The organism is Acinetobacter sp. NIOH-H-8 (assembly GCF_046635365.1).
Classification (GTDB): Bacteria; Pseudomonadota; Gammaproteobacteria; order Pseudomonadales; family Moraxellaceae; genus Acinetobacter.
The window spans coordinates 115344-164356 of the sequence record NZ_JBHDVN010000004.1 but is presented as its reverse complement, the minus strand read 5'-3'; the positions used below and the strand labels follow the sequence as shown (position 1 = coordinate 164356).

Genomic DNA, 49013 nt, shown 5'->3' with positions numbered 1-49013 from the left:
TTTTAATATCCTGTAATATAGAATCTTTTTTAGGTTCACCGTTAGCTTTTCGCTTTTTATTTTCATGACGCAGACAGGATAATAAGTCTTTTTTCAACTCACCCTTTGGTAATGCTCGTATAGTTGAATAAATCGTTGTATGGCTTACATTCATTGTTTGATCCAAATCAGGAAATGTCTTTAAACGCTTTGCTATTTGCTGAGGAGACCATAAACAACGGATCGCTTCAACAATAAATCTCCAGAGAATTGAGTCGATTTTGAGTTTTCTGTGACCGCGTCTACGTCTAGCGAAGGTGTTATCAGAAGCATATTGAGCTTGATAAACGTCATTGATGCTATTTCTTTTAAGCTCACGATAGATCGTACTAGGATGTCTTTTAATGAGTTCAGCAAATTTTCTGGCTGAAAAGCCTTCTTTTCTTGACTCAAGCATTAATGCAGTACGATCTTCAAAGTTAAGATGATGGTATGACAATTTTATATACTCCATAAACCCTTTAAATTAATTAGGTGGTTTATGTCGCACTTCAAGTTTTACTCTGCCCATTAACTAGAACTCAAAAAGATGGCAACTATTAATTATTGCCATCTTTTTTTGATATAGATCTATGTAATCAGGTTATTTTAATATGTGAGCCTTATTTTATTTAATTAAATATAAATAATTGATATTAGTTTTATTCAACGTATACGGTGATTTTAATTGATTAAAATATTTTAATTACTGAACCACTACCGTTGTTAAATTCAGCTTCATTAATATTTTAAGGAAAAAGTTATAAACGCCACTTAATAACTATTATGGAATCTCAGATGTAGAGCACACGGCTCAAAACTTGGAGATTTTAAAATGTCACATTTCACAGTTGCAGTAGTTACCACCCCTGATGGTGATGTTGTAGATGCCCTAGAACCATTTTACGAATTTGAATGCTCAGGCATTAAAAACAAATATTGCATTTCAGAATCATCATTGGACGAAATTAAAGACCAATACGAATCGACAGAAATCACTTTGATGAAAAACTCAAAGCCTATCTTAGATGATGGTGAAGAACGCTATGCGTTTCTTGACGACCCTCGTTTCGTGCGTGATGCAACAGACTTAGAGCTTGATGCCATCAAAAACAACAAAGGTGATATTTTTGCTGACTTCCCGAACGGCGGTAAGCATTTATCAGTGGTACAGGTCAAAAACGATGATGGTACGTACTCAAGTCGCATTCGTGATTTAGGCATGTTCATTCAATGGCATCAAAAAGATGTGCCATGTACTGAAGTGTTTGAGCTTCAACAGTTCATTAACTGGTATAACGAAAAAGTTACGCCGACTGTTTTGACAGGTGAAAAACCTGATGAAAGTTGGACAGAATGGATAGAGCTTGATGCTGACGGTAAAGTGGTCGATTACTTCACCACCACCAACCCGAATCCGAAATACGATTGGTATGAAATCGGAGGACGTTGGAAAAACATGCTGTTGCGTCTTGATGGACGAAAAGTGGATAGCTGTCCGATTGGTGAGCTAGATTTTGAAACCGAAATCAACCGCTTAAAAACCGAAGCTAACCGTGTTTATGACTATTTTGAGAAGTGTATCGGTGATGCTTCACGTACTTGGCGGTCATGGGCTGATGTTTGGTCTGATGAATCAATCGGATCAGTGAACGATAAGCGTAATTTCTATCACAACCAAGATGCAATCTTATTAATGAAAGCCAATGATACGGATAACTTGTTTTGCATATTCGGACATGAATTTGATGAATTTTTGGTGAGCCGTGAAGAATTCCTAGCTAAAAAATCAGCAAACCCATTCGGTACATACTGTTTCTTAGATGCGACCAGTGGTGATGAAATAGGCGACTGGACAGGTTCAGAGTGTGGCATGTTTGGACAGGATATTCGCAAGGAAGAAGATTGGGAAAACAAAAACCAAGCCTTGCTCAAGAGCTTTCCAAGCGACTATATAATCACGATTGTTGATTGTCATATCTAAAACCCAAACAGGGATAAGCGTAAAACCTTATCCCTTTTCTTTTGGGCATTTTTTAAAACGCATTCGATGTTTTTTAATTGATTAAAAAGTTTTTGAATTTTTAAATTTTAAGAAAAATTAAACAGCTATTGCGCTTTGTATAATGAATATAGATTTAATCACTATCCTAAAGGGCTTTTAATATGTGGAATACATTAGTTTTAATTCGTAAAACCGCAACGTCAAAAGAAATAAAAGACAAAGCTGATATGTATTTAAGCCAGTTAAATACTGCAACCATTTCAGCATCTCTTAAAGCTGAAATACTCTCTTTTATCGAATCTGTTTTAAACGATTAATCAACTTAGGCTCAACGCCTACAACTTGGAGAAACCCCATGAATTACTACAACACATTCACCATTCCATGCAATTTTAAAGTACAGCACATTGAAGATGGTCAATTTGTCGTGTTTTTTGCTGATGGCACTCAGTTAAGTTACCAGATTGAAAACACCAGTAAGGTTAAATGGATTGAACCTGAAGCATTCAGTTTAGAGCAAGTACGCCTAAGCTCAAAAGAGCCAATCAATGCCGATGATATTGACATCATTAAGTATGCTTCATACCGCTTAATTGCTGACACGCCATTGATTGATGATGATGGTAGCAATCCTGAACCTGATTGCCTTTACTGCAAAAAATCTAGTGACACTCTTAACAGCCTCATACTTCAAGTCACTGAAGCACATACCCTCTCATGTTGGCTACTGACATCAAACGGCGTTCATATCCTAGATATTAATGAATTGACTGAAGCTTAATAACAACAACCAGTGAAGCATGTCTATTGCTTCACTGGTTGGCAGTTGAAAACCGCATTCGATGTTTTTTAATTGATTAAAAAAAGGTTTAGAAATTTGGTTGTGGCCAGCGCTAGATCTGGCGCACCAGGATCAATGCTTATTTGTATGGTACCTTAATTGCTTCCATCATTTTAATAGCATCCTCATTACTATTTTTAGCTGCTATCTGTTAAAAGTCGCAGCAAGGACCAGTAAAACAATAATAAAAATAAATAATTTTAAAAAAGTTTTTGGTTTAGGTTCTATCTTAAAATAAACATATTGAAGCAGAAAGCTTAAAACTTGGAGTTGAAATGGTTACTATTAATGAATTACTTAGCAAAAACCTTGATCGCAAATATGGTCCAATTGAAGCGCATGAAGTTATAGAACTTGTTCGTGTAACTCGTGCGCCAGAATCAATAAATAACCCTTCAATGCCATCAGTTAGAATTTCTACTGCAGATCTGCACCATATGGTTGAACAAGCTAAAAAGTTCAATTTGTGGGAAGAATGGTCCACCAAGGTTTTAGCAACTGAGTTGCCATACAACCCTTATCTTAAGCCAGTGTTTACAGGTCATAGTTTCCCACGTTCTAGCATGTCTACTGACAACTACGAAGCATTAGTACGCTCTACGTTAGTGCCGGTGCTACTACCTGAAGATAAAAAGTCTTTTATCAACCTGAATGACAAAGTTATGTCATTTAACAACCTCATGTTTGATATGCCCGATGCGATGGTGAACCATCTCATGACTGGTAAAAAACTTTGGCTATATGCAAAAAATGGGCAAGTGGTCTGGTATACCCGTGCTGAGTATGAGGCGCAAACCAAGTGGAACCAGGCTGAACAGGATGCTAAGAAAAAAATTACTGCATTGTTTGAATTATTCAATGCGCTGCAACAAGCTAAACCGATCTTTGATGCTATCGATCAGAAGAAAAACTTCAGTGCTTTACCGTTCAAATGGTTCACTGGTGTAAAAATTGTAATGTCAGGCTTGTCAGCTGGATCATGGGGCGATGGTGAAAAATCAAATACAGTGACTCACTTGGTTTTTGATGAAGACTACTCAGGATCTAAATTGGTTCGTGAGAAAAACCAGTACTTGTGCTCAGCTGGAGGCTTATTCCCTGCAGATGAAGCAAAGAAAGAATTCAAAATGAAAGTAGGTGAAGTTACCGTGGACACGGTACCGCACCTTGTTACATGTAAAGTGTGCCTAAAACGTATTTTTACGCAACTTGCATTAACTCAATCTAATTAATCAAATTTATAGGGTGTTCATCATGAATAACAAAACAATTGCCAAAAAAATGATTAACCAAGTTAAATCGGTTATCACTGACCCTCAAGCAAAAAGCTTGTTGGCTGCTTATCACGTAGAGACGTCATTTACCCACTTCTACGAAACACACAGCCACATTTACTTGGTTGGTAAAGACATTACTGCAGTCATGGCCAAACATTTTCCATACTTCACGTTTAAGACTCGTGATAACAAGAAAGCCCGTCACGGTATTGGCGATGGCTCAATGTCTGATTGCTTAAACAAGCTGCGCCGTGTGTATCGCTTAGAAATCAAAAAACCGATTAGCGAGAAGTTTATCGCTGAAGCTGGTGCACCGACTTTCACAAAAAGCCAATCTGTAAGTCCTGTTGCTTATTTGATTGATGAAGTTGTGCAACTGTCTTTGCACATTAAAGACTTAAACTGATGAATCATAAAATCAATAACTTACATTAGGTATGATTCAGTAAATTTACATTATAGTTCTAAACTCAATGAACTTTGAGTTTAGATAACCAATCCATTTATGACATAATAGTTGTAAATTTACTTATGTTTGAGTTTACCTATTCCAAATATCCAATAAGTAAATAAAACGGTGATTGCAAGTGATATAAAAATGACTATTGGGGATGGTACTTGCATTGGACTCAACCAAAATCCAAATAAAATACATGCAACAAATGCACTGCTACAAAGAAACAACTTAAAAAATACCACAAGTATTGAATCTGATTTTTTCGTAATATTCATTCAAACTTCCTCTTTGAGTTTACAACTATATTGTTAAAGTTTAGAACATTAATGTCATTTTTGAGACTTTAATGGTCAGTCACAGCGGCGTGAACGCTGGCCGTCCTTTCTGATCCGGCGCGATCCGCGCGACATCAGCCGTATCTGGGTCCTGGAACCGGAGGGACAGCATTACCTGGAAATTCCCTACCGTACCTTGTCGCATCCGGCTGTCACCCTCTGGGAACAACGGCAGGCGCTGGCGAAACTGCGGCAGCAAGGGCGCGAACAGGTGGATGAGTCGGCGCTGTTCCGCATGATCGGCCAGATGCGTGAGATTGTGACCAGCGCGCAGAAGGCCACACGCAAGGCGCGGCGTGACGCGGATCGCCGCCAGCACCTCAAGACATCAGCTCGGCCGGACAAGCCCGTTCCGCCGGATACGGATATTGCCGACCCGCAGGCAGACAACTTGCCACCCGCCAAACCGTTCGACCAGATTGAGGAGTGGTAGCCGTGGACGAATATCCCATCATCGACCTGTCCCACCTGCTGCCGGCGGCCCAGGGCTTGGCCCGTCTTCCGGCGGACGAGCGCATCCAGCGCCTTCGCGCCGACCGCTGGATCGGCTATCCGCGCGCAGTCGAGGCGCTGAACCGGCTGGAAGCCCTTTATGCGTGGCCAAACAAGCAACGCATGCCCAACCTGCTGCTGGTTGGCCCGACCAACAATGGCAAGTCGATGATCGTCGAGAAGTTCCGCCGCACCCACCCGGCCAGCTCCGACGCCGACCAGGAGCACATCCCGGTGTTGGTCGTGCAGATGCCGTCCGAGCCGTCCGTGATCCGCTTCTACGTCGCGCTGCTCGCCGCGATGGGCGCGCCGCTGCGCCCACGCCCACGGTTGCCGGAAATGGAGCAACTGGCTCTGGCACTGCTGCGCAAGGTCGGCGTGCGCATGCTGGTGATCGACGAGCTGCACAACGTGCTGGCCGGCAACAGCGTCAACCGCCGGGAATTCCTCAACCTGCTGCGCTTCCTCGGCAACGAACTGCGCATCCCGTTGGTTGGGGTAGGCACGCGCGACGCCTACCTAGCCATCCGCTCCGATGACCAGTTGGAAAATCGCTTCGAGCCGATGATGCTGCCGGTATGGGAGGCCAACGACGATTGCTGCTCACTGCTGGCCAGCTTCGCCGCTTCGCTCCCGCTGCGCCGGCCTTCCCCAATTGCCACGCTGGACATGGCTCGCTACCTGCTCACACGCAGCGAGGGCACCATAGGGGAACTGGCGCACTTGCTGATGGCGGCGGCCATCGTCGCCGTGGAGAGCGGCGAGGAAGCGATCAACCATCGCACACTCAGCATGGCCTGTCGACAACCTCTCGCGCAACCAAGACATCGCGGTCGGACTGCAAGTGATCTTGAAGCCACGGGCCCGTCCCACCCCGACATGGACCTCGATGCCCGAACGGACGTTAGATTTCGAGTTCTAGGCGTTCTGCGATGAAGGTTGGATCCCAGCCGGGATTGAAAGTGTCGACGTGGGTGAATCCGAGCCGCTCGTATAGGCCACGCAGGTTCGGGTGGCAGTCGAGCCGCAGCTTGGCGCACCCCTGCGTTCGCGCGGCATGGCGGCAAGCCTCGATCAGCGCGGAGCTGACACCCCGGCCCGCATGTGTCCGTCGCACCGCGAGCTTGTGCAGATATGCGGCCTCCCCCTTGAGGGCGTCGGGCCAGAACTCGGGATCCTCGGCCGACAAGGTGCAACAGCCGACGATGCCGTCGCTGCAACTCGCGACTAGGAGCTCGGATCTCAGGACGAAGGTCTCCGCGAATGTCCGGTCGATCCGCGCGACGTCCCAGGCGGGCGTTCCCTTGGCGGACATCCACGCCGCAGCGTCGTGCATCAGCCGCACAACCTCGTCGATATCACCCGAGCAGGCGACCCGAACGTTCGGAGGCTCCTCGCTGTCCATTCGCTCCCCTGGCGCGGTATGAACCGCCGCCTCATAGTGCAGTTTGATCCTGACGAGCCCAGCATGTCTGCGCCCACCTTCGCGGAACCTGACCAGGGTCCGCTAGCGGGCGGCCGGAAGGTGAATGCTAGGCATGATCTAACCCTCGGTCTCTGGCGTCGCGACTGCGAAATTTCGCGAGGGTTTCCGAGAAGGTGATTGCGCTTCGCAGATCTCCAGGCGCGTGGGTGCGGACGTAGTCAGCGCCATTGCCGATCGCGTGAAGTTCCGCCGCAAGGCTCGCTGGACCCAGATCCTTTACAGGAAGGCCAACGGTGGCGCCCAAGAAGGATTTCCGCGACACCGAGACCAATAGCGGAAGCCCCAACGCCGACTTCAGCTTTTGAAGGTTCGACAGCACGTGCAGCGATGTTTCCGGTGCGGGGCTCAAGAAAAATCCCATCCCCGGATCGAGGATGAGCCGGTCGGCAGCGACCCCGCTCCGTCGCAAGGCGGAAACCCGCGCCTCGAAGAACCGCACAATCTCGTCGAGCGCGTCTTCGGGTCGAAGGTGACCGGTGCGGGTGGCGATGCCATCCCGCTGCGCTGAGTGCATAACCACCAGCCTGCAGTCCGCCTCAGCAATATCGGGATAGAGCGCAGGGTCAGGAAATCCTTGGATATCGTTCAGGTAGCCCACGCCGCGCTTGAGCGCATAGCGCTGGGTTTCCGGTTGGAAGCTGTCGATTGAAACACGGTGCATCTGATCGGACAGGGCGTCTAAGAGCGGCGCAATACGTCTGATCTCATCGGCCGGCGATACAGGCCTCGCGTCCGGATGGCTGGCGGCCGGTCCGACATCCACGACGTCTGATCCGACTCGCAGCATTTCGATCGCCGCGGTGACAGCGCCGGCGGGGTCTAGCCGCCGGCTCTCATCGAAGAAGGAGTCCTCGGTGAGATTCAGAATGCCGAACACCGTCACCATGGCGTCGGCCTCCGCAGCGACTTCCACGATGGGGATCGGGCGAGCAAAAAGGCAGCAATTATGAGCCCCATACCTACAAAGCCCCACGCATCAAGCTTTTGCCCATGAAGCAACCAGGCAATGGCTGTAATTATGACGACGCCGAGTCCCGACCAGACTGCATAAGCAACACCGACAGGGATGGATTTCAGAACCAGAGAAAGAAAATAAAATGCGATGCCATAACCGATTATGACAACGGCGGAAGGGGCAAGCTTAGTAAAGCCCTCGCTAGATTTTAATGCGGATGTTGCGATTACTTCGCCAACTATTGCGATAACAAGAAAAAGCCAGCCTTTCATGATATATCTCCCAATTTGTGTAGGGCTTATTATGCACGCTTAAAAATAATAAAAGCAGACTTGACCTGATAGTTTGGCTGTGAGCAATTATGTGCTTAGTGCATCTAACGTTTGACATGAGGGGCGGCCAAGGGCGCCAGCCCTTGGACGTCCCCCTCGATGGAAGGGTTAGGCATCACTGCGTGTTCGCTCGAATGCCTGGCGTGTTTGAACCATGTACACGGCTGGACCATCTGGGGTGGTTACGGTACCTTGCCTCTCAAACCCCGCTTTCTCGTAGCATCGGATCGCTCGCAAGTTGCTCGGCGACGGGTCCGTTTGGATCTTGGTGACCTCGGGATCATTGAACAGCAACTCAACCAGAGCTCGAACCAGCTTGGTTCCCAAGCCTTTGCCCAGTTGTGATGCATTCGCCAGTGACTGGTCTATTCCGCGTACTCCTGGATCGGTTTCTTCTTCCCACCATCCGTCCCCGCTTCCAAGAGCAACGTACGACTGGGCATACCCAATCGGCTCTCCATTCAGCATTGCAATGTATGGAGTGACGGACTCTTGCGCTAAAACGCTTGGCAAGTACTGTTCCTGTACGTCAGCAAGTGTCGGGCGTGCTTCTTCTCCGCCCCACCACTCGACGATATGAGATCGATTTAGCCACTCATAGAGCATCGCAAGGTCATGCTCAGTCATGAGGCGCAGTGTGACGGAATCGTTGCTGTTGGTCACGATGCTGTACTTTGTGATGCCTAACGCCGCCATAAACGGCGACAGGGTGGCGCGCCTATTGCGCATAAAATGGCGAAGCCATGCGCAACAGGCGCGGAATCTCTGGCGTCCGGTTTGATGGCTTTGTTATGCAAAGGACTAGTCTTCAATGACGTGTAAACCACGGCGCTTTAAGTCCTCCAACGAATCCAACATTCCCCTTATTAATTCAACAGGATGCCCCTCCCAGTCTTCAACAACGCCAACAATTCTCAAGGGTTCGCAGGTTCTATAGGACTGTGTTGGATTACCGGGAAATCTTTTGTTCGTAAGATTCGGATCGTCTTCGAACGGTCCTGTTGGCTCAACTATGTATATGTAGCCGCGACCCTCGAGGCCAGACAGTGACATAGCAAGTTCAGCTCCCCAAACTGCTGGCTCCATCAAGGCTGAAAAGTAGATGTGCTTAAGAATACGACCGTCCTCGAAATGAGAGATGAACCCTGTGGTTAGCAAGTCACCAATCGCCAAATTGGCTTTGGTTCCATGATAGAACGGTCCTTGCACCTGCTTGTAATTATCATGAGAGATGGGAATCCAATCTTTTACCATTTTAAGACCCTTAATTGTTGGGATTTGGCTGCATAACTTTGTTTTAGGGCGACTGCCCTGCTGCGTAACATCGTTGCTGCTCCATAACATCAAACATCGACCCACGGCGTAACGCGCTTGCTGCTTGGATGCCCGAGGCATAGACTGTACAAAAAAACAGTCATAACAAGCCATGAAAACCGCCACTGCGCCGTTACCACCGCTGCGTTCGGTCAAGGTTCTGGACCAGTTGCGTGAGCGCATACGCTACTTGCATTACAGCTTACCAACCGAACAGGCTTATGTCCACTGGGTTCGTGCCTTCATCCGTTTCCACGGTGTGCGTCACCCGGCAACCTTGGGCAGCAGCGAAGTCGAGGCATTTCTGTCCTGGCTGGCGAACGAGCGCAAGGTTTCGGTCTCCACGCATCGTCAGGCATTGGCGGCCTTGCTGTTCTTCTACGGCAAGGTGCTGTGCACGGATCTGCCCTGGCTTCAGGAGATCGGAAGACCTCGGCCGTCGCGGCGCTTGCCGGTGGTGCTGACCCCGGATGAAGTGGTTCGCATCCTCGGTTTTCTGGAAGGCGAGCATCGTTTGTTCGCCCAGCTTCTGTATGGAACGGGCATGCGGATCAGTGAGGGTTTGCAACTGCGGGTCAAGGATCTGGATTTCGATCACGGCACGATCATCGTGCGGGAGGGCAAGGGCTCCAAGGATCGGGCCTTGATGTTACCCGAGAGCTTGGCACCCAGCCTGCGCGAGCAGCTGTCGCGTGCACGGGCATGGTGGCTGAAGGACCAGGCCGAGGGCCGCAGCGGCGTTGCGCTTCCCGACGCCCTTGAGCGGAAGTATCCGCGCGCCGGGCATTCCTGGCCGTGGTTCTGGGTTTTTGCGCAGCACACGCATTCGACCGATCCACGGAGCGGTGTCGTGCGTCGCCATCACATGTATGACCAGACCTTTCAGCGCGCCTTCAAACGTGCCGTAGAACAAGCAGGCATCACGAAGCCCGCCACACCGCACACCCTCCGCCACTCGTTCGCGACGGCCTTGCTCCGCAGCGGTTACGACATTCGAACCGTGCAGGATCTGCTCGGCCATTCCGACGTCTCTACGACGATGATTTACACGCATGTGCTGAAAGTTGGCGGTGCCGGAGTGCGCTCACCGCTTGATGCGCTGCCGCCCCTCACTAGTGAGAGGTAGGGCAGCGCAAGTCAATCCTGGCGGATTCACTACCCCTGCGCGAAGGCCATCGGTGCCGCATCGAACGGCCGGTTGCGGAAAGTCCTCCCTGCGTCCGCTGATGGCCGGCAGCAGCCCGTCGTTGCCTGATGTCTTTGCACATTAAAGACTTAAACTGATGAATCATAAAATCAATAACTTACATTAGGTATGATTCAGTAAATTTACATTATAGTTCTAAACTCAATGAACTTTGAGTTTAGATAACCAATCCATTTATGACATAATAGTTGTAAATTTACTTATGTTTGAGTTTACCTATTCCAAATATCCAATAAGTAAATAAAACGGTGATTGCAAGTGATATAAAAATGACTATTGGGGATGGTACTTGCATTGGACTCAACCAAAATCCAAATAAAATACATGCAACAAATGCACTGCTACAAAGAAACAACTTAAAAAATACCACAAGTATTGAATCTGATTTTTTCGTAATATTCATTCAAACTTCCTCTTTGAGTTTACAACTATATTGTTAAAGTTTAGAACATTAATGTCATTTTTGAGACTTTAATGGTCAGTCACAGCAACAAGAAACAGCGCCGATCGCACGATCTGACGTTCAAAACAGTTTCCAGGATCTTTTCAATTGATTTGAGGCTTATATGAATATGCATACGACTCAAAAGAGTGAGAGAGACAAAATGACAAAACGCTGTTCTGTTGATGTGAAGTCACCCTGGTTCTTCATAGAGAACCAAATCCCAAACAAAGATGGCACGGCGTTTATTGTGTGGGATGAATTCTTAGACCATGAAATTAAACCTATCCGCTGGAGCGATAAGATCCGTGACTATGCTTCAGGTGAAGTCGAATGGAGTGGAAGCTTCTTATTTTGGCGATATGATGATGGTACACCAGCTGAATCACCAAGAAGCTATCAGCAATCTTAATTTCTTATATTTCCGAGGGTGTAGCCAATTGATTTTGAGATTTGATCAATCTCTTTAAGGCAAAGGTTTGATTCCTTGAATGCCAGTTCGAGTCTGACCATCCCCGTCATTGCCAACAAATTCCCTCAAATGAATCAATTGAAGACAATCATACCAGCCTCACTAAAATAGTTACGGCTTTGACGTTCTGACTTAGGTTCCCAATCTCTATTTTTCAGATTACATGATCCAGCAGCAATTTTAGCCTTGCCAAACTTACTTTGAATGTTTTGAAACGCCGTCATTAACGCTTGCTCTTTTTCAAGCTGCTCTACGTCAGTTAGTAGGCCGATCGTGCGATGTTCTTCTTTTATCAATTCACACAACATCACGCCACATTTCTTAAACTCTATCCCCTCTTTGTACAATTTATCAATCAGTGATGTGGCAGCTTTAACCAGTTGCATCAAATTGTTTGTAGGTTGGGTAAACGTGTATGTTAACGACTTGCTGTAATACGGTTTTGACTGGTCAAATGGGTTGGATTGCAAGAAAACAATCAGAGATCCGCAAAGCTGGTGTTCATCAACAAGCCGATTGAATGCATTATGGGTATATTTGCTGACGGCTTCTTGAAGAATTGAGAGCTCAGTAATTTTCTGGCCGAAAGATTTGCTCGAGACAATCTGTTGTTTCGCCTTAGGTGAACTTTCAAATTCAAAGCATGACTGGCCAAGCAATTCTAAAATCGTACTTTGCATATTCACATTGAAGAGTTCACGCATTCGATTCGGGTTGGATGTTGCAAGATCCAGCACACTTAAAATCCCCATGTCATTAAGCTTTTTAGCGTACTTTCGCCCAACACCCCATATTTCATCAACTGGCATGGTTTGATAGTAGCTTTCGACATCTACCAGGCTCATTGTCACTAAATTACAGATTCCATTTAATTCTGGATTCTTTTTGGCAAGGTTGTTGGCCATTTTACTTTCAGTCAGTGTTCTACCAACACCTACGCACGTTGTTAAGCCAATAAGCTTATATACTTGATGCCGAATCTCCCGTGCCATTTCAGTAGCATCAAAGTTTTTAGTAAATTGAGTAAATTCTATAAAGCCTTCATCAATGCTGTAAATGCTGTAACAGCTTGGATCTACAAAACCAGATAATATTCCATGAAAACGGCGTGACATTTCGCCATACAGCGCAAAATTGCTCGATAGCACATGAACGTTATGTTTATTGATGATGTCTTGGACCTTAAAGAGTGGCGCACCCATCGGGATTTTTAAGAGTTTAGCTTCAGCGCTTCTCGCAATGATTGTTCCGTCATTAGAGCTTAAGACAACGCATGGTTTACCCTTTAACTTAGGGTTCCAAAATGCTTCCATCGAACAATATGCCGAATTTATATCAACATGAATAAATACCCGGTTTGTCATTTTCGTGCGTCTTTAATGATGTAAGTCACTACGCCCCACACAATCAATTCCTGTTCAGGTTTTAGAAAAATATGTGAGTGCTCTTGGTTTTCTGCTTTAAGCCAAACTGGAGGGATAGATTTTGCATCTGGACCAAAAATTTCATTAATTTCACCAGCTGACATTTGCTTGGTGATCATCAACCGCTTAACGGTAAAGTCTGTTTCTAGCTGAGCAACAATAATATCTAGATGCTTGGCGTCTAAGCTTCTATCGATTATGAGCTTATCGTTAATATCTATACCAGCATTTAGCATGGAACGAGAGCCTACTTTACCAATAAACGTAGAGTACTCATTGGTGATCAGCATTTCGTTGAGATCGACCGACTTTTCAATAAAATCTTGTGCTGGTGATGCAAATCCAGCTGATAATAATTCAGCTGCAATAGGAATTTGTAAAAGCGAGTTAGATTTGACGTGCTCGAGGTCAAGAATATCGCTTATCTTTTTATTTGCACCGCTAAATGCGATAACTTTCGTTTCAGGTTTTCCTGACGTTGAACTGCAAGTAGACATGAAAAAAACCTTACTATGATTTGAGCCCCATTGTATTGAGAGCTGTATGTTTGTTCAAATATTTCTTAAAAGTTACCAATACACAATGGGTTATCCTTGGAGTTAGAATAAAGATCGTCTATCTTATGAATAATAAAATTTACACGTAATATGTCAGAGATGATGCCAATTATTCATTAGACTTCCTTCATAAATCATTTTTCAATCAATTTAATTGTTTATCTTTCACCCAATCTAAATTGTATATGCCAGCAAGTAAATTAAACCGCAGGTTTAATCTTTTACGACGATTTCTATATACACAAGATAAAATCTTAAAACATTTCATCCTTCCAAATACATGCTCTACTTGAATTCGTCTACGACCAATCTCTCTATTTAACTTTTTTAATTCAGAATCTAGTTTTTCAGTTTTCTTTGCTTTAGATGGCATGAGGCATCCAAAACCCAATTTCTTTATCCCTAAATACCCCTTATCAACGATAAAAAAGGGCTTAAATTTTAATTTCCTCATGCTTTTTTTAAATATTTTAAAATCATGCATGCTTCCATGACTTCCACATACACTCAGTATTTCACCTGTTATATAGTGCATAGATAGCTGAAATTTAAAGGTATGTCGCTTTTTTTTACCGCTATACCATTTCTTCTGTTTTTTTTGGACGTTGAACTAATATTTCAGTGGCATCAATCACAACAACTTCCCAATCCACTTCATCTCGATTAGGAAGTTGTTTTGGCAAGTTGAATTTTCCAGAACGGATTAAGGTATCTTCAATAACACGTGTGATACGAATTGCACTCGTTTCAGATACACCGTAACTCATACCAAGATGGAAAAATGTTCGATATTCTCTCCAATATTCTATACATAAGAGCAAACGATCTTCCAACGGTAATTTATGCGGTCGTCCTTTACCAATATGACCAGGTAAATGCTTATTTAGCTCGGCCAACATGAGGTTAAATGTAGCCCAACTAACACCGGTAAGCCTACGAAACTTAACGTCTGATAATTTTTGAATATCTTTGAATTTCATCCAAGGATTATCCCTTGAATTAAATAATTTTGCTGATTAATTTAAGATCAAATAAATTGTACGTTTTTTGACAAGGTGAATTAGATAAGATTAAAGCTCACCAACAAAGTTTAATTAATAAAACGAATGAGTTATCTCAACTAAAAGCCAAATTAGATGAGTCTCTAATTGCTATTGAAAAAATTCAATCTGTTTTAGCTAATGATGAAAATGGTAGTTCTATTTATTCTCGTATATTAGAAGTAACCAATGAAGATAATCTAGATATTTTGGAAGTTGAGTCCGAAAAAATTCACACAGCTTATAGTCAATTATTTGATCGAAATGGTGAGGATACTTCTAAAGTTGATCGAGTAAATTATGTAATTGATAAAATTTTAGATCAATATGACAAATTGTTTGATGAACTAAATGATAATGGTGAAACGAAAGTTAAAGAATACGAAAGAAAAATTAATGAGTTAGTTGCATACTATGACGATTTATTTATTTCTGATGATCCTGATAATAAAAGTAAAAATGAGCAGATAAATTTTCAGTTATCGAGAGTCCAAAATTTTTATGACAAAATTTATGGTAATGAAGAAAAAAACATTACTGCATTAAGTGAAGATTTGGATAAAAGGTTAGAAAATTTAAAAAATGTTGAGGAGCGAGCAAAATCAGTTATTGGATTATCAAGTGAAGCAGGGCTTGCAGGTGGTTTTGTTGTAAAAGGACAAGAAGCCAAAAAAGGACAATTCATCAGTATTATTGTATTTGTATTAGTTGTATTAGCAATTTTTGGATTTAATTTTTATTTGTTTGATAAATCAGATTTTTTGAATATGAAGTGGGATACATTCTTATTCAAATTATTGATCAACGCACCTTTGATTTGGATTGCAACAATTGCGAATATAAATTTAAATCGTTTTTCTAAATTAGAGCAAGAATATTCTCATAAAGAAGCATTGGCTAAATCTTATGAACGGTACAAAACAGAAATTCAAGAGCTTGAAAAGTTAGGAGTTACTGGTTCAGAGGAGCTTAAATTAAAACTTTTAGAAATCAATCTTGAAGCATTTAAAGTTAACCCTGCGGAACATTCTGATAAAGCTAAGCCTGATTTCTCTATATGGGATTTGATTCAGAAGAAAAAAGATGAGAAACTTAGTGAGTAATTGAAGCTCAGGTACATTTTTCTCAATGTATTGGGTAAGCAGAAGTAGAATTCAGTTATTCTGAAATTTACAATTCAAACTGTTAAACTATTTACTTACCAAGATTTTATCCGAATAACTTGTATGTATCAGAACTTACAACATAGCTTTGAAAATAGCGTAATTCTCGTTGTAGAAGATGATTATGATATTGGTGACATTCTTGAAAAATACATAAAAAATGAAAACATGAAGGTCATCCGTGCATTGGATGGACAACAAGCTTTAGAGTGCTTAAAAGCCAACTCTATAGACCTGATTCTCCTTGATATTAAATTACCCAAACTAAATGGCTGGGAAATTCTACAAATCATCCGTCAAACAAGTCATTTACCTGTCATTATGCTGACTGCCTTAGATGATCAAGTGAATAAGATCATGGGGCTAAAAATGGGTGCTGATGATTTTATTATTAAACCATTTAACCCAAATGAAGTGATTGCGCGAATACAAGCCGTACTTAGACGAAGTACAAGCCAAAATACGGAAATAACTAATATTATTCGTTATAAAAATATTGAAATTAATCCAGATCATCATCAAGTTTACATTTCAAATGGTCAAAGAAATCAGCTGCTCAACCTTACGTTAACTGAGTATAAGATACTGGTTTTGATGGCAAAAACACCAAATAAAGTCTTTACACGCAATGAATTGATCCAAAACTGTATGCCTGAAAGTGATGCTTTAGATCGCACTGTAGATAGCCATATCAGCAAATTACGCAAAAAACTTGAAGAAAATTATGTAAATGGTTTATTAATCAATGTCCGTGGCGTGGGGTATCGCTTAGATCAAAATCATGAAATTTAACTTTTTTAAAAATTCAGTTGGAATTAACTTCCAGTTTATTATCATGATGAGCCTACTCAATTTAGGCATTACGCTGTTATCTTTCATGATTGGCTATTTTGTTTATAGCTGGGCGATAAAAATAGGTTTTCTAAATACGCAAGTTATTAATTCAAATGAATTTTCAGTTACCTCTGTTGACTTTATCTGGCTGTTTTTAGTGCTATTAACAGGCTTTTTTCTTTCTACTATCCTCGCCTTTAAATATGGAAAACGCTATACACAGCCAATTAGTGATTTAGCAGATGTTATTCAACAAATTCAACAAGGTAATTTAGCACTCAGAATTAAACAGCCACATCATGATATTCCACATGAAATCAAGTCCCTTATTGAGAACTTCAATGAAATGTCAAACCAACTTGAAGTATCAGTTAAGAATTCAACTGTTTGGAATGCTGCAATTGCACATGAATTACGAACACCTGTGACAATATTACAAGGTCGCTTGCAAGGTATTGTCGATGGTATATTTATTGCCGATCAAGCTTTACACCTAAGCTTATTGAACCAAGTCGAAGGCTTATCTTACCTTGTGGAAGATTTACGGACACTGACACTTATTGAAAATAAACAATTACGTTTAGAACTAGAAAAGACCAATTTAAAAGATAGTATTGAAAAATGTCTGCAGATGTTTAATGAACGGTTTCAGGTTAAAGGTTTAACTATTATTTTAAATTTGACGGATAAATTGGTTTGCGTTGATATAAGAAGGATGGAACAAGTCTTTATTGCATTATTTTCTAATTTTCTAAGATATTCGAATGCTGGACAAATCAATATTACAACGATGGCCACAGCAGAACATTGGCTATTAATGTTTGAAGATGAAGGTCCTGGTATTGATGAATCGCATCTTGCACATCTGTTCAAGCCATTCTATCGTCTGGAAGACTCTAGATCACGTCTAGATGGCGGTACTGGATTAGGCTTGGCAGTGATTGATGCAATTATTGAAGCACACCAAGGTCATATTTATTATTCTAAATCCAAAAACTTAGGTGGCAGCTGTTTTACTATTCAACTAAATCGTATAAATCGTAAGACATCAACTCATTTATAATGTGTTAAGTTCAGATCAATACGGCTTCATTTAAACCATAAATTTAAGATAAATTGATGTCTGAACTTAACCATTCTGTTTGATGATCCTCAAATAAATTTCATTACAATGAATTCTCATCTCGATATTTCGCTAGCATAAAAAATACCACAATGGAGAGTATGCCGATGATAATCCCTGCTGTTAATAATAAATTAACATGAGCTGAACTGAAGGCAATTTTACCTGCGTTAATCAATGCTGTACCTTGTTCAACGGGTAACTGGCTCGCCACTAAATAGGTATCACCAATCGATAGTCTGGCTTTTTCTGCTAAAACAGCAGTTAAATCTGACGGCACTTGAAGATGACTGCCAAATATATAGGCCATGAAAACACCAAATAAAGTAATACCTAGTCCTGTACCCAGTTCATAACCTGTACTTTCAAGTGAACCTGCCGCACCGCCCTTTTCTGCAGGTACTGAGCCCATGATCGCAATGGATGAAGCTGTTAAACCGATACTTAGAGTGAGTCCAATTGAAGCTAAAATAAAGGGAACAATAATTCCCGGATGATGAAAATCTGAATAACTCAAACTGATCAACGCAATTGCTGCCAATATTAATGAAAATGTTGCAACTAGACGCAGTCCGAATTTATTAGATAAAAATCCAGCAATAGGCCCACCAATAGCAGCAGCAACCATAATCGGAACCATAAAAAGACCAGCTTGTAGTGGTGTTAAACGAATGACATATTGCAGCTCCATCGCTAAGGTTAATTCCACACCTGCCAAAGCGCCTGCAGCAACCATTGCCATAATAATGCCTGCTAAAATAGCAGGGCGTGAAAATAGTGAAAGATCTAGCATCGGTTGAGGAGAATTCAGCTGTTTGCGTACAAATATGGTTAATAATCCAATAGAAAAAATGACTAAAGGAAGGACAATTAACAACGACTGTTTACCGCCTAAGCCTGCTTTGAGCGCATATACAAATGAAACCAAACCGAAAATTAGCAATAGCGCCTGACCAAATGCCCAATGTCCAGAGGTTATAGCTTCATTTTTGGATAATAAGAAATAGCACATTGGGGCGACAACTAACATGATTGGGACATTAATGAGGAAAACTGAACCCCACCAGAAATATTCTAACAATCCACCACCAATGAGCGGTCCAATGGCGGCACCGGCTGATCCGATTGTGCCCCAAATACCCAGCGCAATGGCACGTTCGCGACTGTCTTCGAAGGTTCTGCGAATAATACCCAATACACAGGGCATAATCATGGCACCGCCTAATGCTAATAAAGCACGTGCGGCAATCAGCATAGAAGCCGTTTGGGAAAATGCCGCAAGGACTGAGGCAATTCCAAATATAACCAAGCCAATCAGCAGAATCTTACGATTGCCGACACGATCAGCCAAAGTTCCCATCGGAACTAAAAGTCCAGCCATAAGTAATGGATAAATATCAATAATCCATAAGACTTGGTTGCTTGAGGCACTCAATGATTGGGTTAATGATGGAACCGCAACATGCAGTACAGTCATATCAATCACAATCGGCAGAAATGCAAGCACGACAGCGAGCAATATCCACCAGCGTTTCGGATCAAGATTCGTAGCTTTCATGATCAAACCTATATTGATGGTTTATTAAATCAATTCTGAAATAAAGATGTAAATGAAAGATTTGTTGTGGGCTAAACTCGTTAACCCACAGCTTTTATATTTAGCTTTTATTCTCAGTTTTGATGCTTAATGTGCCGCTTTACGTTTCGAGAATTTCTCAACCATGCTCATGACGACAATAAAGAAAATCGGTACAAAAATAACAGCTAGAATTGTTGCGCTGATCATGCCGCCAAAGACGCCTGTACCAATCGCTTTTTGAGTTTCAGAACTAGCGCCACTGGCAATGACTAAAGGAATAACGCCACAGGTAAATGCCAAAGATGTCATTAGGATTGGACGTAAGCGCAATTTAGCGGCTGCAACGGTTGCCTCCACTAAACCCATTCCTTCTTCTCTTAATGCTTTTGCAAACTCAACAATCAAAATGGCATTCTTTGCAGATAGACCAATAATCGTGATCATGCCGACCTTAAAGAAAATATCATTTGGCATACCACGTAACATTACTGCTAAAAAGGCGCCAATCAACCCTAGAGGGACAACTAGCATCACAGAGAATGGAATTGACCAGCTTTCATAAAGTGCTGCCAAGACAAGGAAAACGACTAACATCGACAACAGTAATAAAAACAAGGTTTGTGATTCCGACTGTTTTTCTTCTAGAGAAATCCCAGTCCACTCATAACCCACACCTTTCGGAAGCTGTTTAATCAAATTTTCCATCTCAGTCATGGCTTGTCCTGAAGATACACCTGCTGCTGGACTGCCAGAAATACTCAATGATGGACGACCGTTGTAACGATTGTATTGTTGTGGTGAATGTTGCCAAATGGGTGTAATTATTTCAGACATTGAAACCAATTTACCGCTTTGACTGTTCACTTTAATCTGAAGAATATCTTCAATACTCATGCGTGATTTGGAATCAAGCTGCACTATGACTTGCTGCATGCGGTCTTGATTTGGAAAGTCATTGATGTACATCGAACCCATTGAGGTTGAAATAATATCGGTCACATCACTGAAATTAACACCTAATGCCTGCAATTTATCTCTATCAATTTTAAGCTGTACAGAACTGCCATCTGGCAAACCTTCAGGATAGACCTCCGCCACGATTTTACTTTGTGCTGCTAATGCTAAAAGCTGATCTTGCGCTTCTCTTAAAGCAGGCATGCCAATATTGCCACGATCTAATAATCTCAGTGAAAAACCAGATGAGTTACCTAATTCATCAATGGCTGGTGGTAACACAGACATGGTTTGACCTTCTGAACTTTCAGCCATCGCTATATTTGCATTATTCACGACTTCTTGTGCCGTAATAGTACGCTCTTCGAATGGCAATAGATTAGTAAAATACATCGCTGTATTCTGACCAGAACCACTAAAACCAAAACCTAAGACTGCCATATTGTCTTTAATACCCGTTTCTTGGTCTAAATGATTTTGAAACTCAGCAACGACTTTACGGGTACGTTCTTGAGTTGCATCCGCAGGAAGCTGAATTGAAGTCATAAACCACCCCTGATCTTCTTCTGGCATAAACGCAGTCGGAACGTGTTTAAAACTAAAAATCAGCACAATGACAATGCCTAAGAAACATAACATTGCGAGGGTTTTATGTTTAATTACTTTAAATAAACTACGTTCGTAGCGATTGTTCAGCTTCTCAAAACTGCGATCAAACCATGCAAAAACACCTTTTTTCTGATGGTCTTGATCAATCGGTTTTAACATTGTTGCACATAACGCAGGGGTTAATGTCAATGCAAGGAAAGCTGAGAATAAAATGGAAACTGACATGGTAATGGTGAATTGGCGATAGATAATCCCCACCGAGCCTGACGCCAATGCCATCGGCAAGAATACAGCGGCTAACACTAAGGTAATACCAATAATCGGATTGGTAATTTCCTTCATGGCTTTAGATGTGGCTTCAACTGGAGATAAACTTTCTGTCGCCATAATTCGTTCAACATTCTCAATGACCACAATCGCATCATCGACAATAATCCCAATCGCAAGCACCATGCCGAACATGGTCAGCACATTAATCGAAAAACCTGCAAGTAGCATGACTGAAAATGTGCCAAGCAATGCAATCGGTGCAACGATCGCTGGAATTAAGGTGTATCGAACATTATGTAAGAAAATAAACATGACAATAAAAACTAAAGCCATAGCTTCAAGCAATGTCATGATTACTTTTTCAATCGAAACTTTTACAAAAGGTGCAGTGTCGTAAGGTATAGAGAATTTCATACCATCAGGCAATGCTAGACTTAATTGTTCAATTTTTGCTTTTACACCCTCTGCAGTCTTAACAGCATTGGCACCAGGACTCATTTGTATCGCCACAGCTGTAGAGGCTTTACCATTTTCTAAAATCGCAAAGTTATACATTTGCGCACCAATTTCGACACGAGCAACATCCGATAATCGAACAATGGCACCATTTTGTTGAGCACGTAAACTAATGTTCTTGAATTGCTCTACAGTTTCTAATTGACCTTGAGCAGTCAAAGGAATGGTGATTTGTTGCCCCTTCAACGCAGGAACATCACCAATACGACCCGGTGATATCGGCAAGTTTTGGTTTTGGATGGCTGTATTCACATCTTGAATACTCAATCCATAAGAGACCAAGCGGTCTGGATCGACCCAAATTCGCATGGCTTTCTCAGCACCAAAGTTTTGGACTTTACCAACACCTTCGACCCGTTTTAATTCTTCAATTACATAGCGAGTCATATAGTCACTGACATCAATTTCACTATATTTGCCATTTGGTGAACTCAACCCCACCATCATTAAAAAACCAGATGATGCAGCATCAACCATCAGCCCCTGTTGTCGAACTGTTTGGGGTAGGCGCGACTCAATGGCTTTAATTTTGTTTTGTACATCAACTTGTGCCAGTTCTACATCTGTGCCTGGTTTAAAGGTTGCGGTGATTGTTGCTTCTCCAGAACTATCCGAACTTGAACTGTAATACAGTAAGTTCTTGACACCTGACATTTCCCGCTCAATCAATGTCACAACACTATCATTCAGTGTCTTTGGGGTAGCACCTGGATAGATTGCAGTAATACTGATCTGTGGTGGCGCAACACTCGGAAATCTTGCAATAGGTAACTTGGGAATACTGAGTACACCTAACAAAATAATAAATAAAGCGATCACCCATGCAAAAACAGGACGCTTAATGAAAAATTGAGACATTATTTCTTGCCTCCACTTTCCTGAGTATTTGTAGGTTGCCACTGCTTAATTTTTAGTTTTTGCTCAGGCTGTATACGATCAGCGCCTTCAACAATAACTTTTTCGCCTGCTTGTAATCCTTGTGTTACTACATAGCTATTTTGATAACGTTGACCAAGCTGAATAGGCTTGCTTTGCGCTAAACCTTTTTGATTAACAATCGTAACATTGGCTTTACCATTAATATCATGTTGAATCGCTTGTTCAGGTACTAACAGCGCATTTTCAACTTGAGCTCGGCTCATATTGACTCGAACATACATGCCTGGCAAAAGTTTTTGATTTTGATTATTGACTAGAATACGAATCGTGACATCACCCGTGTCAGGATCAACTTTAGTATCTGAAAATAGGATTTCACCTGTGACATTATAAGGTTTACCCTGACTATTCAGGATTTCAACCGTATGTTTGATGTTTGACACGTCACCTTGCTGCAAAGCTTCCTGTAGCTTTTCATAATCACTAATTGATTGCTTTACATCGACGTAGACTTTATTAATCTGTTGTATTACGGCCATCGCATTGCTATCGCCTTGACCAACCAATGCACCTTCAGTCACTAAGATTTCACCAATCGTTCCTGAGATGGGTGCTGTGACAGTGGCATATTTAAGATTGAGCTGCTGTCTACTTAACATAGCTTGCATTTGCGCCACATCGGCTTTTGCTTTTTTATAATCTGCTTCCGTATTGTTGTATTCCTGCTGACTAACCGCATTTACTTTTACCAATTCAGTGTAGCGTTTTAACAGCACCTGCAAACGTGTCACCTCAGCTTGTGCACGGTTTAAAGTAGCTTGATTGCTTTTTACATCTGCCTGAAAGATTTCAGAATTTAATTTAAAAAGTGGTTGACCTGCTTGCACATAAGAGCCTTGTTTAAAAAGCACTTTATCAACAATTCCACCTACTTGCGGACGAATTTCAGCAATCCGGTAAGCTGTAACACGGCCGGGAAGATTTTCAATTACATTCATAGATTGCGGTAATACAGTGATGGTACTGACCACCACCGGCGGCATTTCTGCTGCGGACTGTTCAGCATCTTTGGATTGTGTACAGCCGATCAAAAGTACAGTTGTAATAAGTATTGAACTTATTAAATGATGACATGTTTGCATGTTTTTTCAGAGAGAGTTTTAGATGCTACTATTTTGAAATAGCAGTGTTTATGAATTGCTAATGTTATGTGGAGATTGTGTGGTGAAAACTGTTAAATGGGAAGTAATTTTAATTTGGCTGAAACTATTATTAATAATAAACACTTGATTTTGTTAAGCTAAATTATTGTTTTATAACAACTTTATTAATATTGGTTGATTGAGAAACCTGTTGGAAGTTTTAGATATATTTCATACTATTCTTTATATGAGTTATCTATTTAAAAAGAAGTAATAAAGAAGCTAATGGATCATTTTGAAGTAGAAGTTTTAAAACAAGCTGCTTCGTAATTCTTCAATAAATACGAAGCATATTTTAGTAAATTTAATTCTCTATTTATAATTTTTTCTTTTTTATTAATATTTTGAAAATTTTATTAAAACTTGCAACCCAATCAGCTTGGTCAGTATGCATGTGCTTCATGGCTCTTTTTTGATTGAAGTTAGTCTTGCAAATATCGAACCATTTTTTTGTTCCTTTTTTCCCCTCAATTGCTTCACAAATCATGGTTATATTTTTTTCATTAAGCATCTCTTTGGTAATAAATAGAAAAAAACAAAATGCTTCATTATTTTTGTTATTTTTCTTAATATCAATAAGGTAAAGATGATCATGAAATTCGGCTAACTCTAACTTTAAAAACAAAAGTAATCTTCCAACGTCATCGTTAATCCAAGTATTATGAATAGGGAATTTAACGATGGGCTTTATCTGTAAAAGGGCTTTGTTGCATAAATACATAACCAACTGATTTTGTTCATTTAATTTTTAGGTTGAAATTCATACAAACCTATTTAAATCAGAAGCTTACAAAATCTTTATGCAACAAAGCCCTGTAAAAGTGAAAAGGTGTCTGAAAGATTTCCACTTTGATCAATGCAAGATACTTTAGTTAATTTAGTAGAATCTTTTTTAGCTTCAATGTTTTTTAAACTACTAAATATAAGAGCAAGATCATCTACATCTAGTTTATTCGGTTTTTTTTCTGAATTTTCAGATTTTGTAGGTTTATTCTTTCTATTGCCATAACGGTTGCCTGATGATTCTTCATCTTTATTTTCATTTTTTTCTTTACTTTCAATATATTGTATATTTGATTCAGTTTCAATTACTTCTTCAATAATCTCAATATCGAAGTCAGTAAAATCTACTGAAATATCAGTCTGTTTTTTATTTTCACCTCTGTTGTGAGATGGGTCTTCTTGGGTGTTGATACGAGTGTTATTGCGTTTTTTTTTGTTTCGACCTTGTCTATGAACTTTATCTTTATCAATGGTTTCTATCTGTTCCTCTGATTCTGTTACAGGTGCATAAGCTACTATAGGAAAATCAGCAATAGGAGAAACTTTAGATACGTGTGTAATTAAAAATCGTTTTCCATTTTCAAGCCAAATACCTTCGGCAGTTAAGCTCATTGTTGTTGAATGCGGAGGAATTACACTAGGAAATCTAGATGGATATGGCTTTCCAGTTTTATCGAGTTTTATGTCATTTAACGAATTTCGTATATTTAGCACTTTTTCTTGGGTGTTTTTGTTTAGTGCTAGATTTGCCAAAAATGTGATCGCTTCTTTTCCTATGGTTTTAACCATATTTTTTTTCAGTACAACAGATATTTTTTCAACATTTTCAACATTTTCAACATTTTCAACATTTTGAATTTCATATTTTTCTAAAAATAAATCAACTATATGTGAAATACTGTAATTTTCATTGATGATATGGCCTCTAATGTCCTTTCTTGCAGGGATATAAAAAGCATGGAGTGAATGAATACAACTTGTAAGTACTTCGATATTATCATTTGATTTTAAAATACAATATTTACTCATTAAAAATGGGTAATATCTAAAAGGCACATTTGCACTGTATTCATTTTTAGGAATGAATATTTTTTCATTATATAAGTAGTATTCGTCTGAATCAGGAATCTTAGCATCAAATCTAATGATCTTTGGTTCGTTAATGGAAAAATCAAACTCAAAATTAACTGTTCTCAGACAGTTATTAAAAGAGAATTTTCTTCCCTCTATTCGTGTTTGGCCTTTCCATATTGTGCCAATTTGTACTGTATCCAAATCTCGAAAAGTGACATCATATTTGTTGTAAGAATTTTCAGATACATTTAAACGATTAGGGTTTGCCGCATCAAGCTCAACAAGTAGAACTTCAATTAATATATTGTCAGATTCAGAACTCGAATTTAACTTTAAACAACTATATAGGTAGACAACTCGTTCGATTTCATCATCAGGAAATGAGTCAATAGAGGTCATATCAGAATATACTCTAATAAAGGTTATTATAAAAAAGAAATTATGAGTTATTAATAGTCTATTTTTATATATTTGACTAGCTTCTATTTTTGTAAACTAGCTTTTATTTTTGTAAGTGACACCGTGCGTATGATGAACCTATTTTGTAAAGCACATTAAAAAACCCTCAAAAACTATTGAGGGTTTTTTTAGCTATATACGGCACCAGTTTTGCGATCGTGCCACTTTCATTTGTTTTTTATCCAAACCACTAAAGCGATACCCCCTTTTGGTTTGTTGCTGTAAGCCACATTGCAATAAGATCGTGTTCTGGTGTATCAGCAAGCACCGTCACGTTATAGCCACCGCTAAACTGGTGTAATTCAGCACAGTGCTCAACATCAGACGCCGTGAGTACCAATTCAACATCAAAATATTGAATCACTTTAAGTACCTGGTACTTAGCTTTAAAGAATCCGTTGTTTTCAGCAAATTTCATCGCTTCAGTAATGGTGATGTTTTCAAGCACAAGACGGTCTTGAGCTGGTTTATCTTCATATGTTTTACAACTTAACAATGATGCGTTTTCATCAACGATATAAAGGTTGGCACATAACGCACGTTGCTTGATATGTTCGATTTTATATTCATGGTGATTCATATTTAGGATACTACGATCTAATAACAACAAGGCTATTTTAACTATGTTTTTAGGTCTAGAATCTTTTCACAAAAATACAATTCGACAGGTTTAATCACTCAATCTATAAAAATCTTAATGTCAGGAATACCACTTTTAAGCAGTTGTACAAATCATTTTTATATAGCGCCATACAACACCATAATAAAATGCTGTATCCCCTGAAGCTGGATAAGGTACAGGTGAATTATTTTTTTAGTATGGCAGAGGCAAACAATGAATTAAAATTGGTATATACAACCAATTCTAGAAGACGGCTTAATGTTCTTCTTATTCTAAGAAAACATAAAAGTAATTAAGCATAATTAAACGAACTAGTTAATCCTTTAAGTATTATTAATGAATTACGGTGATTCATCTAATAGAAAAGCTTATTAAGACGCATACGATGTTTTTTAATTGATTAAAAAAGGTTGGAAATCTTATTTTTCGAGAAAAGTTAGCCAGGTTGTTTTTGCTCATAAAATAGAACTATCAAAAGCAGAAAGCTTAAAACTTGGAGTAAACAGCATGTCAAATTTAAATGCTCAATCAGTACAGTTACAAGGCACTTTATATATTGGTTTCCCTAAAACTTTTAGCTGTGCTCACATGGAAAAATTGGTTGATGAAATATCAGATTACATCGACAACAACTGTGATTTAACCCTTGCTGATCTTCAAGCTGATAGTGACTATGCTCAACTTCAATTTCAACAGCACAAGCCGACATTGGCAGATAAAACAAATTTCTTCTTCATGGACGTTGAAATCTACGTTGCAACATTAAAAGAAAATTTTGGTCATACATCAGTACTCGACCAAGTTACCTCAGTAAATATCTTTGGCAAAAACCTTGAAGACATTTGCACGTTAATGGCTCAAAACGGCTACGCATACGACCGTATAGAAGATTGTTGGTCACGCGAACTTTCTTAATTCAATTCACCCATACGCACGGATAACGTGCGTATGCCACTGAATCACACTTAGGATATAAACAATGCAAAACCTAATTACAGCGCATTGCGAGCTAACCATCAAACATGATGAAAAACAGCAAAAAAATGTCGGGCCTGTTGTTGTGACGTTTGGGGCGATCTTTACTGCTGAGTCGGTGAATGAACTGTTTTGCGCTATATGCCAAGACGGAATCAGATTTAAAGCAATCTATAACCCCGACAATATGTATTTTTTACGCCATGAACTAAGCCCAATTGCTGATTTGTCAGTTAAGACAGACCAAGACGGCAACATTATTGTCAGTGTGATTGCATCCACTAGCCCATATTTTGAGATCAAAGTACTAAAAAATGGTTTTACCAACTCAGACACCTTAAACAGATCTGCAATTCGCACGTTGGTTCGCAACCATCAAAGCCCATTCCAAGAGCAAATTTCTGACTACTTTGAAACAGACCCAATTTTTAAAACCATGCAAGCAATTTTTGCACACACGTATTTAAGCCGATAAGGAACTTCACCATGACGACCGCTACTGCTACCGCTGAAAAGACCGTGTTCAAACGTGAAACGTTGGAGCTGAAGAACATCCATGTTTACACCCAAAACGACCGCATTAACCAAAACAGTCCCGTTGGCGACCGTGCATACGACAATGGATTAGTGAAAGACATCCTGTTCAGCCCTATGCTTTGGGCTACCCCTGAATTTTCATCTAGCTATGTCACTCAGATTCAAATTAAAGGCACACGCATTTATGATTCACTTTGCAGTTATACTGGCGTTCGCACCTATTTTTATAAGTTAGCTGACAGTGAGTTTGGGTGCATGTATCAAAAACGTCCGTACCCACAAAACGACTTTCTCTTAATTTTTGCAAACTTAACGCAAATGTTTAACGATGCAGTTTGTTACTTTGGAAACAACAGTAATAAAAATGTTTTTAAAGGTCTAAATTTTGACATCGAAAGTGGTGTTTCACGGTTCAATTTACAGCAACGCTTATTAGAGTTTTATAAGAAGTCTAAACGCCAATTGACCATCAGTGAAACAACAAGAGGAATGCTTGGTGACTCGAATCTTCGCTATAACATCTTTGTTCGCAACCAACCAAAATTGGACAAACACGGCAAGCCGTTAAAATGCGCCAAAAAACTCATTAAGCTTTACAAAGAGCGTGGCACAGTTGCGATCTATGGCGGTGACTGCATTTCACCACTCAAGCTCGTTAAACACCAACAAATCAAGGTAGAGAGCGAAAATGGCAAGTTTTCATATACGACAGACTTCATCACGTTATACTCAGTAGAACAAGACATGTACACCTTATATATTCCCTATTCAGTACTTGATGAAAGCTACGGAACAACTAATAAATTTTATGGTTTGCATCTCACCCAAGAAGAAGCAGAAAAAATCATCCCGAAATTATTAGAACGTACTCAAAGGTATTTAAACCATAAAAAAGATTAATACCCTTGCGTTGATCAACTAATTGATCAACTGCTGGCTTTTATAAACGCAAACGATGTTTTTTTAATTGATTAAAATAATCCAAAAATTAATTTTGCTAATTCAGCACCCATACTTTTACTAATGCATTTCCATCAAGCCTTAATTCAAACCATATTCAATTAACAATGAATTAAACCACTACGGCGTTATTTCTTAAATGTGGTATATGGCTTTACCAACCTCCTACTTGTCTATGGCTAATTGTTCCAGTGTCAGTCAAAAATGTAATATTATTCATTCACAAAAAATTAGAATCCTGTTCACGAATGGGAACGCTAAGCAGCCTTAATTTTAAAAATACCAGTTCATCTAGACAAAAGTTGAGTAAGTCTGATTTTTATTGAATAAAAACCTAAGTTTTTCACCGTATGTATTAATCTTCAAGGGTTTAACTTTACTAAAGTTTTTTTTAAATAAACTAATTTAGTGGTTTTTGATCGTTATAATGGTTTTATCTCGAGGCATATTGCCTTAAACTTGGAGCCGTGTGATGTTAAAACTATCTAGTATCTTTTCTCATGAAGCTAGTATTGAATCCCTTGTTATTCAATTTGAAGCCGATTATCAAACTGCACTAAAGCAGGGATTAAATATTTACTTTGGCGTTGGCTATGCAACTAATGAGGATAGTCAATCTATACAGGCTTATCTTGTAAAAGATAAAGAGATTTATAAAAAGCATTACTGGAGTTGGGAATACCCAAGAACACCACACAAACTTGAAAAAACTAAAGCTGAGCACCGCCATTGGTTAAACCTACCTGATGTACGAAACGCTGCGCTTGAGGCGAATATTACAAATGAAGCAGATCTACAATCTGTTTTACAACGTTCATTCGCTACAATATAAAAAGGTAATCTAAATGATAAAAAAAAGTGTGGATTTTGAACGTGCTTCTGATGTTCAAGCCATCGTTTACTCAGTAAAAGATGGATCTGCAGTTTTTGTCGTACCAAATGGCTTTGTGGTGCTGGAGGTTCCATTGTCACAAACTCAAGCCGAGTACTTCAAGATGTATGAGAAGTCACCTAATGTTTTTGTGTTGCACGGTAAGGCAAAATTCCATTACGTGTGTGATTGTGAAGTTGAACTGGTTGGCTTTAGTGTGGAAAGATCTAAGCTAACAAATCAATTGGTCAATCCAAGCTTATTTAGCCACATTGATAAACCTGCAGTCAGTATAGATTGCATCTATGATGATATGTCTGCACCAACTATAAGCCCTGGCTTTTATTGTTAATTAGCTGGTATAAAAGAAGCCCGAAATTCGGGCTTTTAATTTGTCTGAAGACAAGTTATTTCAACTCGCACGGCGCTTTAATTCTGATGTTATTTGCCCAAGAATAAACATCCGAACCTTTTTGTGGGAAAGGCTGACTCTTAGAATACTGCAACCAACACACCGAATTATGGGTTGGATCTTGTTCCTTACGTTTTTCACGTAATTTAATCAGGCTTTCTCTTAACGCTGCAGTATCGTATTTTGGATCAAGTGACATAAAACCTACCGCAAACAGATCCGCATAAGATTCTCGCCATAGTTGAGTTTTACCGCTACTTTCAGCCGTTACAAAGGTAGATACATCATCCATCTTTACTTTGGACCGATCAGACGGCGCAATTGAATTTAATGCTTTAAGTGGCTGGCCAAGTTCACCAGGCACATCGGTCGCACGATCTAAACAGTGAGATAACTCGTGCGCTAATATCAGCATTTCCCAATCGTTGTAGCTTACATCGGTTTTTGCTGCTTTATACATGGTGTTCATGCTGGTTTTAGACATATTCACCAGGCAATATCCTGTACTAGATCTTAATGAAGCTGGAGAAGCTTGCGGTATATCTAAGGAAGTTAAAGCCCAACTTTCGTTAAAGTCACCTAACACAAGTGGCGCGTTGTAGTTTTCCTTGGCAAACTTTTGTAGTTGATTGAAGTTGCTACCCGGTACCATCGCAGCAATATGGTCATGGTTGAACTGTTTCTTTTCTAGCGTTTTGAAACACCATACAAAACCATATGACAGTAGAAACATTAGGAGTGGAACAACAGCAACAGAGAACATAAGTAGCTTAAAGTTTTCGTCTAGTCGCTTGGTTCGGTCTTTGGTCTTAATATAAGGTGTTGCCAAGCACCAGCTGAGCACTACTGTCATCAAGATTAAAATAACAAGAAAAGTCATGGTGTAGCCAACTGGTTGAATAAACGTAAAGGCAATCCACGCAAAACAAGTTAGGACGGTTAAGGTCCACAAAATGATGTTTAAAATGATTTTTGTTTTCACGCCGTTGGCATCCCTAATCTATAAAAATAAATGTGGCCCATTAAACGGGCCATATTGAGTCTGTTCTCTTCATCATCGCCAATGTGGTCGATATAAATATATTAATAAACCATCAAAGCTAAAAACTTTTCTTAAAAATTTAAGATGCCTGCACACCAGGATAATCGTTGTAGTTGCCATCAATAAATTGATTGGTAGATTTACTGACATCATACCAAATCGGCATGCATTTCGACTTGTCACTTTGATCGATGGCCATGTATGGAAGTCCTAATTCGTTTTGAATCAATTCAGCATCCATAAATGGCTCAAGAACCTTCATAGGAATGGAAAACAAACACTCAACATACCCATTATCATGAATGACCTTTCGACTGGCTTTAGAAGCACTGTCAAAGCGCAATGCATTCCACAAGTGAGAAGCTTCATTGATGGTATGTGGTTGTTTTAGGTAATTAGGATTTTCAGACGCATAGATCGACAGTGTATTCACATCAATCATCAGCTTAAGTACACCTGAACCGACCATATGTTCAATCGGTATATACAGCATGATAGCGCCGTATCCTAAGCTTCGTTTTTTAGCATCTGGATGTTCACCAATACCACCAATAACGCTATGAATAAGAATAGGTAGAGTTGTGTTCATTTTATAAACCTTTCAATAGTTTTGTAGCTCTTTATACATTTGATACCGCGTATAGCAGATATAACACGGCGATGTTAATAGAGATTGCATACAGCCATTAATATTGATTAATGACTTCATCCATCACATAAATTGAGTAGTTGTACTGGTCTAAGCGATATTTGCTTTCTTCAGTATGTTCACTGGCCAATGCTTGTAGTTGAGTTTCGTTCATGGAAGAAGCATAGCGGTTACGGATTGATTTAAGCTGGCTCAATTCTAAACGTCCAGTACTCTTGGTCAGATTGCTAACAGTTGTGAATAGATCCTGGTCATATTCTTGCAATTCACCATACAGCCAAGCAAGGTGTTCTGCACTGATGTATGGGTTATTTTTTTCATCTCTGTACACGACAAATTTCACAGAACCCTTATCCTATCAGGATTCTGCTTTCTTAAAATTGCCAAAATTTCCTTAAACTCTTCTTTTTTCCCAAAACCAATTAAACGCTGAATCGCCATTTGAACATAGTCTAAACCATAGCGAAATAAACTCATTGAGAGTCGTCCATGCTTCTTTATTTTTATCGCTTTTTTTTGATCATGTTGCCATTCACCCGTTAAGTAACACCAACAGAAGCTTATAGCTAACACCGCAATCAATTTTTTCACTCGTCTAGGGTCTGTCAAGCGCGTATTTTCAAGATTAAACCCGCGTCCTTTGAGACAACTGAATAAGGTTTCAATTTCCCAGCGTAATGCATAATCCTGAATAGCATTGGCATTAAACTGAGGAGAAACGACGAGTAAAAGCTCTCCATTTTCTAACTGTAGTGCACTTATATATAGTTTCACCCGACCAACCAAAATCCGTCGTTTACGACATTCAATTTGACCAACTTTAAGATGGCGAAATAAATCACTAATTTTATGATTCTTTCCTAAATGATTGGTGACAATGAAGTTTTTTTAACACGAATGCAGAAGTTGATGTCTTGTTCAATTAACCATGTAAACCACTGCTCACCGATAAACTCTCTGTCTGCGAACACATTCACAATACGGTCTTTACCAAAAATGGCTATAAAGCGTTGAATCAAAGCAATACGCTCTTTCGTATCTGAATTTCCACGTTTATTAAGCAATGTCCAAAGGATAGGTATCGCTATTCCACGATAAACGATTGCGAGCATCAGGATATTAATATTTCGTTTTCCCCATTTCCAATTGGTTCTATCTAAAGTCAGTTGCACTTGGTCGAATGAAAACATATTGAAAATCAACTGAGAAATTTGACGATAATCAAAATACTGACCTGCAAAGAAGCGCTGCATACGTCGATAAAATGATTGTGGTAAACACTTGATGGGCAAGGCTTTAGATGCAGAAGAAAGATTACATGTTTGCTTTAAAATAATCACAAGCATGATGAGCGCAAAGCACTTTAAATGTGACTTGTTCCATTTTAGAGATTTGTTTAAGATAAGATATAACTCATTGAGATGTGTCATAGTATTCGTCGTTAGAAAACAATTATTGTGACATTATTTCAATGAGTTATCTATTTTTGTCGTGTACAGAGATTATTATAGAAGCCCCCATGAATAAATCGCTCATCATTTTCGGCATCGTCAACATAACCTCGGACAGTTTCTCCGATGGAGGCCGGTATCTGGCGCCAGACGCAGCCATTGCGCAGGCGCGTAAGCTGATGGCCGAGGGGGCAGATGTGATCGACCTCGGTCCGGCATCCAGCAATCCCGACGCCGCGCCTGTTTCGTCCGACACAGAAATCGCGCGTATCGCGCCGGTGCTGGACGCGCTCAAGGCAGATGGCATTCCCGTCTCGCTCGACAGTTATCAACCCGCGACGCAAGCCTATGCCTTGTCGCGTGGTGTGGCCTATCTCAATGATATTCGCGGTTTTCCAGACGCTGCGTTCTATCCGCAATTGGCGAAATCATCTGCCAAACTCGTCGTTATGCATTCGGTGCAAGACGGGCAGGCAGATCGGCGCGAGGCACCCGCTGGCGACATCATGGATCACATTGCGGCGTTCTTTGACGCGCGCATCGCGGCGCTGACGGGTGCCGGTATCAAACGCAACCGCCTTGTCCTTGATCCCGGCATGGGGTTTTTTCTGGGGGCTGCTCCCGAAACCTCGCTCTCGGTGCTGGCGCGGTTCGATGAATTGCGGCTGCGCTTCGATTTGCCGGTGCTTCTGTCTGTTTCGCGCAAATCCTTTCTGCGCGCGCTCACAGGCCGTGGTCCGGGGGATGTCGGGGCCGCGACACTCGCTGCAGAGCTTGCCGCCGCCGCAGGTGGAGCTGACTTCATCCGCACACACGAGCCGCGCCCCTTGCGCGACGGGCTGGCGGTATTGGCGGCGCTGAAAGAAACCGCAAGAATTCGTTAACTGCACATTCGGGATATTTCTCTATATTCGCGGTTCAGCAGGCATGTCCCCTTTGAGGGCGACCCGACGACAGGATAATCGACCTTATGGTGCGCAAATATTTCGGCACAGACGGTATTCGTGGCAAAGCCAACGAAGGCGCGATGACGGCGGAAACCGCCTTGCGCGTCGGCATGGCGGCTGGCCGTGTCTTTCGTCGCGGTGACCACCGCCATCGTGTCGTGATCGGCAAGGATACGCGCCTGTCGGGCTATATGCTTGAACCCGCGCTCACAGCCGGTTTCACCTCGATGGGCATGGACGTATTCCTTTTTGGCCCGCTGCCGACAACGTATAGGAAGAATAAACGCCCTTTTCACCCAAGTCCAACAGCTTTGGACCGCAGTTGACTCTTTCGACACCCCTGCGATGCAACCCAATCCGGCTGACGGGGAGCCAGCAACGCTGAAAATTTACCCTCCTCTTTCCCACTAGCGGCTCCTTTTCCGACAACCAGCACGGCGGATCCCTGCCGCGGCGCTGTGAACGCAGCATTTTGATTGGTATCGTTGGCCTTCAGGCTCGTCAGTCAAACAGACCCAGGAGCAGCTCAGCCGGTGGCGCCCGGCTTTCGGGTAACGCCCTGGTCCCGCTGGTTTCGGCTTTGTGCTTCAGGTGATCAAGGATCTGCTTGATCACTATAGGGTCTTCAATGCAGGCGATGACTTTCATGGCGCCGCCGCAGCCGCTGCAGGTCTCGATGTCGATATTGAAAACACGCTTGAGCCGTTGCGCCCATGTCATCGACGCTCGCCGTTGTGCTGGTGTTGCCGGTTCATCAGCCACCCTGACCTTGTTGCCCCTGCCCCGTTTTGCCGGCGTGACCAACGCCCGGTGCCGACTGTTGGGTGCGAACACCCCGTGGAAGCGGGTTAGGTTGACTCTGGGCTTCGGTACCAGGGCGGCCAGCCTTGCAATGAAATCCAATGGTTCGAAAATGACGTGCGTGGTGCCGTCCCGGTACGGCGTCTTGAGCTGGTAGCGCACGTTGCCGCCTCGTGTTAACGACAGCCGCTTCTCGGATACCGCCGGGCGGCTGATGTACCGGCACAGCCGTTCGAGCTTCTTGCGTTCATCGGCCCTGGCCGCCACGCCGGCGTGCAGGCTGGACCCGGCTACCTTGCCAATCCCGTCACCGAACGGATCACCACTGGTCGGCAGAGTTTGCAAAGTGAACACCTTTCGCCCCGCCTGTGAACCGACAGCGATACGGTAAGTGATCGAGTGCCCCAGCAGGGGTGTCATCGGGTCGTCATCCACCGCATCCGAGGCCAGATAGCTGTTTTCGACATCCCGTTCCAGCAGGCCTTGCCGTTCCAGATAGCGACCCACCCGGTGGGCGATGGTGTGCGTCAGCTGGGTGAGCTCTGGGCTGGTCGGCGCCTTGACCCAGCGGAAACGCGCTGAGCCGTGGGATTGCTCGACATACACACCGTCGAGAAACAGCATGTGGAAGTGAACATTCAGATTGAGCGCCGATCCAAAACGCTGGATCAGGGTGACCGCGCCCGTCTTGGCCACTTGGTGGGTATGGCCCGCTTTCTTGACCAGGTGCGTGGCAATGACGCGGTAAACGATGCCCAGCACCCACCCCATGATCTCGGGCCGGCTGGCAAACAGGAAACGCAGCTGAAACGGGAAGCTCAACACCCACTGACGCATGGGTTGTTCAGGCAGTACTTCATCAACCAGCAAGGCGGCACTTTCGGCCATCCGCCGCGCCCCACAGCTCGGGCAGAAACCGCGACGCTTACAGCTGAAAGCGACCAGGTGCTCGGCGTGGCAAGACTCGCAGCGAACCCGTAGAAAGCCATGCTCCAGCCGCCCGCATTGGAGAAATTCTTCAAATTCCCGTTGCACATAGCCCGGCAATTCCTTTCCCTGCTCTGCCATAAGCGCAGCGAATGCCGGGTAATACTCGTCAACGATCTGATAGAGAAGGGTTTGCTCGGGTCGGTGGCTCTGGTAACGACCAGTATCCCGATCCCGGCTGGCCGTCCTGGCCGCCACATGAGGCATGTTCCGCGTCCTTGCAATACTGTGTTTACATACAGTCTATCGCTTAGCGGAAAGTTCTTTTACCCTCAGCCGAAATGCCTGCCGTTGCTAGACATTGCCAGCCAGTGCCCGTCACTCCCACTCGATTGTAAACAAGCACACAAAACCCTTTAGTGACAACAATTTGCAAGAACTATCAGGCTCAGTGCCATGAAAAATACCATGACCAGATCATGAGGTTGAACACGGCTTGCGCCGGCAGCGTTCACGCTCCTGGTCGGCGATCTCGCCCGGCTGCAATGCTAGCTCAGCATCGGTCATGCGCTCCAGCACGTCGCGTAGGCGGATGGTGCAAGGAATGGGCGGCAGCTCGAACTCATAGCCGCCGGCGATCATTTCGGCCGCAATCTCCTCGGTGATGAAAAACGGCTCGTCGTCTTGGTTCGGCTTCTTCATGCCCTTTCCTCCTGGCGCTCATCCTGGCCGACAGCGGCCAGGGCATCGGCTTCCGTCAATGCGTCCTCCACGAACGCGCCGTGCTGCTTCGCTTCGGCCTGGCTGACCTCGGCCCATATCCGTTTCACCTGGGCCGCACTGTACCCGGCCAGCTCGGCGGTCTTGTTGATGCTGTAGCCGGACTTGCGCAGCGCGACAACTTGGGCGCGGCGCTTCGGATCAGCACGGCGGCCCTTGTACCGCCCGGCCTGGCGGGCCAACTCAATGCCTTGGCGCTGGCGTTCGCGCCTGTCCTCGTAGTCGTCGCGGGCCATCTGCAAGGCCAGGCGAAAAAGCATGATCTGCACGGCTTCCAGCACGATCTTGGCGACGCCCTGGGCCTCGGCCGCCAGGTCGGATAGATCGACCACGCCAGGGACGGCCAGGCGTGCGCCTTTGGCCTGTATCGAGGCCACCAGGCGCTCGGCCTCGGGCAAAGGTAGGCGGCTGATGCGGTCGATCTTCTCGGCAATGACCACCTCGCCGGGCTGTAGGTCGCCGATCATGCGCAGCAGCTCAGGCCGGTCGGCGCGTGCGCCGGATGCCTTCTCACGGTAGATGCCGGCGACGTAGTAGCCGGCGGCCTTCGCGGCCGTAGTGATCGCCTCTTGGCGTTCCAAGTCCTGCGCGTCGGTGCTGACGCGCAGATAGACCCGCGCCACCATCGGCGCGGCTACTGGCTTCGTCCTGCGCATACTTGCGGGCTCCTTTGGGCATACTCAAATGCACCCATCTTAAACTGGCAGCTAATGTACAAAAGTTGATAGAAGCACACAAGTTCAATTTTGCACTTCTGCCCCACTATTGCAAAACTGCTTGTTAGTAGCCGTTTTTTCTTACTGTTTATAGATTCAATAATTTTTGAAACGAAAAATTGGGACTAAACATTTCGGTTTCGTTTTCTGTCGATTCGTCCTGCGTATCTTTTGCATAAACAAACATTTGTTGTTCGTAGTTTTCGATGGCATTTTCAATACTTGTAAATTCTCCGTTTGTAAGGTTTTCAGACAATATCAAAGCATCCAATAATCCCGTATTTACACCCTGTCCTGCAAAAGGCGACATCAAATGAGCAGCATCGCCAATCATTGTTATGGGTAATGGACGGTTACTTTTCCAATCATTGTTCAAAGGAAATTTCCTTGTGGGCAAGCATTGAAATGTTGATACCGAACGTATTAATTGTTTGTAAACTTCACTCCATTTGGAAAATCTTTTCAATAAAAAATCGGCAACGCTGTTTCTGTCCTGAAAATCTAAGGGAATTTTATTTTTCCATTCATCGGGCGTTTTAAAACTAATTCCTAAATACAATGCACCATTATTATTGGGATTGGCAAACAATAAAATGCCCTGATGTCCCGCCATTAATCGGTTGCCGTTGCATAGCTGAAAAAATCCGGGACAGTTTATTTCCGGTTGAAGAATATCAGCTTGGATGTTGAAAGTACCGGTTTCTTCAACTTGCGTGTCGGTAACAAAGCTCCTTATTTTCGACATTCCACCATTGGCAAGAATAACCAAATCTGCTGTTTCACTCGGTTTATTCTCAAAAGTTAGTGTCCACTTCTTCTTACCAGGTTCAAGCATAACAAGTTTTCTATCCCAAATAACCGTGTCGTTTTCTAAACTATTCAACAAGATAGCCCTTAAGTCATTTCTGTTTATTTCAGGATTGTCAAATCGATTTTCGGGCTTTACATTTTTTGTGGATAAAATATTGCCTTTTTCATCAGCAATATTTACACCCATTGGTAAGGCTAAGTCATAATAAGTTTGTAACAATCCCGCTTTTTTCATTGCTTCCTGACCTGAACCTTTGTGTAGGTCAAGGGTTCCACCAAAAATTCTTGCCTCTCGGTCGTTGTCTCTTTCGTAAACTGAAACGTCTATGCCGTTTTGCTGTAATAATTTTGCCATAGTCAGTCCAACGGGTCCACCACCAATTATTGCAACGTTCTTATCACTAAGTAAATTCATTTGTTTGTCTGTATCTATTCGCATTGTCATTCAAAAATGGCACATAACAAGTGGCTATACGCCAAATGGCGTATATATCCACTATATCTTATTTTGCTAAACCTTTCATTATCAGTGACAAATCCGTTTTCAACCGTTTACCGTTCGTTTCTACTCTCTCAAAAGGATTTATATTCATAGTGCTTTTTGTTAAGTTTTGCTCAAATATACAAATCCTTTCTATATATCTAACAAATCCATCGGACTTTTTAATTGTTCCATTCCCTTGGTGGTAATATGTGTATAAACCTCAGTTGTTTTACTGCTTGAATGACCTAACAACGATTGAATATAACGTAAACTCGTACCATTCTCAAGCAAATGCGTTGCAAAGCTATGTCGTAAGGTATGTACAGTAACTTCCTTTTGAATCTTTGCTTTTAAAACAGCTGCTTTAAAAATGTTTTGAATACTTCGGCTTGAGTATGCGCCACCTTTTTGACCTTCAAATAAATAATCTTTTGGTTTATATTCCATAAAGTATGTTCTTAAAATAATTAATGTTTTCTCAGATAAAATGGTATAACGATCTCTTTTTCCTTTTGACTGTTCTATACGAATTTGCATGCGCTTGGAGTCAATGTCTTTTATTTTCAGGTTTATACATTCAGAAATGCGCAAACCTGCCGAATAAATAGTCATCAGAATAGCCTTGTGTTTCACGTTTTCAATAGCGCGTAGTACCCGAATGGTTTCTTCTTCACTCATCACAACAGGAAGTGTTTTTTCTTTTTTTGGTCTTTCGATGAAATATGTTTTCCGTTGTCCACCCAAAACACGTTCGTAATAAAACTTAATCGCATTGATTGCCTGGTTTTGATAAGATATTGAAACTTTTCGCTCCATAACCAAATGTCGGAGAAATGATTGTATATGTCCTTCATTCAATCGATCGACGTATAGGAAGAATAAACGCCCTTTTCACCCAAGTCCAACAGCTTTGGACCGCAGTTGACTCTTTCGACACCCCTGCGATGCAACCCAATCCGGCTGACGGGGAGCCAGCAACGCTGAAAATTTACCCTCCTCTTTCCCACTAGCGGCTCCTTTTCCGACAACCAGCACGGCGGATCCCTGCCGCGGCGCTGTGAACGCAGCATTTTGATTGGTATCGTTGGCCTTCAGGCTCGTCAGTCAAACAGACCCAGGAGCAGCTCAGCCGGTGGCGCCCGGCTTTCGGGTAACGCCCTGGTCCCGCTGGTTTCGGCTTTGTGCTTCAGGTGATCAAGGATCTGCTTGATCACTATAGGGTCTTCAATGCAGGCGATGACTTTCATGGCGCCGCCGCAGCCGCTGCAGGTCTCGATGTCGATATTGAAAACACGCTTGAGCCGTTGCGCCCAAGAAGAATAATTGCCACTGGCCAACAGACTACCGACCAGGCCGTATTTATTTTCAAAAGCGTTACGAGCTTCAATTTCTGAAGCAATGTTTTCATTCATGTTCATTGTTATTCACCGTCCGTAATTCAATTTCAGTTGAAGTGGCTAAACGGATGGTACGCTTGGCATATGCGATGCATCCATAAAAAGTGGAACCGTGCGGATTGATTAGGTCCACGTACAAATGGCGAGTGGTGATACGGTTGATCTAGAGCAATGCGTATCAATCATGCTGACTATTCCCATGAAGCAAAGGCACTTGTAATGAGATTTTTGTTTCCTTCATCTCATGAAGTTTTTGAATCGCACGTTCTGGATCTATCACCCATGCATCAAAGAGCAGTTGTGTGACAAAAGAAAACTTCTCACCAACTTTGCGGAACGGTGTGTCGTGGCTATTCAGGAATTGTTCAAACACAAGATATTGCTGTTCGATGGCCTGGTTAAGTTCAAACAGGTCAATACAGCCCTCTATCAAGTTGTACTCACCTAAAGCATTAGGCATAAACTTCCATTTACGCTCATGGGTTAAGCCATCTACATGTAGGTAGGCATGTTTGTTGAGGCTAGTCCACTCAGGTTTCATCATGACGTAGGTGTTGTACTCGTCATCTTCAAGATAGTTGTAGTGGGTAGCATCAACGGGTTTCTTTGCTAAAACAGAAATGGCCTGTTCAAGTGTCAGACCGAGAATGAGTGCATGTGGTGTAGTTGATGATTGGTGATCCATTTTCCCTACCCCTTAGATTATCGGGCTAGTCGGTTTAGGACCACTCAAACAAATTTCGTTTTGAACGTGATTGTAGATCTCAGCCAAGTGAGGTCGTGTGCTAAAGAATTGATCTTTTGATGTATCAGAGAGGTTAGCACTCATGATGGTGAGTAGTGCTTCATTTTTGAGTTGCGCTTGAACCGCCGTCTTTAATGCACCATTCAATGAAGCATGCAGATTGTTGAATAGCGAAATAATACGGGCATTCTGATCATTTTTTTTGAAGAAGATAAAATTAACTTCACGTTCACGGAAAAACACCAGCTGATATTCAAGCCCTGATTCAGATAAATCATTCCCCATATCAATCAATGCATCATGTGTCACGGCGAACGCAGCGTATTTTGAATCAAAGTTTTGAAGTGCTTTATTTGAGATAAGATTCAAACTTACTTTGCCTTGAATCGGCACACATTGGCTCAGTTTCTTAGCCAAGTAATGTGCAGCAGCCATGTGATGTGATCCACCAGCATTTTGAACAAAAATCTTAGGGCTCCAGCCGTAGATAAAAAATTGATCAGTGGTTGTATCTGGAGAGTTCAATAAACGGATTTCTGGCCATAACAACATTTGATCTAAATTTTCCATACTCACATCACTAATGTAATCAGGGCATGCGTTTTTTACAAAATCTTCAATGCTACGGTACTGGCTTAAATCCGACTTGGAATTTGAGAAGCCCCCAATTTCAGATAGGTCAAGTAAGCATGGTGTTTCAAGATGAATGGTTTCTGAAAAAATCGGGTTAAATACTTCAGCCAATTCTTCAGCAAAGGTAGATATGTAGAACGGCTTATGATTTTGCGTATCTTGACCAAGGTAGCTGATGGAATCGTTATCTTTGGCATGTGGATTCAAAACAATGTTTTTGCCTGGTACAAAATTAGTAGGAGATATACCAGTCATACAAAGAGAATCTTTGATTTGATGAAAAGGGAAAACATCGGTCGTGGCGATGCTGTCAGAATTGACTAAACGGGTATCAATAAAGGGTTTTAGCTTGAGATTCTTATAAAGCTTATGTTTTGGTGAAAATACCGAAAGTAAAGTGTCTAACATTTTAAGCACTCCATTGATTAATGCTTTATTAAAACTAATAAAGATATATTAATACAGAAAGTGCTTATAAGTATTTTTTTGGAAAATTAATTTAAGAATTGCGGTTGAGTGGTATTAGTGGCAAGTGGTTGTACGGCGTTGTTATCGACAGACTTTGAGTACTGTTGCACTTCAACAATTCGCACACCTTTAACGTGTAAACGTGTTTTATAGTCAGTCATTCCAAGTGTTTGTAAGTCGTTTAGCTGTTCTTTAGTCATTGCCTATATCCTGTATATTGGATGTAATTAAAGGGCAATTTAATTGATGTATTAAGGATTGTAAAGGGTAAAACACAGTTTATTAAACTTTTTATGAAATGGTATATACCGACTAAGCCTAAAACAAAACAAGGTTTTAAGAAGTGGTTTAGTTATGTTTAAGAATACGCACGTTAAAGCCAAGTTATTATATTAAAATACATCTAAACTAGGGTTAAAACCAAACTGGATGCCAATATTTATTCAAACATTGAAACTTACGCCGTGGACCTATCCAATGTACCTAAAGCTATCTCTTGCTTGAATATGTATGACTTTCAAACGTTAGCACTAGGACCAACCTTTTACCCCGATTTACACTTGCAGATCGCCACATTCCATATACGGCGTTATTGGTTGCATTTGATGTGAATGCGTCTGAAAAGTTTCGCTTACTCAAAATGATAGTGCCTGAAGCCATTCCGCTGTCGCAGTTGTTGTTATTGGCCATATTCAATGAAACGCCGTATAAGAGCGAATATTAAATAGCCCAATACATGCCGAGTGATGAATTAAGGCGTATTAAGTACAAACAGCTCACCCAAAAAAAACTAAAGGCTGGATAACCAGCCTTATGTCTTCTACATGGATGCGTTTAGTCATCCTTTTTTTTGATTGTAATGCCTGATCGTAATGAAGCTGAAGAACCTTTTGAACCAAGTATCACCAACAATTTTTCAAAAGTAACGCATTCGTGCGAGAACGGGTTTTTCATCAAAGCTTTTTCAAACTTAGCTGCATACTGTTGTTCTACGAATTCCATTTCATTTTGAGTGCTATGTGATATGGCTTGATCAAGACTGGCTTTGTTTTCCGCAATGTATTGTGTCTGATCTTCAGGTTTTACATGGCGTGGTATCTGAACAAGCTGATATTCAGTAATTGGCGCAACGGTTAAGTCATATCCTGTTAGGATCTCTTTCAATTCATCATAGTAGCTGTCTAGGTTCATTGGTGTGATAACGGCGCGAGTCACAGTTTCAACATCACTTTCCTGTTGAGCCTGTTCAGGTTCGCTTATACGTTCACCATAGATATTAAATTCAGCATCAAGATCCGCATTGTTGTAAGCACCAGCTTGTACTTGAGGTGAAATGTCAGAATCTTTACCGAAGTACTGGAACTGTTTTCGCTTCTCAATAATCTGGTCTTTAATGTTTGCTTCTTTTTGTGCTGAAACAATACTTTCACGGTGTTTTTGTTCTTTGGAGATTTCACCTTTCGCCGTGGACGAAGACATTACTGTTCTTTGTCCAGGTGCCATCCCTTCAGGTGTGATGGATTCAAGACGTCTTGCTTCAAGAATCTGATGTACAAAATCTTGAGTAAAGTCTTTTACCGTGTTGTTGTTTTCGTACAAGGTGTTATTGAGCTTTCTGCAGATCTCAAAATCACCAAGCGCCGTGACATTGGCAGATGAATTGTTGTCTGTCAGTAGCGTATGTTTTTCCTCAATCTCATGAATGAAGTCTTCAATTTTTAAAGTAGGATCGTAGATTTCAGATTTTTGGATATTGAAGATTGGGCAAAGGTCATTTAAGCGTAAGTACTTGGGTTGAGCACCAGCCACATAGAACGCCAACATTGATACGATTTTAACGTCTGAAGTTTTACCACCTTCCCCTTTAGTTGATATGAGCAAGGTAAATTCGCCGTTGTGCTGTCCGGCAATTTGTTCAATGGTCACACGTTTTTCTTTGGCGAACTGGACTTCTGTTTGTGGTACCGAACGGTTGAATACTAGACCTTGATACATATTGATTGAGTTAACTTTACCTTGCCACTCTTCACCAGCAAAACCATCAACCAATTTGTATGTTGTACTTTCAGCACCCGAAGTAGTACGTCCAATGGCTTTAACGGTCGTGTTACCCCATGTAGCAGCTGCTTCCTCTTTAGATCCACGTTCAATATCTTCAAATGTTTGAGCACCGAACGTAATAGAGAAGTTAAGCGAACGTGCCTGAGCTGGTAAAACCGAAGCACCGACAATAACGATGTAGCCCCATTCGTCCAAAAATAGCTTAAATGAAGTAGTGGCGTTGGTTGGTCGTGCGTCAATAATGGCACGGCGTAAACCTTCCATTTTGTTACCAAGGGAACCAGCCATCATTTGTTTAATTGAGCCAATGATTAATTTTCCGAGCATTTTGAGTGAGTCTGGTGAACGCTCAAGAGCTGGTAATGGCACAGTTAAGATACGGCGGTTAAGTACAACGTCAAAAATATCAATATCACCGCCATGCTCTACACCAAAGATGTGACCGTAGTTAAACGTCAAGTCGTTAATCGCTTTGGTTAACTGCATGGTGATATAACCGTGTTGCTCACGGGTTTTGGTTTCTTGCTTCTTTAACTTTTTAGGGTTGCTTGAATAACCAGGTAATGAAACGAGGTAGCCTTGAAGTTGTTCAGCCACACGTTCAAAGTCAATCCCGTATTTATCGTTATGACAAAATACCAATTCTTCAAGTGCTTCAAGTTCCATGTATTGCGTGAATACTTTTGGTGAAAGCTGAATGAAGCCATTGTCACGTAGATAGACCAAAACTCGTGTAAGTGCGGCGATAAAGGCCATCGCACGACCTTTCCACATGTCACCACCGCCACCGCCTGAGTCATCAAGCAAGTTGATCAAGAATTCAATCAACATCCCTGAGCTGGTGTTGCTCATTTGGTTCATTGAGTTGGTCATCTTGTCGGTTTGTGCACGTAGCATGTTACGACCTGAGGTAATGAAGTTGATCGTTAATAGATCCTCATTACGCCCAAAGCGGTTACATAAACGATAGTGGTCTTGTTGAGCCTTGGTATCACCTTTTGCGTCTACAAAGATATAACCTGAGTTTTGTACGTACTGGTTGGCACAGTTACCTAGCATGTATTCTGTTTTACCCGAACCCGTAGTACCTAACACAATTTGATGTGTACGGTCATCGGAGTTAGATGCATAAACAGGTAGACCAGTTTCACGGCAACGACCAAGGTAAGTCACACCCTCACCTTGTAGCTTATCGCGATTGGTACGTGCGTATTCCAAAAAGGCTTTTGGATTGTCCAGTACGTCATCTTTTACGCGTGATGTAATGTCAGTTGACGCATCCAGTGAGTTTGAATGCAACGGCGCACGGAATGGCCACTCAAAAAAGTAATCATTCGGATGTGTGTAGCGTTTTAATAGGTAATACGCGATCCCTATAAATATCTCACCGCCAAACGGAACAACAAACAAAATAACTGCAATAGCACCAAGAACGCCAACCAAATAATTAGCGCCGTCTGGCGCTGTAAGTTTTAAATGGATTTTCTCTAAGCCTGATCGTGTATCACGCTTAAGCGAACTTGGCCTGAACTTTGTTTGTGTGCCGTATTTTTGTGTAGAAGCCATGCTTTGCGACCTACTCTTTTATCTTCAGGATAATAGGCAAAGTCGTTGTTTAACGACCTTACCCATTTCCAAGCACTTCAATGTATATACCAATTAACGCAAATCTATATAGCTGATTGGAGTTAAGAAGAAACAGCTTCAGACTTACGTTGGTTCAGTAATTTTTTCTTCATGTTTTGCTCAAGTTCATAGCGTTGATATTCAACAACCATCTCTTGTGCCATGGTAGAAATCACTGAAGCAGTTGCTTTGTTTTCGTCAAAGTCCGTGCCTTTATTTTTGGCATTTTTCTCAATCATGGTACGCCGTGTCTTAATCTGGTTCTTCGCACCTTTTGGGTAAAATTGTGCAAGGACCTTCAACGCCTTACCACGTTCACCGATAAGGTCATACGTGTAGTTACGGAGCGCACGTTCATCGGGATGTGTACTGAGTGACCATAAAAGGATTGGACCAAGTGAAACGGTATATAAGCCCGAACATTCCATTTTTTCGAGTTTAATTTTACTGAAGTACGTTAAGCCTTGATCTGAGAAACCTACGTTACCTGAACCAAGAGCATCCATTTCTAGTTGAGTTAGACCGATACTGTCACGAATAGCTTCACGAGATTCGCGTGTACCAGGATCGACAATCACATACGCCGTAGCAAAGCCAACCAAGTCTTTAAAGTCTTCTACTTTGTGTGATGCCAAGTTAAGACGAGCACCCCATTTACGCAATGTACGTGCGTCTTCAGCCAATTCTTCTAATAGGATTGGATCGCCTTTCGCAACGTGCAATTCGTCATAAGACATAATTTTGCGGTCTTCAAGAAGCTCATTAATCAGTTGGGTTGCATATTCACGATAAGCTTGTGGGAATTTTGGAATATCGTCACGGCTCACGGCGAACTTACGCTTAATGAACATCCGTACAATCTGGAAGAATAGAGATGTAGTTTTAGGATCTGATGATGTCGCAACTTCGTTTAAGTCGATAGAAGCTACACGAGCGTTACCGATGTCAAAGTTAGTGTGATAGAAGAATGCTGGATAGGTATTTTGTGCAGCCATAATCTGATGCGCCAAAAAGTCCAGTGCTCGTTCATTATCAATATGAACATCACTCCAAACATCTAAAATTGATGAATCAGAAAGGGTTTCAATCATATCGCCAATAGTCGGCATTGCGTAACGGTGTGCCAACGTGCGTCCACGGATCTCATTCAAAGAATGGAAAAGGTCACGTAGAGCGTAATAAGAAATATCCTTACCTTGTTCAGAATGTGGCTCAATCAGTCCGTGTTTTTCCATGATGCGATCTAGTTCTGGATCTGCAAAGCGCATGTACTTACGTGCTTTATGATCAGCATTCGTATCATCAGCAAAATAGAATGTACGGCGTAGGACCGCACCAATAACGTCAGAAGTATTTTTGGCTGGTTGCCCTTTCAATTCAGGCGGTGTTACCAATGAACTTAAAAACGCTGTCATTTGACGCATTTCGTAGTTTAACGGGTAGCGTAAGCCCATACTGAATTCAAGCGGATTAATCGCTTCTTCTTTTGAGTTTTTAATACGCTTATAGATGGCATAGTGACGTAGCTCTTCAGGCAATGAATCTTGCACTGTTTCTACTAACCCACGGCTTGACTCACCCACATCGACAATATAGGTCAACGGGATACGCTCGTTACCAGGCATCATGATGTCCTCAAGCATGCCTTTGTTCATTGTGACCGATTTACCCGTACCCGGTTTACCAATGTTAATAGTCGTCCATACAGTCACTTCATTTGAGAACGAATCAAGAATAATCAGTTTACCGTCTAAGGTTTTGTTGAGCTGATGCCCTTTATGGAATGGTGAGTTAATACGTGTCAGCGGTAACATGTAGAACACATCAAACAGCGGTGCCGGTGAAATAGGTGCGTGATTACGTACCATCAAGCCCGGTATATGTGATGCCCAAGTCAAAATAGGATCGCCAGCCTGTTCCATGACTTTTGCACCGCCCCACGCTTCAAAACTCTTCCAAAGCTTTTGGCGCCGTCCTACAAGAATGTTTACACCATCTTCGGTATTTGGTGCCCATGTCATCATGGTCATTTGCAGACCAGCAACAGTGTCTACTTGATCTAGGTCATTTTTAGTGGCCATCAAAATGTTACCAGCATTACGAATGGCTTTGTTTTGTGCCGTCATAAAGTGAATAACGCTTGATAACGTGCGTTTCATCATGGTTCCAGCCATACCATCACCAGTAATACAGTAACTCACCGCATATGGGATAGAACGGATGTTACCGCTAGTGTCGTGCGTTTTGGCCTGGTGTAATAAGCGGAATAGCGTTTCAAACGTATTCGTCTTCGCTGGATATATATCTACCATCAATGGAGCATATACAACGCCGTCAGTGATAACACTTCCCACTGGATAGAATGAACCTTGACTTGTACCAGGTAAGATCGCATTCGTCATGAGTTGTTCTGAGATCGGTTGATACAAAACGTGTGACGCATCATGTTCTGATGGTATTTCTTTCCAACGCATCGGTAAGCGTGTATTCAGCATCGGCACAGACAAGGTGAAGTCATCTGAAGTTGAATGTGAGGCAATTTGTTTTTTAATCGCTAGACCAGCTTCAACAACATTCAATACTTCATAGATTGCTGGAAATTCTTCAGTTGAGAGTGAGTTTAAGAATTGTGAGACAAAAGACTCATGGTGTACGTATAAGCTGTCCGATGATTTAAGCATGTCTTGAGCATTGACCGTACTTGGCATTGTAATTTGCGACAGTAGCTTTTTACGGTTTTTTGAGTCTTGAGCCTTATCGATTGGCGATAGTAAGGTTGGCTCAGAGATTAAAGCGATATAACAGCTTTCGTTAAATACACCGCCTGAAATGGTTTCTGTCATTTCATCAATGATGATGTCTAGATTCATCGCACAACGCGCCGTGGTCGCCTTTTGCATGGCATTCAAGTCATGAATCGCGTATGGCGTCTCATGGTCTACTTTGAACGCTAGATGAATCGTATGTCCACGGTCTTTGAAGTAGTTACGCATGTTGCTC

At 42.0% G+C, this 49013-nt stretch carries 46 protein-coding genes and 4 pseudogenes (1 of these 50 only partly in view); 19 read left to right on the top strand and 31 right to left on the bottom strand.

Features of this window, described 5'->3' with window-relative positions; translation table 11 throughout:
* Window positions 1–436: pseudogene (locus tag ACEWB7_RS03795) on the bottom strand (IS30-like element ISAba125 family transposase); the annotation flags it as partial.
* Between the two features lie 417 nt (window positions 437–853).
* Here ACEWB7_RS03795 and ACEWB7_RS03790 point away from each other — a divergent pair.
* The 7 genes and pseudogenes from ACEWB7_RS03790 to ACEWB7_RS03760 all read left to right on the top strand — a co-directional run bounded on the left by ACEWB7_RS03790 (window position 854) and on the right by ACEWB7_RS03760 (window position 6361).
* Window positions 854–2002 carry a hypothetical protein gene (locus ACEWB7_RS03790; RefSeq protein WP_042892727.1) on the top strand — a complete coding sequence of 383 codons (1149 nt, stop codon included), beginning with the start codon at window positions 854–856 and terminating at the stop codon, window positions 2000–2002.
* A gap of 182 nt (window positions 2003–2184) precedes the next feature.
* Window positions 2185–2340 carry a hypothetical protein gene (locus ACEWB7_RS03785; protein WP_005006030.1) on the top strand — a complete coding sequence of 52 codons (156 nt, stop codon included), beginning with the start codon at window positions 2185–2187 and terminating at the stop codon, window positions 2338–2340.
* A 38-nt stretch (window positions 2341–2378) separates the two neighbouring features.
* Entirely contained in the window at window positions 2379–2804 is a 426-nt protein-coding gene (locus tag ACEWB7_RS03780) for a hypothetical protein (protein WP_033917496.1), read from the top strand.
* A 335-nt stretch (window positions 2805–3139) separates the two neighbouring features.
* Window positions 3140–4096 carry a hypothetical protein gene (locus ACEWB7_RS03775; protein ID WP_227504909.1) on the top strand — a complete coding sequence of 319 codons (957 nt, stop codon included), beginning with the start codon at window positions 3140–3142 and terminating at the stop codon, window positions 4094–4096.
* Window positions 4097–4118: 22 nt separating this feature from the next.
* Complete coding sequence (locus ACEWB7_RS03770; protein WP_033917495.1) at window positions 4119–4547, top strand: hypothetical protein; 429 nt, start codon at window positions 4119–4121, stop codon at window positions 4545–4547.
* A 411-nt stretch (window positions 4548–4958) separates the two neighbouring features.
* Window positions 4959–5366 (top strand): annotated as a pseudogene (locus tag ACEWB7_RS03765) (Mu transposase C-terminal domain-containing protein); the annotation flags it as partial.
* Between the two features lie 2 nt (window positions 5367–5368).
* Complete coding sequence (locus ACEWB7_RS03760; protein ID WP_001381192.1) at window positions 5369–6361, top strand: TniB family NTP-binding protein; 993 nt, start codon at window positions 5369–5371, stop codon at window positions 6359–6361.
* On the opposite strand, the gene ACEWB7_RS03755 is transcribed toward ACEWB7_RS03760, so the two are convergent.
* The 5 genes from ACEWB7_RS03755 to ACEWB7_RS03735 form a co-directional block, all read right to left on the bottom strand.
* Window positions 6330–6830, bottom strand: a complete 501-nt coding sequence (locus ACEWB7_RS03755) for a GNAT family N-acetyltransferase (protein WP_000376623.1) — start codon at window positions 6828–6830, stop codon at window positions 6330–6332. The two genes, ACEWB7_RS03760 and ACEWB7_RS03755, sit on opposite strands and share 32 nt — an antisense overlap.
* A 127-nt stretch (window positions 6831–6957) precedes the next feature.
* Entirely contained in the window at window positions 6958–7797 is an 840-nt protein-coding gene (sul1, locus tag ACEWB7_RS03750; RefSeq protein ID WP_000259031.1) for a sulfonamide-resistant dihydropteroate synthase Sul1, read from the bottom strand.
* The gene (locus tag ACEWB7_RS03745) at window positions 7791–8138 is read right to left on the bottom strand and encodes a quaternary ammonium compound efflux SMR transporter QacE delta 1 (protein WP_000679427.1); all 348 of its coding nucleotides are present in this window, start codon (window positions 8136–8138) and stop codon (window positions 7791–7793) included. The genes sul1 and ACEWB7_RS03745 overlap by 7 nt, the downstream gene beginning before the upstream one ends.
* Window positions 8139–8306: 168 nt before the next feature.
* On the bottom strand, window positions 8307–8894 hold the full coding sequence (aac(6')-Ib, locus tag ACEWB7_RS03740; RefSeq protein ID WP_033917551.1) for an AAC(6')-Ib family aminoglycoside 6'-N-acetyltransferase: 588 nt from the start codon (window positions 8892–8894) through the stop codon (window positions 8307–8309).
* Window positions 8895–8999: 105 nt separating this feature from the next.
* A complete protein-coding gene (locus tag ACEWB7_RS03735) occupies window positions 9000–9452 on the bottom strand; it encodes an NAD(+)--rifampin ADP-ribosyltransferase Arr-3 (RefSeq protein WP_001749986.1) in 453 nt (150 codons plus the stop codon).
* A gap of 172 nt (window positions 9453–9624) precedes the next feature.
* Here ACEWB7_RS03735 and intI1 point away from each other — a divergent pair, with 172 nt between their 5' ends.
* Both intI1 and ACEWB7_RS03725 read left to right on the top strand, forming a co-directional pair.
* Window positions 9625–10638, top strand: a complete 1014-nt coding sequence (gene intI1 / locus ACEWB7_RS03730; RefSeq protein ID WP_000845039.1) for a class 1 integron integrase IntI1 — start codon at window positions 9625–9627, stop codon at window positions 10636–10638.
* Between the two features lie 686 nt (window positions 10639–11324).
* Window positions 11325–11573 carry a hypothetical protein gene (locus ACEWB7_RS03725; RefSeq protein WP_042893682.1) on the top strand — a complete coding sequence of 83 codons (249 nt, stop codon included), beginning with the start codon at window positions 11325–11327 and terminating at the stop codon, window positions 11571–11573.
* Window positions 11574–11707: 134 nt separating this feature from the next.
* Here ACEWB7_RS03725 and ACEWB7_RS03720 read toward each other — a convergent pair whose 3' ends face one another.
* From ACEWB7_RS03720 to ACEWB7_RS03705, 4 genes and pseudogenes are all read right to left on the bottom strand, one after another.
* A complete protein-coding gene (locus ACEWB7_RS03720; protein ID WP_099143577.1) occupies window positions 11708–12997 on the bottom strand; it encodes a Y-family DNA polymerase in 1290 nt (429 codons plus the stop codon).
* A complete protein-coding gene (umuD, locus tag ACEWB7_RS03715) occupies window positions 12994–13554 on the bottom strand; it encodes a translesion error-prone DNA polymerase V autoproteolytic subunit (protein ID WP_099143578.1) in 561 nt (186 codons plus the stop codon). Before umuD ends, ACEWB7_RS03720 begins: the two co-directional genes overlap by 4 nt.
* Before the next feature lie 205 nt (window positions 13555–13759).
* Window positions 13760–14152: pseudogene (locus ACEWB7_RS03710) on the bottom strand (transposase family protein); the annotation flags it as partial.
* Between the two features lie 37 nt (window positions 14153–14189).
* Window positions 14190–14594: a transposase family protein gene (locus tag ACEWB7_RS03705; RefSeq protein WP_004730644.1), complete on the bottom strand. Its 405-nt coding sequence runs from the start codon at window positions 14592–14594 to the stop codon at window positions 14190–14192.
* A 269-nt stretch (window positions 14595–14863) separates the two neighbouring features.
* Here ACEWB7_RS03705 and ACEWB7_RS03700 point away from each other — a divergent pair, with 269 nt between their 5' ends.
* The 3 genes from ACEWB7_RS03700 to adeS all read left to right on the top strand — a co-directional run bounded on the left by ACEWB7_RS03700 (window position 14864) and on the right by adeS (window position 17714).
* Complete coding sequence (locus tag ACEWB7_RS03700) at window positions 14864–15757, top strand: hypothetical protein (RefSeq protein ID WP_228154129.1); 894 nt, start codon at window positions 14864–14866, stop codon at window positions 15755–15757.
* Between the two features lie 123 nt (window positions 15758–15880).
* Window positions 15881–16609, top strand: coding sequence for an efflux system response regulator transcription factor AdeR (gene adeR, locus ACEWB7_RS03695; RefSeq protein WP_020752724.1), 729 nt, complete (start codon window positions 15881–15883; stop codon window positions 16607–16609).
* Window positions 16599–17714, top strand: a complete 1116-nt coding sequence (gene adeS, locus ACEWB7_RS03690) for a two-component sensor histidine kinase AdeS (RefSeq protein ID WP_099143579.1) — start codon at window positions 16599–16601, stop codon at window positions 17712–17714. The genes adeR and adeS overlap by 11 nt, the downstream gene beginning before the upstream one ends.
* Before the next feature lie 103 nt (window positions 17715–17817).
* On the opposite strand, the gene ACEWB7_RS03685 is transcribed toward adeS, so the two are convergent.
* From ACEWB7_RS03685 to ACEWB7_RS03660, 6 genes are all read right to left on the bottom strand, one after another.
* Window positions 17818–19332, bottom strand: coding sequence for an MFS transporter (locus ACEWB7_RS03685; protein ID WP_099143580.1), 1515 nt, complete (start codon window positions 19330–19332; stop codon window positions 17818–17820).
* Window positions 19333–19458: 126 nt separating this feature from the next.
* Complete coding sequence (locus ACEWB7_RS03680; RefSeq protein WP_271373169.1) at window positions 19459–22563, bottom strand: multidrug efflux RND transporter permease subunit; 3105 nt, start codon at window positions 22561–22563, stop codon at window positions 19459–19461.
* Entirely contained in the window at window positions 22560–23723 is a 1164-nt protein-coding gene (locus ACEWB7_RS03675) for an efflux RND transporter periplasmic adaptor subunit (RefSeq protein WP_077109212.1), read from the bottom strand. The genes ACEWB7_RS03680 and ACEWB7_RS03675 overlap by 4 nt, the downstream gene beginning before the upstream one ends.
* A gap of 376 nt (window positions 23724–24099) precedes the next feature.
* The gene (locus tag ACEWB7_RS03670; RefSeq protein WP_099143581.1) at window positions 24100–24504 is read right to left on the bottom strand and encodes a hypothetical protein; all 405 of its coding nucleotides are present in this window, start codon (window positions 24502–24504) and stop codon (window positions 24100–24102) included.
* Between the two features lie 77 nt (window positions 24505–24581).
* Window positions 24582–26039 (bottom strand): hypothetical protein, encoded by a 1458-nt coding sequence (locus tag ACEWB7_RS03665; RefSeq protein ID WP_099143582.1) that lies wholly within the window; start codon window positions 26037–26039, stop codon window positions 24582–24584.
* Window positions 26040–26289: 250 nt separating this feature from the next.
* Window positions 26290–26679, bottom strand: a complete 390-nt coding sequence (locus ACEWB7_RS03660; RefSeq protein WP_228154130.1) for a hypothetical protein — start codon at window positions 26677–26679, stop codon at window positions 26290–26292.
* 549 nt (window positions 26680–27228) lie between these two features.
* On the opposite strand from ACEWB7_RS03660, the gene ACEWB7_RS03655 reads away from it, so the two are divergent.
* The 5 genes from ACEWB7_RS03655 to ACEWB7_RS03635 all read left to right on the top strand — a co-directional run bounded on the left by ACEWB7_RS03655 (window position 27229) and on the right by ACEWB7_RS03635 (window position 30416).
* Window positions 27229–27636, top strand: a complete 408-nt coding sequence (locus tag ACEWB7_RS03655) for a hypothetical protein (protein WP_099143583.1) — start codon at window positions 27229–27231, stop codon at window positions 27634–27636.
* A 64-nt stretch (window positions 27637–27700) separates the two neighbouring features.
* Entirely contained in the window at window positions 27701–28171 is a 471-nt protein-coding gene (locus ACEWB7_RS03650) for a hypothetical protein (RefSeq protein ID WP_087554360.1), read from the top strand.
* Between the two features lie 11 nt (window positions 28172–28182).
* Window positions 28183–29133: a hypothetical protein gene (locus ACEWB7_RS03645; RefSeq protein WP_099143584.1), complete on the top strand. Its 951-nt coding sequence runs from the start codon at window positions 28183–28185 to the stop codon at window positions 29131–29133.
* A gap of 532 nt (window positions 29134–29665) precedes the next feature.
* A complete protein-coding gene (locus ACEWB7_RS03640) occupies window positions 29666–30025 on the top strand; it encodes a hypothetical protein (RefSeq protein ID WP_099143585.1) in 360 nt (119 codons plus the stop codon).
* 13 nt (window positions 30026–30038) lie between these two features.
* Window positions 30039–30416: a hypothetical protein gene (locus ACEWB7_RS03635; protein WP_099143586.1), complete on the top strand. Its 378-nt coding sequence runs from the start codon at window positions 30039–30041 to the stop codon at window positions 30414–30416.
* Between the two features lie 55 nt (window positions 30417–30471).
* Here ACEWB7_RS03635 and ACEWB7_RS03630 read toward each other — a convergent pair whose 3' ends face one another.
* The 4 genes from ACEWB7_RS03630 to ACEWB7_RS03615 form a co-directional block, all read right to left on the bottom strand.
* Window positions 30472–31356, bottom strand: a complete 885-nt coding sequence (locus ACEWB7_RS03630) for a hypothetical protein (protein WP_228255340.1) — start codon at window positions 31354–31356, stop codon at window positions 30472–30474.
* A 241-nt stretch (window positions 31357–31597) separates the two neighbouring features.
* Window positions 31598–32107, bottom strand: coding sequence for a hypothetical protein (locus tag ACEWB7_RS03625; protein ID WP_063454592.1), 510 nt, complete (start codon window positions 32105–32107; stop codon window positions 31598–31600).
* Between the two features lie 97 nt (window positions 32108–32204).
* Window positions 32205–32510 (bottom strand): hypothetical protein, encoded by a 306-nt coding sequence (locus ACEWB7_RS03620; protein WP_228154131.1) that lies wholly within the window; start codon window positions 32508–32510, stop codon window positions 32205–32207.
* Window positions 32507–33597 (bottom strand): IS4-like element ISAba1 family transposase gene (locus ACEWB7_RS03615; RefSeq protein WP_114318428.1). Its coding sequence is split into 2 segments (ribosomal slippage): window positions 32507–33057 and window positions 33057–33597, totalling 1092 coding nucleotides; the frame shifts between segments, so codons are not numbered across the junction. Before ACEWB7_RS03615 ends, ACEWB7_RS03620 begins: the two co-directional genes overlap by 4 nt.
* An 89-nt stretch (window positions 33598–33686) precedes the next feature.
* On the opposite strand from ACEWB7_RS03615, the gene sul2 reads away from it, so the two are divergent.
* Entirely contained in the window at window positions 33687–34502 is an 816-nt protein-coding gene (sul2, locus tag ACEWB7_RS03610; RefSeq protein ID WP_001043260.1) for a sulfonamide-resistant dihydropteroate synthase Sul2, read from the top strand.
* A gap of 86 nt (window positions 34503–34588) precedes the next feature.
* Complete coding sequence (locus tag ACEWB7_RS03605; RefSeq protein ID WP_000251875.1) at window positions 34589–34891, top strand: phosphoglucosamine mutase; 303 nt, start codon at window positions 34589–34591, stop codon at window positions 34889–34891.
* A gap of 175 nt (window positions 34892–35066) precedes the next feature.
* On the opposite strand, the gene ACEWB7_RS03600 is transcribed toward ACEWB7_RS03605, so the two are convergent.
* The 11 genes and pseudogenes from ACEWB7_RS03600 to ACEWB7_RS03550 all read right to left on the bottom strand — a co-directional run.
* Window positions 35067–36560, bottom strand: coding sequence for an IS91-like element ISVsa3 family transposase (locus ACEWB7_RS03600; protein ID WP_001120888.1), 1494 nt, complete (start codon window positions 36558–36560; stop codon window positions 35067–35069).
* Between the two features lie 210 nt (window positions 36561–36770).
* Entirely contained in the window at window positions 36771–36995 is a 225-nt protein-coding gene (locus ACEWB7_RS03595; RefSeq protein ID WP_000743213.1) for a hypothetical protein, read from the bottom strand.
* A complete protein-coding gene (locus tag ACEWB7_RS03590) occupies window positions 36992–37729 on the bottom strand; it encodes a recombinase family protein (protein ID WP_001366550.1) in 738 nt (245 codons plus the stop codon). The genes ACEWB7_RS03595 and ACEWB7_RS03590 overlap by 4 nt, the downstream gene beginning before the upstream one ends.
* Before the next feature lie 148 nt (window positions 37730–37877).
* Window positions 37878–39044 carry a tetracycline-inactivating monooxygenase Tet(X3) gene (locus ACEWB7_RS03585; protein ID WP_024160783.1) on the bottom strand — a complete coding sequence of 389 codons (1167 nt, stop codon included), beginning with the start codon at window positions 39042–39044 and terminating at the stop codon, window positions 37878–37880.
* A gap of 189 nt (window positions 39045–39233) precedes the next feature.
* Window positions 39234–39899, bottom strand: a complete 666-nt coding sequence (locus ACEWB7_RS03580) for a tyrosine-type recombinase/integrase (protein WP_015060916.1) — start codon at window positions 39897–39899, stop codon at window positions 39234–39236.
* A 284-nt stretch (window positions 39900–40183) separates the two neighbouring features.
* A pseudogene (locus ACEWB7_RS03575) lies at window positions 40184–40399 on the bottom strand (IS91 family transposase); the annotation flags it as partial.
* Between the two features lie 259 nt (window positions 40400–40658).
* Window positions 40659–41165 (bottom strand): hypothetical protein, encoded by a 507-nt coding sequence (locus tag ACEWB7_RS03570; RefSeq protein WP_000350027.1) that lies wholly within the window; start codon window positions 41163–41165, stop codon window positions 40659–40661.
* A 12-nt stretch (window positions 41166–41177) separates the two neighbouring features.
* On the bottom strand, window positions 41178–42266 hold the full coding sequence (locus tag ACEWB7_RS03565; protein ID WP_125272075.1) for a DUF6685 family protein: 1089 nt from the start codon (window positions 42264–42266) through the stop codon (window positions 41178–41180).
* A gap of 86 nt (window positions 42267–42352) precedes the next feature.
* Entirely contained in the window at window positions 42353–42526 is a 174-nt protein-coding gene (locus tag ACEWB7_RS03560; protein ID WP_165353904.1) for a hypothetical protein, read from the bottom strand.
* 634 nt (window positions 42527–43160) lie between these two features.
* Window positions 43161–45953 (bottom strand): type IV secretion protein DotL, encoded by a 2793-nt coding sequence (locus ACEWB7_RS03555; protein WP_099143569.1) that lies wholly within the window; start codon window positions 45951–45953, stop codon window positions 43161–43163.
* Window positions 45954–46075: 122 nt separating this feature from the next.
* On the bottom strand, window positions 46076–49013 hold the 3' portion of the coding sequence (locus tag ACEWB7_RS03550; protein WP_033917407.1) for a hypothetical protein. Its footprint extends 245 nt past the window's final position; the window shows 2938 of its 3183 coding nt (coding positions 246–3183); its start codon lies off the right edge, out of view; its stop codon occupies window positions 46076–46078.

Excerpts from the sequence above, each read along its gene's own strand:
- ACEWB7_RS03785 (WP_005006030.1), top strand. The coding sequence starts at position 2,185 with ATGTGGAATACATTAGTTTTAATTCGTAAAACCGCAACGTCAAAAGAA.
- ACEWB7_RS03725 (WP_042893682.1), top strand. The coding sequence starts at position 11,325 with ATGACAAAACGCTGTTCTGTTGATGTGAAGTCACCCTGGTTCTTCATA.
- umuD (WP_099143578.1), bottom strand. The coding sequence starts at position 13,554 with ATGTCTACTTGCAGTTCAACGTCAGGAAAACCTGAAACGAAAGTTATC.
- ACEWB7_RS03630 (WP_228255340.1), bottom strand. The coding sequence starts at position 31,356 with ATGACTTTTCTTGTTATTTTAATCTTGATGACAGTAGTGCTCAGCTGG.
- ACEWB7_RS03675 (WP_077109212.1), bottom strand. The coding sequence starts at position 23,723 with ATGCAAACATGTCATCATTTAATAAGTTCAATACTTATTACAACTGTA.
- ACEWB7_RS03570 (WP_000350027.1), bottom strand. The coding sequence starts at position 41,165 with ATGGATCACCAATCATCAACTACACCACATGCACTCATTCTCGGTCTG.
- ACEWB7_RS03665 (WP_099143582.1), bottom strand. The coding sequence starts at position 26,039 with ATGACCTCTATTGACTCATTTCCTGATGATGAAATCGAACGAGTTGTC.
- ACEWB7_RS03640 (WP_099143585.1), top strand. The coding sequence starts at position 29,666 with ATGTTAAAACTATCTAGTATCTTTTCTCATGAAGCTAGTATTGAATCC.
- ACEWB7_RS03755 (WP_000376623.1), bottom strand. The coding sequence starts at position 6,830 with ATGGACAGCGAGGAGCCTCCGAACGTTCGGGTCGCCTGCTCGGGTGAT.
- ACEWB7_RS03780 (WP_033917496.1), top strand. The coding sequence starts at position 2,379 with ATGAATTACTACAACACATTCACCATTCCATGCAATTTTAAAGTACAG.
- ACEWB7_RS03745 (WP_000679427.1), bottom strand. The coding sequence starts at position 8,138 with ATGAAAGGCTGGCTTTTTCTTGTTATCGCAATAGTTGGCGAAGTAATC.
- ACEWB7_RS03600 (WP_001120888.1), bottom strand. The coding sequence starts at position 36,560 with ATGCCTCATGTGGCGGCCAGGACGGCCAGCCGGGATCGGGATACTGGT.
- adeS (WP_099143579.1), top strand. The coding sequence starts at position 16,599 with ATGAAATTTAACTTTTTTAAAAATTCAGTTGGAATTAACTTCCAGTTT.
- ACEWB7_RS03560 (WP_165353904.1), bottom strand. The coding sequence starts at position 42,526 with ATGACTAAAGAACAGCTAAACGACTTACAAACACTTGGAATGACTGAC.
- ACEWB7_RS03660 (WP_228154130.1), bottom strand. The coding sequence starts at position 26,679 with ATGAATCACCATGAATATAAAATCGAACATATCAAGCAACGTGCGTTA.
- ACEWB7_RS03650 (WP_087554360.1), top strand. The coding sequence starts at position 27,701 with ATGCAAAACCTAATTACAGCGCATTGCGAGCTAACCATCAAACATGAT.
- ACEWB7_RS03580 (WP_015060916.1), bottom strand. The coding sequence starts at position 39,899 with ATGGAGCGAAAAGTTTCAATATCTTATCAAAACCAGGCAATCAATGCG.
- ACEWB7_RS03635 (WP_099143586.1), top strand. The coding sequence starts at position 30,039 with ATGATAAAAAAAAGTGTGGATTTTGAACGTGCTTCTGATGTTCAAGCC.
- ACEWB7_RS03595 (WP_000743213.1), bottom strand. The coding sequence starts at position 36,995 with ATGAAGAAGCCGAACCAAGACGACGAGCCGTTTTTCATCACCGAGGAG.
- intI1 (WP_000845039.1), top strand. The coding sequence starts at position 9,625 with ATGAAAACCGCCACTGCGCCGTTACCACCGCTGCGTTCGGTCAAGGTT.
- ACEWB7_RS03790 (WP_042892727.1), top strand. The coding sequence starts at position 854 with ATGTCACATTTCACAGTTGCAGTAGTTACCACCCCTGATGGTGATGTT.
- sul2 (WP_001043260.1), top strand. The coding sequence starts at position 33,687 with ATGAATAAATCGCTCATCATTTTCGGCATCGTCAACATAACCTCGGAC.
- ACEWB7_RS03585 (WP_024160783.1), bottom strand. The coding sequence starts at position 39,044 with ATGACAATGCGAATAGATACAGACAAACAAATGAATTTACTTAGTGAT.
- ACEWB7_RS03655 (WP_099143583.1), top strand. The coding sequence starts at position 27,229 with ATGTCAAATTTAAATGCTCAATCAGTACAGTTACAAGGCACTTTATAT.
- ACEWB7_RS03565 (WP_125272075.1), bottom strand. The coding sequence starts at position 42,266 with ATGTTAGACACTTTACTTTCGGTATTTTCACCAAAACATAAGCTTTAT.
- ACEWB7_RS03590 (WP_001366550.1), bottom strand. The coding sequence starts at position 37,729 with ATGCGCAGGACGAAGCCAGTAGCCGCGCCGATGGTGGCGCGGGTCTAT.
- ACEWB7_RS03770 (WP_033917495.1), top strand. The coding sequence starts at position 4,119 with ATGAATAACAAAACAATTGCCAAAAAAATGATTAACCAAGTTAAATCG.
- ACEWB7_RS03775 (WP_227504909.1), top strand. The coding sequence starts at position 3,140 with ATGGTTACTATTAATGAATTACTTAGCAAAAACCTTGATCGCAAATAT.
- ACEWB7_RS03685 (WP_099143580.1), bottom strand. The coding sequence starts at position 19,332 with ATGAAAGCTACGAATCTTGATCCGAAACGCTGGTGGATATTGCTCGCT.
- ACEWB7_RS03705 (WP_004730644.1), bottom strand. The coding sequence starts at position 14,594 with ATGAAATTCAAAGATATTCAAAAATTATCAGACGTTAAGTTTCGTAGG.
- sul1 (WP_000259031.1), bottom strand. The coding sequence starts at position 7,797 with ATGGTGACGGTGTTCGGCATTCTGAATCTCACCGAGGACTCCTTCTTC.
- ACEWB7_RS03625 (WP_063454592.1), bottom strand. The coding sequence starts at position 32,107 with ATGAACACAACTCTACCTATTCTTATTCATAGCGTTATTGGTGGTATT.
- ACEWB7_RS03670 (WP_099143581.1), bottom strand. The coding sequence starts at position 24,504 with ATGTATTTATGCAACAAAGCCCTTTTACAGATAAAGCCCATCGTTAAA.
- adeR (WP_020752724.1), top strand. The coding sequence starts at position 15,881 with ATGTATCAGAACTTACAACATAGCTTTGAAAATAGCGTAATTCTCGTT.
- ACEWB7_RS03555 (WP_099143569.1), bottom strand. The coding sequence starts at position 45,953 with ATGGCTTCTACACAAAAATACGGCACACAAACAAAGTTCAGGCCAAGT.
- ACEWB7_RS03735 (WP_001749986.1), bottom strand. The coding sequence starts at position 9,452 with ATGGTAAAAGATTGGATTCCCATCTCTCATGATAATTACAAGCAGGTG.
- ACEWB7_RS03720 (WP_099143577.1), bottom strand. The coding sequence starts at position 12,997 with ATGACAAACCGGGTATTTATTCATGTTGATATAAATTCGGCATATTGT.
- ACEWB7_RS03645 (WP_099143584.1), top strand. The coding sequence starts at position 28,183 with ATGACGACCGCTACTGCTACCGCTGAAAAGACCGTGTTCAAACGTGAA.
- ACEWB7_RS03605 (WP_000251875.1), top strand. The coding sequence starts at position 34,589 with ATGGTGCGCAAATATTTCGGCACAGACGGTATTCGTGGCAAAGCCAAC.